Here is a 57,671-nt window from a genome sequence, read left to right as displayed (position 1 = left end):
CAAGCTTTTACCACCGTAAAAGCAATAAATGTGGGGGTTTTTGATATCAACGAGGAAATCAATGATAAATATGTCTTTGCGCCTATTGCTATGGCGCGACATTTATTAGATTTCAATGAAAATCAAGTTACCGCTATAGAGTTCAAATCACGCGAAGGCGTGAGTGAGGCCGATTTAAGAGCAACCATATCGACTATTTTAGGGGATAAGGTTATTTTAAAAAATAGTCAGCAGTTAAATGATGCCTTATACAAGATGCTGAACACCGAAAATTTGGCCGTCTACCTCATTTTCACCCTTATTTTAATAATTGCGCTATTTAATGTGGTTGGTACGATTATTATGATGATTTTGGATAAGAAGAAAACCTTGCACACCTTATATCATATGGGTGCTACTGTAAATGAAATACGTAGGATTTTCTTTTTACAAGGATCCTTGATGACCGTTTTTGGTGGCTTAATTGGTCTACTTATTGGTTATTTAATTGTACAAGCACAAATAAGCTTTGGATTGGTAAAAATTACACCTTCTCTGCCCTACCCGATGGCTATCAATTTAGAAAATTTTCTAATTGTATTTATCACTATTTCAGTTTTAGGCATTTTAGCATCTAAAATTGCTTCGGCACGTATTACCAAAAATTTGGTGAGTTATTGATTCTGTTTAAGAAGGATCAAGACCGTCCCGAAAACTCTCGGGACTTATAGAGTCTGCCCTGCCGGCAAGGCAGGGATAATAGACTAGAACCGTAAATAACTGAAGTTGTAGAAATTAATGATTAAAGATCATTCTAAATTCACATATTTCAGGATGTTTCAATCAAAAAAATAAAAAGTAGGATAATTTCATGAAAACATCTAAAAACCCTTATTCTTTATAGATTAATTGAAATACAACAGCTTTTAATCAGATTATTATTATTATTATTGAATAAATTGATAGTCTGAAAAGTTATTAAGGACCTCATCAAAAGCCGCAAAAACATCAACAGAATGATCACTTGTTACCATTTTCATTCGGTATTCTTTAAAATTAGGGATCCCCTTAAAATAGTTAGTATAATGACGTCTGGTTTCAAAAACGCCTAACTTTTCACCTTTCCAATCAATGGCCATTTGTAAATGACGCCTAGCAGCGTCTACACGCTCTTCAATAGTAATCGGACCCAAATGTTCACCGGTACTAAAAAAGTGCTTCACCTGCTTAAAAAACCACGGATTACCAATACTTGCACGACCAATCATGCAACCATCTAAACCGTAAACGTCACGCATTTCCATGGCGCGTTCTGGCGTATCCACATCGCCATTGCCAAAAACAGGAATATGCATACGTGGATTGTTTTTTACTTCAGCAATTGGTCGCCAATCGGCTTGACCTTTATACATTTGTGCACGTGTACGACCATGAATGGATATGGCTTGACAGCCCACGTCTTGCAAGCGCTCGGCAACTTCTAAAATACGAATAGAATCATGATCCCACCCCAAACGGGTTTTTACGGTAACAGGCAAATTGGTACGCTTCACCATTTCGGCGGTGAGTTTTTCCATCAAGCAGACATCTTTTAAAATACCAGCACCAGCGCCTTTACTCACCACTTTTTTAACAGGACAACCAAAATTGATATCGATAATATCTGGATTAGATTTTTCAACAATATCAATGGTTTGCAACATGCTTTCCAAATTGGCACCAAATATTTGAATACCAACTGGGCGTTCCTTTTCATAAATGTCTAATTTCATGATGCTTTTAGCAGCATCACGAATTAAACCTTCACTAGAAATGAATTCGGTATACACCACATCGGCGCCTTGCTCTTTACACAACGCACGAAACGGTGGATCGCTTACATCTTCCATCGGTGCTAAAAGCAGTGGAAAGTTGGGAAGTTCTATGTTACCTATTTTTACCAAGTGTCTCTTATTTTTGGCAAAATTACGATTTTTTAAAGTTATGTATCACTATTGTCCAATAAAGGAGTCAAGACCACTGCGCTTTTAGAATCAAACTGCCTGCCGGCAAGGCAGGGAACATAGTCTTGAACCGTAAAATACTGGAAAAACAGTGTTTAAAAATAAAGAATCATTCCAAATTCACATATTTCAAAAGGTCTCTAGTTGCTAACAAAAAGCAGAAGGTCTTCATTAAGAACTTTAAAACACGCTTATTTACAATAGATTACGTGAAGTACAACATAGTTTAATCGCACAACAGATTTGTGTAAGAATCTTAGGCCGGAAAAAAGGCGATTATCATGCGATTAAGCACAAGCCGAATTTTTATACGTTTTTATAGCGCGTTTTTATTTCATTCACTAATTCGTCCAATCTTTCCGAACTTAAAATGTACTTTTTATTTTTCGTTGTTATTCGAATCATATTTCTTCTGTCTTTTACGAAGCTGACAGAATCGTCCATCGTATTCCCGATAAATCCAAAAACCCCTTTACTTCCATAAGTCATGGTCAAATTTGAATATCCTAATTTTTGGACTTCTACAATATGAGAATTTGGAATATTTATTTGACCAATATTTTTCTTCAAAATAATGACGTCCTTTTCAAGAATTATTTTGTCCAATGAATTGGCATAAAAATAAAATACAGTTCCTGAAATTAATATGCCCAAAATAATTCCACCGATTACTCCGTAATTTTTATTTGTAGTAATTAAAGTTAATGCAATTATTGCCAATAAAATTATAGTGCCAATTGTGGCGATTTTCACGAAAACGGAACTTTTGCTTAAATAGATGCTCATTTTATTACGATTGGTTTTTTTTAAGTGTTCTACAACAATGGTTATGAATTATTAATGCGTAATAAAGAATGCACTTTCATGAATTGATAGGCCGAGACTCCATTCTTTGGCATTCAAAAACATCTATTTACTTTTTAAAAGCATGTGTTTTAAAATTTTAAACCCGCTTTTAATTCCTTTCCAGCTCTGATAATAGTAACTTTCGTGCTATCACCTGCTTCAAAAGCAGATAAAGCGCGCATATAACTCATCATATCAATAATGGTGCTATCACCTAATTTAACTACTATATCGCCTTTTTGCAAGCCCGCTTTTTCTGCAGCTTTATCTTTGCTAATACCATCAATACGCATGCCTTGTCCATCATATAAATAATCGGGAATTACACCTAATCCGACTTTAAACCGTGGTAATTCTTGACTATCATTTTTTGTTTTTGTGAATGCTAATTTTCCATTATCATCTAAATCAGTAATCAAATCGTAAATATAAGCTGAAATGGTTTCCATGCCTTTGTAATTCAACTTGTCTGCATCATCACCAGGTTTGTGATAATCTTCATGCTGACCCGTAAAAAAGTGTAACACAGGAATATCGATTAAGTAAAACGAGGTATGATCACTCGGCCCAACACCCGACTCTTCTTCAACCAATTTAAAATTCGTGTTTTTCGCTGCTAAAACATCCTTAAAAACTTGAGATGTTCCGGTGCCGTAAACCGCCAAAGTACTATCTTGGTTTAAGCGGCCCACCATATCCATATTAATCATATAGGAAACCGCCTTACTATTAATAGTTGGGTTTTTAGCGAAGTAATTAGAGCCTAACAAGCCCATTTCTTCGCCTGAAAAAGCCATGAATAAATAGTTATTGCTAGTATTGGTTTCTTTTAGTTTCCCAGCCAAATTTAGCATAACAGCCACACCACTCGCGTTATCATCTGCGCCATTATGAATAGCTTTTTCTCCTTTATACAAAGAGCCTTCACCACCATAACCTAAATGATCATAATGCGCACCGATTATGATGGTGTTTTCAGCTTGATTATCTATATAGGCTAAAACGTTAGTTCCAGTTATAGTGCTATCTTGACTGTTTTCTGTAAACGAGACTTCGCCGTGCGGATCCGTTTTTGGTTTGAAAGTAAACGTCTGATAGAAATTATTGGTTCCTTTTCCTTTCAAGCCTATTTCCTCAAAACGCTTAACAATATAAGCAGCGGCTTCCTTTTCACCTTTGCTGCCCGTTTTACGACCTTCTAACTTATCATCCGCTAAAAAAGCAACATCATCCTTTAATCTATTTTCTGGTTTGTAATCCTTTTTACATCCTAAAAACGATATAAAAATTACGATTAACGCTATTTTCTTCATGATTTTAATGTTATTTTTAACTAAAATAAACAATTAATGGCAATTAAATATAATAAACCCATTATGAAATCACTTGTTTCTAGCCTCTTCTTTATTTTAGTCCTAACCATTTCATGCAAAAGTGATAAGAAAGAAAATACCGATGCGGAAACAAGCGTAATTAAATGGACAGACACTTTAATCTATCCTGAAGAAACACATTTTAAAAGTTTAAAGCAAGTCACTTTTGGTGGCGATAACGCAGAAGCTTATTGGAGTTTTGATGATAAACAATTAGTATTTCAATCTAATAACACAAAATGGGAATTGAATTGCGACCAGATGTTTGTTATGGATGCAGAGGACACTTTTAAGGACAAAATACCGCAAATGGTAAGTACCGGAAAAGGTCGTACCACATGTGCGTATTTTTTGCCAGATAACAAGCATATTATTTATGCCTCTACCCATTTAGTAGATGATAATTGCCCGGAAGTTCCCGAGCGCAGAGATGGTAAATACATTTGGCCGATTTATGAATCGTATGATATTTTTGTGGCCGATTTAGATGGAAATATCACTGCTCAATTAACTAATGAGGTCGGTTATGATGCCGAACCAACCGTTTCGCCACAAGGTGATAAAATAGTATTTACGTCTGATAGAAGTGGCGATCTAGAACTATACACTATGAATTTAGATGGGACTAATGTGAAGCAAATTACTTTTGAATTGGGTTATGATGGTGGCGCGTTTTTCTCACCAGATGGCACAAAACTTGTTTTCCGGTCATCACGACCAAATACGGAAGCGGAAATTAAAGAATACAAAAATTTATTGGCTGAAGGTTTAGTGCAACCGACTAATATGGAGCTTTATATTTGTAATGCAGATGGTAGTGATTTACGCCAATTAACCGATTTAGGAAATGCCAATTGGAGTCCGTTTTTTCATCCAAGTGGTGAGAAAATTTTGTTCTCTTCTAACCACGAATCCGAGCGCGGTTTCCCATTTAACTTGTATATGATTGATATTGATGGCAGCAATTTAGAACGCATAACACACAGTGAAACCTTTGATGCTTTTCCTGTATTTTCTAACGATGGTAAAAAGCTAATTTTTTCTTCCAATAGAAATAATAACGGAGGGCGTGATACGAACTTGTTTATTGCGGAATGGCTGAAATAGTACGCCGTTTTCTATCAGTTTCTTTGTTAAAATCTATATTCTAATTTTAAAAGCACAAACCTTGGCATTAATCTATATTCGGTCGTTGAACTTCCAATGTCGCTGACCGAAAAACTCCTGAATTTTTCAGTATTAAATAGGTTTTTTCCATTAAGTCCTAAAGTCAGTTTGTTTTCAATGAGTTTGTATCTTGCATCAAAGTCCAAGAAGTAATATATGTTATCTGATTCTAGATTTCCAAAATAATAACGTTCCGATTGTAATTGAAAATCTAGTTTTTTATTAAATACAAAGGATAAATCTAGAAAACTTATGTTGTCTGTGAATGAATTATTAATTGTTGTTTTTATTTCCGTTGTATTCCATTTTGTGCCAATATGGTAGTTAAAAACACCACTAAAGCCTGAACGTAATTCTAAACCATAATTGTAACTGAATGACGTTACTTGTCGCAAGTCTGAACTATTTATAATGTTCTTAAATTCACTTTTAGAATAGCCTAAATCTAGTTTTAGATTAGAAGATATGAATTTAAAATAATAGTCAAGGTTAGAATTAACACTTATAAATTCACGGTCTTTAATTAGTATTTTTTCCGACAGCGTATAGTTTTGATTTAATGTTGTATTTGTTGAAAAGAAATCGTGATTTTTGTTGTACAGAATAAATGTATTCGCAAAAAAACGGTCACTCCAATTTCCAAGCTGGTAGTTTAAAACTAAACTCGAAGCGTTTAATTGATTAAAATCATCTGCTCCCTTGGTAAATGAGCGAAAACTAGTCAATACAAAATCACTAAAAAGATCTAAAACTCCTGCATTTTTTGTGTTGTAAGAGTAAGAAGAAGTAATCTTGTTGTTGTCATTAATTTTCCAGTCAAAACCTAAACTTGGATTTACGAAAAATGGACTTTGGCTACTGGATACGCCATTATTTTCTAAACGATTAAACCGTTGATGAACGTTAAGTTTTCCAATAATTCCAAAATCATTAATTTTTAAGCGGTATTTACTTTTTAAATATAAGTCGTTAACTTGATAGGTTGCCTGGTTTTGATAACCATTTGGTTTTTCTAGGATTAAATCATCTTCTAAAAGCGAAAATGTAGCTGATAACCTATCTCTTCTAAATTCATTTCCAAGTTGCAATTCTAATAAATGTCCGTTAGTTTTACGGTCTAGCAAATGTGCATTAATACCTGCAAATTGCATTTTATTTGTGCTTTGCTGTTTTACATTGTTAGCATTACTAATAGAAGGAAATAAATCCTGATAGAAGAATTGATTAACAGAGTAATTTTTAGGTGTTTTTTCATCAATAAAACGCCCTGTGAGTAAAAAAACCTTTTTGTCTTTAAATCTATTTGTGTAATTTATTTTTTGGTCGAAAAGTGTGTTTTGGTGTTCTAGATTCTCAATAGTAGAATTACCATTAAAGATTAAATTAGAGCTGTCATTAAAATCTCCATTATTATATTTTGTAGTAGCCTCTAACATTTTAGTTTTAGAAATATTGTAAGTAACATCTAGTTTTCCAAAAGCAACTCTATTTTTATTACGTAGTTCAAAATCTTCGGTGTTTGTAAAATTTGTTCCATTAACAGCAGTAACATCTACACTATTTCTAAAAAAATCGGTTTCATCCCAATTAAAGAAACCTAGTGTTTTAATTTTTAGTTTTTCGGTTGGATTAAATATCGCATTTAGTGATACTAATTCGGCATTATTAAAATTAGTTCTACGTTTCTTAAAGCTAATATTGTCTGCCGATAAATTAATTAATGAACTTACACTTTGATTATCGCCAATACTTGCAGGCTCATTGATACGAAACGGTCTAATCAAACCCTCTATATCTCCAATTGCATTATAACCAATGTTATTAAGGTTAGTAAAAAAATAATATTTATTCTTTTTACCAAAATTCATTAAATTTCCTTTTAGCTGGTAAAAATTATCGTTTCCAATACTTGTTTCAATATTACCAAACCAAATACGTTTGGATTTTTCATCGAGTTTTAAGTTCAAAGCTACTTTATTACTTTCTTCAACTCCTTTTAATAGTCGGTTATTAGAATAATTTTTAAGTACTTCAACTTCTTCAATAGCATAAGCAGGCATATTCTTGGACAGAATTTTATAACCTTTTTCAAAAAGATCATCGCCATCTATCATTAGTTTTTCAATTTCTTGATTTCCTACTTTAATAGTACCCTCACTATCTATTTGTAATCCTGGAATTTTTTTAAGTAAATCCTCAACTGTTTGTTCCGTTCCGTTTACAAAGTATTTGGTTTTAAAATTAATAGTATCTTCTTTTATGGACATAGGTCTATCTGCTTGAATAATAACTTCATCCAAGTTCATAGGTTTACCTTTTAAAACAACATCAATGTTAAGTTCATTTTGTTCTGAATTTAGAACTAAAGAAGCTGTTTTTGATTCATAGCCAAGTGACGTAAATACTAAATTGAATTTACCGTATTTGTTTGTTTTTAATACATAATTACCTTTATCATCAGAATAGGTGTAAGCAATAATAGTTTTTGATACACTATCTTTTAGAATAACACTTACCGAATATAAGCTATCAGCATTATCTTTTATTGAACCAAATATCTTAGATTGTGAAAACAAAATTGTGGGTGAAAATAAAATGATTATTTGTAAATAAATTATTTTTCCCATTCGTAATCCTTTTCAATACCAGTTCTAGTAATTTTGGTTTCAGAGACAGAAACACCTTGTGGCACTCTAGACTGCATTCTTTTTATTTGTTCTTCCATACCTGATATAACATCTTTAAATTCAGCAACTCGCAAATCGTTATCATCACCATAATCGACTTCCTTGTTATTTGGATATATTATTATTTTTTTGCAACCCAATGATGAATGGATGTATCATTAATATTATATAACTCCAATATTAGTCCTGGTAAACCTTTAAATTTCCAAGGGCCAAATATCTTAATTTGTGATAAAGACATATTTTGAAGTAAAAGTAAAGAGCGTGAAACCAAAGACTAATCTTCTCTTATTTCTTCTTCCCATTCAAATTTTATTTCAACACCTTTTCTAATATGTGCATCTGAAGTTGCTGATATTAACTTTATACCTTTTGGTAATTTAGACTGAAAGATACTCTCTTTCTCTGAACCTAAAGGGTATCTTATTTCACTATAATATTTTTGTGCGCTTATTAATGGTTTGAGCTTTTCATCATTTTTAAAATCAGGTTTTACAGATTTTAGTTTATAGGAAACTATTGTCCAAATAAAAGTATTTGAACTATCACTAATACTAGCGATAAGACCAGGCAAACCGTGAAATTTATATGGTCCATATGCTAAAGGGATTTCTAAAGCGTACCAAGCTGTATATTTTCTACCTCTATAATCTGTAGTTGCCTTTTTGCATAATAAAGAACCTATTTTCTTTTCATCGTTATACCTTAAATCCCAATTTAAAGTAGAAATAGTGTCTTGGACATAATATGTTTTTCCTCTATGTGTTTCTTTTGAGTGTATTTTTAAATTACCGAAATCCATTTCAATAAACCTATCTAAATCCTCATATTTAATAGTGTAATTAAGACCATTATCAGTTGCCGAAACACTTGATTTTGAATCACTCTCATTAGTTTTTCCAATAATGAATATGGATTGTTTATTTACTTTGTCAATTTGTAGTTTAGCTTTTCGAGTCTGTGGTATATCTGTGTTATAATATATATTATATTCAGCTTCAAAATATTTTGTGTTTTGACTGTATGAAAACACGGTCAACAATAGTATAATTATATTTATAATATTTTTTTTCATAGATTTTAATATTTAACCCTAGATGATATATAATAGAACAACACCTAGGGTTAGTTTTTCGTCCTACTACCGCTTGTTTATGTGAGCCTGTAAAATTGCTTGACCTGCATTATTACAATCTTGAGCTGATGAAGATTCAAACTGATAACTATATGTGTTTATAGTTCCGTCACTATTATTCTCGGTAATAGTAACAGTACAAATCCCCATCCTTTCAATTAAATCAACATCGTAATTAGCAGGTTCTGCAAAAGCAAAAGTTCCTACTAGCATAAGAGCTAGTGCAAAAAATACATTTTTCATATTATTTAAATATAATTACCCATTAAGGTCTTGGGCGGTTAGTTTTCGACCGTTATTGGCTTTCATTTTTCACTTTCATAGAGTCAATTTACGTTCTCTTTTTTATATTCATTAAGTCGGATGGTCTTTAAAATTGCTCTATTTCGGTTTCCAAATGTCTACCAATCTGTAATAAAAAATTATGTTACTATTTAAATAAGCCTTTTTAAACTGTTTTCAACACAATTATTATGGCTAAAAATCAAACACTTATCTCTTAAAAAACCGAATATATATTAAAAGAAAACCTAAAACCAAGGTAATTCAAGAAAAAATGTGCCGTTTATCGAAAAGTCATTTTTTCGTTACGGTTTAACCGTAAAACGCATCAGTTTGAGCATTTGTGTAAAATTCAGGAAAGTGATTTTGGGGTTAAAAAGATTAAAATAGCAATGAAAACCAAACTTGAGTTTTATATAAAAAATGTGCTATTCTGTATGTAAATTTTGGAATGGCAAGATTAAGAGGATTGCTGTTCTGATATATATATTCAAACAACCCAAACTTCAGATTCATTTGTTTATAAAAACAGACGTTTTCCTTTTAATGTTTACAAACTCTTAAATTTAATCCTTCTTCTCCAAACGCGAACGTTCTTTAAGGTCTTTTACGCGCTGATTTGTTGTTAATCTAGTATTACCAAACTTATAGCTAAAGCCCAATTTTACATAGCGACTGTCTTGGTTTAATCGGCGTGCGTTATCTTGATTTAAATAACGCGATTTAACATTATAGTGTTGTGTATTGAATAAATCTGCAAAGGACAATGTTAACGCACCACGCTTATTAAAAACGGTTTTTTTGATAGCTAAATCACTTATCAAACGTGCATCAACTTCTTGAAAACCCTGTTGGTATTTACTCAAATAAACTAATGAGAAATTAGCCGTTAAACTATTATCCTTTAAAAACGAAAAAGAATTGCTCAACTCCGAATAATTGGACCAAGTATCCATTTTTAAAATGGAATTATTAATGGTTGCTTTTTCGGACCAGTTTAAAAAAGAGGTGACAGCATACACATTCCATTTTGCAGTAATATCGAAAATAGCTACAAAATCAAAACCGTAATCTATAGTTTGCGCTAGGTTTGTTGGTGTATAAACTAATAAGTTACTGGCATTATCTTGAATAGGTAATTCCATAGAATTGGCTTCCATATCTTTATAATAAGCTTCAACATAAAAGCTATTGTTTAAAGAAGCACCCAACACAAAATGATCGGTTATGGTAGGTTGTAAATTTGGATTTCCAGTTACTAACGTATTATCGCTTAAATAAAATTTAAACGGGTTTAGGGATTGAAAATCTGGGCGTTCAATACTACGTTTATAATTGGAATAGACACTAATAGCTTCAGAAGCCTGAAAGCTAATATTTGCGGTTGGAAACCAATCAAAATAATCTTGTTTTGTGATACTATTGTCAACAACAGATTTTCCTTCAGTATTTGTTTGCTCCGCACGTAATCCAAAGCTCAAATCCCATTTCTCCCAAGATTTGCTATAGCTCGCATAAGCTGCAAATACGCTTTCCTTGTATTCGAAAGCATTGGAATTGGCATTATTAAAAATAGCCGTACCACTATTTAAATCATACTGCTTTAAATCGCTATCTGTATTAATAAAGCTTGCTTTTACGCCGGTTATAAAGGATGAGGAATCTGAAATTGGTATACTATAATCGGCTTGAACTGTACTAATAAGGGTCTTTTGGTTAGAAATAGTATTAAATAAATTTGAATAATCAAAGGTATTATTCACATCAAAATAATCACTTTTTACACTTTGATCGCGATCATAATCATAGGTTGTTAAGTGTGTGTTTAATGATAAATTACTTCCATTATCAAAATTCAAATCATAATCTAAATCAAATCCGAAATTATATTTATCATCATTAGAATCGTTTTTATTGTTGAAATTATACAATCGATTATAAGACGCATCTAACACATTGGTTTGCCCTGTTGTTATATACTCATATTCTGGCAAGTATAATAAGTTCGCAGCAAAGCTTAAGGTGCTTTCTTCATTAATAAAATAATCAAAATTAGTATTTAACGTATGTGTTTTAGACCTAGTTGTTCGATCCACATCTGAAATCCAGCGTTCATTAATCCCAACATTATCTCTATAATTAACACGTTCATCACTAGAACGTGCTATTTTGGAATCATTATAACTGTAGCTGGCAAAAACGTTTATTTTATCGGTTTTATAAAAGTTAGAAATACCAGCATTGTATCGCGCATAAGTACCTTGTGTATAGCTGGCAAAAGCAACTCCGTTGTAACCTGTTGCCAAGTTTCTACTCATAACAATATTTAAAACTACGCCAGAATCGGCATCATATTTTGCAGAAGGATTGGTAATAACTTCAATAGATTTAATTGCATTTGCCGGTGTACCTTCTAATAATTGTAGCAACTCGGCATCGGAGAGATGTATTTTCCGATCGTTAATATAAACGGCTGGCTTTGCATTTCTAACCGTTATACTATTATTAAGAATTAAAACGCTGGGTGTACTTCTTAAAACATCTATCATACTCCCTTCACTCAAAGCAGTGTTTGCTACATTAAAAACAAGGCGATCTACTTCTTTCTTAAGCGTCGGTTTATTTACAGTTATCGAAACTTCGTTAAGTGATTCAGGAGATTCTTTTAAGATTGTAGCATCTAAAACTAGATTACTATTTGATACTTGAATAGGAAGAAACACATCTTTAAAGCCAACAAAACTAATTTTTAGGGAATAATTTTCTTTTGTAATATTCCCAATTATAAACGAGCCATCATCCAGAGAAGTTGTGCCTTTTATAGCGGTTGAATCTTGATTAGAAAGCACCAAAATATTTGCATAAGCAATGGGCTGTTGCTTTAAATTAACTATTTTTCCAGAAACTGTGTAATCCTGTGAAAAAGAAGAAAAAGAAAAAACTAAACTAAATAACAGTATTAGGTATAATTGCTTGATATTCATGAGTGATAAATAATTGAATCAGCAATATAAAAATAGTTTTGTTCTAAAAATTACGGTTTCCCCGTAAATTAAAATAAAATAAGATAAATTGCTATAAATAATTAAAGCATAATAAAACAATTATATTTGCATTTTAGTTATAATGCTAGACAACAGTATATGAAGCACATTAGAAATTTTTGCATTATTGCACATATTGACCATGGTAAAAGTACTTTGGCAGACAGATTATTGGATTTTACGGGTACGGTTACAGAACGTGAACAACAAAATCAGCTTTTAGACAGTATGGATTTGGAGCGTGAACGTGGTATTACCATTAAATCGCACGCTATTCAAATGGATTACACCTATAAAGGTCAAGAATATGTTTTAAACCTTATTGATACACCTGGCCACGTGGATTTCTCCTATGAAGTATCCCGATCTATTGCCGCTTGTGAAGGTGCTTTACTAATTGTAGATGCCGCTCAAAGTATTCAGGCACAAACAATATCTAACTTATATTTAGCTTTAGAAAACGATTTAGAGATTATTCCTGTTCTTAATAAAATTGATTTGCCTAGCGCGAATCCTGAAGAAGTAATGGATGATATCGTAGATTTATTAGGTTGCGATCGTGCCGATATTATTCCTGCCAGCGCTAAAACTGGTATTGGTATTGAAGAAATTTTAACGGCGATTATTGAGCGTATTCCAGCGCCAAAAGGAAATGTAGATGAACCGCTTCAAGCCTTGATTTTCGACTCTGTTTACAACCCGTTTCGCGGTGTTGAAACCTATTTTAGAGTTATTAACGGATCGATTAGAAAAGGACAACTCATTAAGTTTATTGCCACAGGAAACACCTATAACGCTGATGAGGTTGGAACCTTGCGCTTAAAGCAATTTCCTAGAAAAGAAATAAAAGCTGGCGATGTTGGCTACCTAATTACAGGAATAAAAGAAGCCAAAGAAGTTAAAGTTGGTGACACAATTACCGATGCTAAAAACCCAACAACCAATGCCATTAGTGGTTTTGAGGATGTTAAACCAATGGTTTTTGCGGGTATTTATCCTGTTGATACAGAAGATTATGAGGATTTGCGAGCGTCCATGGAAAAACTCCAGCTTAATGATGCATCTTTAGTATTTTTACCAGAAAGTTCAGCCGCTTTAGGTTTTGGATTTCGTTGTGGATTTTTAGGCATGTTGCACTTGGAAATTATCCAAGAACGTCTTGAAAGAGAATTTGATATGACCGTTATTACTACAGTTCCTAACGTATCTTATCATGCATTTACAAACAAGCATCCAGATACGCCAGTTATTGTTAATAATCCAAGTGACTTACCGGATCCTTCATATTTAAACCGTGTGGAAGAGCCGTATATTAAGGCTACTATTATTACAAAAGCAGAATATGTTGGTAACGTCATGTCGCTGTGTATTGATAAGCGTGGTGTTATTACAAATCAGACGTATTTAACTACTGAGCGTGTTGAGTTGAATTTTGATATGCCTTTAGCCGAAATTGTTTTCGATTTTTATGATCGACTTAAAACCGTTTCAAAAGGGTATGCTTCTTTTGATTATACACCAATTGGCTTACGTACTTCCAAATTAGTACGTGTGGATATTCTATTAAATGCACAGCCAGTTGATGCACTATCAGCTTTAATTCATGCAGATAATGCATATGATATTGGTAAGAAAATAACAGAAAAATTACGTCAACTAATTCCAAGGCAACAGTTTGATATTCCAATTCAAGCAGCAATTGGAGCAAAAATTATTGCGCGTGAAACTATTAAAGCACTCCGAAAGGATGTAACTGCCAAATGTTATGGTGGTGATATTTCAAGAAAGCGTAAATTATTAGAAAAGCAGAAAAAAGGTAAAAAGAAAATGCGTCAGGTTGGTAACGTAGAAATTCCACAGGAAGCGTTTATGGCTGTTTTAAAGTTAAACGACTAAAATACTGCATGCCTTTCGGCAGACAGGCGCAGTTAGGATTCTCATGGCTTGAAGCATAAGCCTATTAATCTTTTCGCACGAATTTAGCAACGAAAGTTAGAGATGTCATTATATACAAATAAAATAAGAAATTGCTTCAGACCTCACAGGTTTTTAAAACCTGTGAGGTCTTTTTAGTTAGACTTAAAACTATTTAAAAAGAATTGCGTAAATCAACATAAAATACAAATCTAACACAATAAAAAAGCACGCTAAATAGCGTGCTTTTTTTGTGTTTTCGAATGGAACTAATCCACATTCTGATCCACTTTTTGATCTGCTTTTCCTGTCCCCTTAAGCTTCTCCACATCAATTGGCTTTCCAAGATATACTAGTTCCCAGTCAACTTTAATATCATCCAAATTGAGCTTTTCCGATCCTATAATAAACAATTCATCATTAGTATCTTTTAAAAACAGAGGAATAATCTCTTTATCGTCAATAGCTACTTTTAATAATTCCTCATAATGTTCCTTACCTTCTAAAGTAATTTCTTGAATGGATGGGTATTTATTTGTAACGGCAACTAACGAGCTATAATCGGTTGTATGAGAAAATAATCCCTCACCTGGAACAACATCAGACTCTGACATTTCTGTAGACGTTAGGAGCCTAAAAGAGCCATTTTCACCATATTGCTTGCTAAACTTATTAATCGCATATTTATTAATATCCGAACTTCCCGTTAATGCCATTAAATATCCCATGGCGTTCAGTTCAATATTATCCATAAGCTTATCGGAATAGATATTGGTGTTTATAGCTTCTAGACCTAGTTCTTTCGCTTTGGCAATGTTATTTTGGTTACTATCTATAAGTACTACATGTCTGCCGTGATTTGCTAAATAGTGCCCTAATAATCTAGAAACTTTAGAAGCCCCAACAATTAAAACACCTTCTGATTTATTTAAAAATACACCAACTAATTTTGCAAACCAGCGTGCTGTGGTTGCATTTAAAAGCACGGTTCCTAATACAATCATAAACACTAAAGGTGTAATGTATTCAGCACCTGGAACACCATCACTTGCTAATTTTAATCCAAATAATGAGGCAATACCAGCAGCTACAATACCACGTGGTCCAACCCAACTAATAAATAGTTTTTCATTAAGTTTTAAATTAGAACCATGTGAGCTTATAAACACGCCAATTGGTCGTAAAACAAATACTACAATAGCAAAAAGAAGTACGGTATTCCAATTAAATATTAATAATAATTCCTGATAATTAATATTAGCAGCTAATAGAATAAACAGAATAGATATTAACAAAATACTTAAAGATTCTTTAAAGTAAAGCAGCTCTTTTAAATATGGTGAATTGGAGTTTCCTAAAACCATACCCATAATAACAACGGCTAATAGACCAGATTCATGCGCAAAAATATCTGAAAGAATAAAAACAGCTAAAACGGCTGCTAAAGCGAATACATTCATTAAATAATGCGGTATCCATTTTTTATTCATGATAAAATTTAAGGCGTGTGCAAAGGTAAACCCGAAAGTAAATCCGAATAAAACAATTTTACCAAACTCTATAAAAGCTGTTTTGGTATATTCACCACCTGCATCCACACTAATAAACTCGAAAACCAAAACGGCCACTAATGCGCCAATAGGATCAATTAAAATACCTTCCCATTTTAGTACTGCCGAGACATCCTTTTTCAGCGGAATGTTTCTTAAAATTGGTGTGATTACGGTTGGTCCTGTAACGATTATTAATGCTGAAAATAGAAAAGAAATTTCCCAACTTAAATAAAAAATATAGTGAGAGGCTACAGCAGCTCCAAAAAATGTAACAATGGAGCCAATGGTAATTAATTTGGTTATGGCTGGTCCTACGTTTTTAATTTCCCCCATTCGTAAGGTCAATCCACCTTCAAAAAGAATAATACTAATGGCTAACGACACAAAATAAAATAAGCTTTCACCGGGAAATAAACCTTCATTCCCATTCCATCGTGGTTCAATCCATTTGGTTCCGTCGGCGCTTAAAAATTCTTGAGCAATAGGCCCCACTAATAAACCTATTAATATTAAAGGCAAAATAGCTGGTATTTTTAGTTTCCATGCTACCCATTGTGCTAAAATTCCTAAAATAATGATACCACCGAGTTCTAACATATAATGATTGGTTTTTGTAATTCATATATAGATGGACGCTTAGGCTTTTAAACCTGGCTAATAACAGTTCTAATTCTTAAAAATTGCTAATGGAGTTCGACTGTTTTAATATCTGTATATCTAATTATTAATTTGAATTTTTAAATTTTGTGGTAAAATAAGGTTTTTTATTTAACGTCAATACATTTTTTTATTAGACTTTAGTTAAATCTAAAATATGACTCTTAAAATGGAAAGAAATATGGAATAACAAAGGACGCAGCTGCCCAAATTATAATATTTAAAGGTGTACCGAATTTTAAAAAATCATTAAACTTATAGTTCCCTGGCGCATAAACCATTGTATTGGTAGGGTAACTCATAGGCGTCATAAACGTTAATGAACAGGCAAACATAACAGCCACTAAAAACGGACGTTCGCTCACTTCCATAATAGCTGCCAAACTGATTACAACGGGTGTCATTAAAGCAGCCGTAGCTTTACTGGAAATTAAATTGGTGGAAATAAAAGTCACCAAATACAATAAACTCAAAGTAATATGAGCATTATACTGACCGAAAGTTCTTTCAATTACGTCGGCAATTAAAGTAGCACCACCGGTTTTCTCCAAAGCCGTTCCCATAGACAGTACACCTGCCATCATGAAAATAACTTTCCACTCAACGGCTTGGTAAGCTTCTTTAGGTTTTAAAATGCCCGTTAAAATCATTAATAATGCACCAACCATAGCACTTACTAAAATGGTTGTTATATTTAAAGTTGCGGCAAGCACCACACCAATCCCAATTAATATGGCAGGAATGGCCTTTTTATAATTAGTTTTTTTCTTTTCGTATTCAGAAAGTGTAACCACCAGTTTCTGGTTTTCTAAACTTCGTAATTCAGTTTTACTTCCTAAAATTAAGAGCATATCGCCTTCTCTTAAGTTAACGGAAGTTAGTTTATCTAATAAAACGTCACCACGTTGGCGAATGGCTAAAACCGACATATTATGAGTTCGGTTAAAACGCAATGATTTTAAAGATCCTTCAGCTAAACCGGATCCAAAAGGAATAATCACTTCAAAAATATTATAGGCTTCAGCATCATCTTCAGCCGTTTTAATACGCTGGGTTCCTTCAACCTGGTAACCTTTAATATCCATTAACCGGTTTATAGTCTGTGGCGGCAGCATAACTTTTAAAATATCACCTTCTTTAAGAGTTGTTTCTGGGAGTAAATCATGCATTAAAAAAGACCCTCTTAAAATAGATAAAACTGTAATTTTATAGTCATTGGTGAGTTTAGAATCTTTTATAGCTTTATCAATATCACTACAATCTTCGGCCACCATCAACTCTGTAATATATTCCTTAGCCTCTAAAGTTAAGGCATTGGGTTGTTTGTTTTTAGGAAGTAAAAAAGGGCCAATAAGAAATATGTAAATAAATCCAATTACCAACAAGCATAAAGCCGCTTGGCTAAACTCAAACATACCAAAAGGCTCCAAACCGTATTGCTTGGCATAACTACTAACTAAAATATTAGTAGATGTTCCAATTAAAGTACAAGTTCCACCAAAAAGTGCGGCAAATGAAATAGGCATGAGTAGTTTTCCTGGACTAATTCCAGTTTCTCTGCATACCGTTAAAGCAATAGGAAGCATTAACGCAACAACGGCAGTATCATTGATAAAAGCAGAAAATAAGGCCGTTATAAAGCAAAATACAACTAGCGCAACGACATAATGGATTTTGGCGAGTTTAATAATCTTATAACTCAAACCGTCCAGTATTCCAGAATGAAATACACCACCACTGACCACAAAAATACAGCCCAATGTTATGGTTGCCGGATGATTAAAGCCTGAAAAACCTTCTTCTGGATTTAGAACTCCCGATACAATAAATAACGCCATGATTAAAATGGACGTTGTATCAATAGAAAAATAATCCTTAACAAATAGAAAGACACCAATTAAAATAATGACAAACGTAATAATGAGATTTATACTCATAGTGGCACGTATTAGATGTTTCTACTTAAAAACTACTCGTCGCTTTTAGCTTCAGAATTATAATACAAATTCTTCAAACTCTTTTTCAATAATACAAATCGGTATACACCAATAATAAAAAATAGGGCACTAAATAGCAATGATACTAGGGCTAAATATTTAAAATCTGGAAAGTCTTTTAATTGTAAAAAGGCAATACCGCCCAGTAACAAATATAAAGATGATCGTACATACGATAATAAAGTACGTTCGTTAGCTAATCGCGTACGTTCAATTGCTAAATAATCTCTTAAAATTACCTCATCATCGGGTTTAAAATCACGTCCAAAGCGGAGTAAATTCATTTTCCTAATCTTTAATGCTGATGGCGTTTTCATATTTAGATTTTGCTAAAATTAATTTAATTTTTCACAGTAACAAATTTATCCTATTTCTTCGATGTATTTATTAAATGTTAAAAAACTTCTAATATAGTACGCTTTTTTTCAGTAATAGGGCATGAATTCGTAATTTGCACAGATATGACGTTATATCCTATTAACTCCGGAAATTTTAAACTTGATGGTGGCGCTATGTTTGGCGTTGTTCCAAAATCACTTTGGCAACGCACCAATCCTGCAGACGCGAACAATATGATTGATATTGCAGCCCGTTGTTTACTAATAGAAGATGGTGATAAGCTAACACTTATTGATACCGGAATGGGTAATAAGCAAAGTGATAAATTCTTTGGCTATTACTATTTATGGGGCGATGACTCTATTGACAAATCTCTTAAACAACACGGTTTTAATCGAAATGATATTACAGATGTGTTTATGACGCATTTACATTTTGATCACTGTGGTGGCGCTATTCAATGGAACAAGGACCATACGGATTATGAACCGGCCTTTAAAAACGCAAATTTTTGGAGCAACAAAGATCATTGGCATTGGGCAACACAACCCAATAACCGTGAGAAAGCGTCGTTTTTAGAAGAAAATATTTTGCCTATTAAAAACAGTGGACAATTGAAATTTACAGATGTCCCAAATGGCGATATCCAACGGAATTCGGAACTTGACTTTGATATTTTTTATGCCGATGGCCACACAGACAAGCAAATGATCCCTATGATTCAATACAAAGGAAAAACAATTTGTTTTGTAGCCGATTTATTACCAACCGCAGGACACATTCCATTACCTTTTGTAATGGGCTATGACACAAGGCCACTACTGACATTAGACGAAAAAGAAAGATTTCTGAAAATGGCAGCAGATAATAATTATTACTTATTTTTGGAGCACGACGCCCATAATGAAATAATTACAGTAAAAAACACAGAAAAAGGCGTGCGATTACAAGACGTTTATTCCTGTAATGAAATTTTTAACTAAACTAATATTTTAAAATGAAATTAATTAAAACGTTTGTATTTACAGCGGGAATAGCTGTAGTTTTGACTAGCTGCGGTAGTGGTGCTGAAATTTTATCGACACCCATAGAAAACATAGACGCTATGCCTTTAAAGGTTAGCGAACTTACAGAAGCTGAAAAACAAAATTGGGGACATTTGGATCTTATAAAAGATACGATTCCTGGAATGAGCGTTGATAAAGCTTATGCCGAAATTATTAAAAATAGAAAAGGAGAAACTGTAATTGTTGCTGTAATAGATGCTGGAATTGATATTGAGCACGAAGATTTAAAAAATGTTCTTTGGACCAATACGAAAGAGATTCCTGGAAACGGAATCGACGACGATAACAATGGTTATATAGACGATATTCACGGTTGGAACTTTTTAGGCGATGCCTATGACGAGCAATTAGAAATGGTAAGAATTATTGCAAAAGGTGATAAATCTAACCCACAATATGATGCTGCTGTAGCCGAATATGATGAAAAATATCAAGAAGCTTTAGCAAACAAGCAACGTTACGACCAAATCTACGAAATGATGAAAAATGCGGATGAAGCTGTTTCAAAACATTTAGGTAAAGAGGTATATACTAAAGAAGAAGTTGCAGCTATTGAATCAGACAACGCAGACGTAAAACAAGCTGTTACCATGCTACAAAATATGTACGCTAATGGACTTGAGTCTACCACTGAAGCTTTAGAAGCTATTAAAGGTGGTGTTGATTACTTTTCAGGTCAAGTAAACGTTAATTTAAATAAAGACTTAAAAGGTAGAACTACAGGTGATGATCCAGACGATTTAACAGATGTTGGTTACGGAAACGGAAACGTTATGCCATCGATAAAAAGCGAAAGTCATGGTACGCACGTTGCAGGTATTATTGCTGCGGAACGTAACAATGGTTTAGGTGCTAATGGTGTTGCTAATAATGTTCAACTAATGAGCTTACGCGCCGTTCCTAATGGTGATGAGTATGATAAGGATATTGCATTAGCTATTCGTTATGCAGTAGATAATGGTGCTAAAGTAATTAACGGAAGTTTCGGTAAATACTACTCACCACACAGTGATTGGGTACGTGATGCCATTGCTTATGCTAGCGAAAATGATGTGCTTTTTATTAATGCTGCAGGAAACGAAGGTGTTGATATAGATACAGTAGCTGTATTTCCAAACGATGCTATTGGAACAGGACCAGAAGTATCAAAAACATTTATTACTGTTGGTGCATTAGAGCCAAAGTATGGCCCTAACATGATTGCTGGTTTTTCTAATTACGGAAAAATAAATGTAGATGTATTTGCACCAGGTGCTAAAGTATATTCATCGACTCCAGAAAACGAATATAAGCCTATGGGTGGAACATCTATGGCTGCTCCTGCTGTTGCAGGTGTTGCTGCTTTAATACGCTCTTACTATCCTAAATTAACTGCTGCACAGGTTAAGCAAGTTATTTTAGATTCAGGTATTCCAATTTCAACGAAAGTTATAGTTGGTGGTGATGCAGAAGATGTAAGACCTTTTGGAGGTTTAACAAAATCAGGAAAAATGGTAAATGCTTATAACGCACTTATCATGGCAAGCCAAATGAAATAATTGATTAATAACAGAAAAAATCTCATCCTTAATCCGATGAGATTTTTTTTACTTAAATTTTACTTATTATGAAAAAACTAATACTGGCAGTCAGCTGTTTTAGTCTCGTTTTTGCATGTGGAACTTCAAATGAAGTAACTACACAAAATTCAGCTACAAAGTCAAATAATCCAACCTACTGGCAACAACATGTGGATTATAAAATGGATATTGATATGGATGTTGAATCCTTTCAATACAAAGGAAAACAAAAATTAGTGTACACGAATAATTCACCAGATGTTTTAAACCGTGTATATTATCACTTGTATTTCAATGCCTTTCAACCTGGAAGTGAAATGGATGTACGTTCACAAACCATTGCCGATCCAGATAGACGTGTAGGCGATAGAATAGGTAAACTTAAACCGAATGAAATTGGTTTCATTAAAGTTAATTCGCTTAAACAAAACGGAAAAACGTTAAAACATGAAACTGTTGGTACTATTTTAGAAGTGCAATTAGCAAAATCTATTCAACCAGGAGAATCGGTGACTTTCGATATGGATTTTGATGGTCAAGTACCAGTTCAAGTTCGACGTTCTGGACGAAATAGTTCAGAAGGTGTGGCATTATCTATGACACAGTGGTATCCAAAACTGGCAGAATACGATTTTGAAGGCTGGCATGCGGATCCTTATATTGGTCGTGAGTTTCACGGTGTTTGGGGAGATTTTGATGTTAAATTAACTATAGATAAAGATTACGTAGTTGGTGGAACAGGTTATCAACAAAATGATATTAAAATAGAAGGTAATAAGAAAACCATACATATTTTAGCGCCTAAAGTTCACGATTTTATGTGGGCAGCAGATCCAGATTATATTCATGATACTATGCAGGTCCCTGATGGTCCATTATTAAATTTTTACTACAAAAATTCATTAGATGCTGGACAAAAGGCAGATTGGAAAACACTACAATCTAAAACTGTTGAATTAATGCAATATTTCAGCGAGCATATTGGAGAGTATCCTTACAAGCAATATTCCGTTATGCAAGGTGGTGATGGCGGTATGGAATACGCCATGGGTACTTTAATTACAGGTAATCGCTCTTTAGGAAGTTTAGTTGGTGTAACAGCCCATGAACTTGCACATACATGGTTTCAGTTTTTATTAGCATTTAATGAGTTGAAGCATGAATGGATGGATGAAGGTTTTACAAGTTATATTAGCGATTACGCTATGAATGAGGTGATGGAACAAGGCAAAGCTAACCCAACAGAAAGCGCTTACAAAAATTATATATTTTTAGCAAAATCTGATAAGGAACAACCATTAACAACCCATGCAGATCGTTATGCTTATAACCAAGTTTATGGTATTCAAGCGTACAGTAAAGGTTCAGTGTTTTTAGAACAATTAGGCTATGTTATTGGCCAGGAGAATTTAAAAACTACTATTAAAGAGTTTTATAAAGATTTTGCTTTTAAACACCCAACACCAGTAGATTTTATTCGTACGGCAGAAAAAGTAACGAATTTTGAATTAAATTGGTACTTAACCGATTTTGCCCAAACAATTAATACTATAGATTATGCCGTGAAAAGCATCGACAATAAAACTATTTCTTTGGAGCGTATCGGTTTAATGCCAATGCCTTTAGATGTTACTGTAAATTATACAGATGGAACGACAGAAAATTTCCACATTCCTTTACGTATGATGCGTGGTTCTAAACCAACAACGGCAACGCTTGTTTCCAATTGGGCTTGGGCATATCCTACTTATACGTTTGATGTTTCCAAAGCAGTAAAATCCGTGGAGATTGATCCTGAACAAGGAATGGCCGATATTGATAGAGAAAATAATAAAATGGAGAAATAAAATTCACTTAAAGTTTTCAAAAAGCTGCTTTCATTACAAAAGCAGCTTTTTTTATGCTTAATTTGTACCTTTGAAAACCCATGGACAGAACTTATAATAAACACGAAAAACTAAAAAGCCAAAAGCTAATAGAAAAACTCTTTACCGAAGGGAAGTCGGTTTCAGCTTATCCGCTGCGTCTCGTGTTTATGGAAACAACTTTTGATGATAATGTTCCCATTAAAACGGGTGTTTCCGCATCTAAAAGACATTTCAAAAAAGCGGTAGATCGCAATCGTATTAAACGATTAATGCGCGAAGCTTATCGACTAAACAAAACAATCTACTTTAACAACATTACAACATCCTATGCGTTAATGATTTTGTACATTGGTAACAGTAAACCAACGTACCAGCAAACAGAACAATCCATGAATAAACTGTTTAAAAAGTTTACAAACGCTACTTCTAAAGAAACTAATAATGAAAAAACTACTTAAAAAGCGCATCCTTATTCCCTTTTTCGCGCTTACTATTTTCATAACTGGTTCGGCTTTTCAAAATGATTTTTTTGAAATAGCCAAGCAAATTGAAATCTTCACCACCTTATATAAAGAAATTAATATGAACTATGTGGATGAAACAAATCCGGCCGATTTAATGGATACAGCCATTAAAAGTATGCTAAAAGATTTGGATCCTTACACCCAGTTTTATAATGAACAAGACGTTGAAGCTGAAAAAATTAGAAGAACAGGCGATTATACAGGAATTGGTGCCAATGTGCGTACTATGAAAGACAAACTGGTAATTATTGAACCCTATAAAGATTATCCTGCCGATAAAGCTGGATTAAAAGCTGGTGATGAAATTATAAAAATTGGAAATACCATTATTGCAGATTATAAAGATGACGCGGGCGATTTATTACAAGGTACAAGCGGCTCTAAAATAAATGTAATTTATCTGCGTCAAGGAAAAGAGTATTCGGCAATTATTACACATTCTGAAATTGAAATTGATGCGGTTCCTCATTTTTCTATGGTAGATGATAAAACCGGTTATATTGTATTGAGTAAATTCAATAATAAGGCCTCACAACAAACTAGTTATGCCCTGCGGGATCTAAAAGCACAAGGTGCTGAACGTATTATTTTAGACTTACGCGGCAATCCAGGTGGTTTATTATTAGAATCTGTAAACGTGGTAAATTTATTTGTACCGAAAGGTCAGTTAGTAGTAACGACCAAATCTAAAGTTAAAAAATACAACCGTGAATATTATACGCAAAAAGACCCAATAGATACCAATATTCCATTGGTTGTTTTAATTAATGGCAGTAGCGCATCGGCTAGTGAAATTGTTTCTGGCTCCTTACAAGATTTAGATCGCGCCGTTATTGTAGGTTCTAGAAGTTTTGGTAAAGGCCTTGTGCAACGTCCAAAACCATTATCCTATGGTACACAGCTAAAAATTACTATTTCGCGCTATTACACGCCCTCTGGTCGTTGTATTCAGGCTTTAGATTACTTACATCGCGATGATAGCGGGAATGCTGTAAGAATTGAAAAAGATAAGTACAATGAATTTAAAACCAAAAATGGTCGTCAGGTTTTTGATGGTGGTGGTGTGCTTCCTGATGAAACATTAAATGTTACAGAAAACTCATCCATTACAAATGCTATTGTAAGCGATTTCCTTATTTTCGATTATGCTACCGCATATTACTACAAACATCCAAATTTAGATGTTAGTAATTTTGAATTGACAAATGCTGATTTTAAAGACTTTAAAAATTATTTAAAATCCAATAACTTCAATTACACTACGGAAACTGAAAAAGCTTTGGCAGACGTTCTTATCAGTGCCGAAAAGGAAAATTTAGATGAAAATATTCAGAAGGATTATAACACGTTGGTTAATAATTTAAATAACTCCAAAGCGCTTGCCATTGATGAAAATAAAGATGATTTGTTAACCATCTTAACTGATGAAATTGTCAAACGTTATGTGTACCGAGAAGGTTTATATGATTACTACAAAATTTACAACTTAGAAATTAAAAAAGCAGCGGCAATCTTATCAAATTCAAGTAGTTATAATGGTTATTTAAGATAATTTGAATATATTGATCTTCGTAGTCGATTTTTGTAATGAAAACACGAATAGCAATACTTTTTCTTATTAGCTTTAACTGGCTTTTTTCGCAAGAAGAACGCCGGCATGTTGTGTTTTTTGAAACCGATCAATATGTGGTTCTACCCACAGAGGAAAGTCGCTTGCTGCTATTTCTTTCCGAAATTGAATCTTTAGATATTGAAAAAATATCCATTTACGGTTTTTGTGATGATACTGGAGGTAAAAACTATAATCTACGACTCTCTCAATACCGCGCCAATTCAATAAAAACTATTTTCTCCAACAATGAATTCGATGAAACTAAAATCAGCAACGTAGATGGTAAGGGTGAAGTATTATTAAAAGTGATTGATGTTGAAGATATCGTTAAAATTCGTGGCTTAAATAGAAAAGTTGAAATTCGCGTTAAACCGCATTCACCACCACGAAAAGAAGCCAATTTAGATAAACCCAAGAAAAAAGGATTTGCGGAAGCCATTATGGGTGATATTAAAGCTGGCGATAAATTTTTACTCGAAAATATTCTATTTAAAACGGGGTACAGTGTTCTGCTTCCAGAATCTAAAAAAACCTTGGAACAAATTGCCAAAGCACTATTAAAACGCAATGATATCTATTTTACCATTCAAGGACACGTTTGTTGCACCCAAAATAGGCGTGATGCCGTTGATAGAGGTACCAACAAACAAAATTTATCCCTTATCAGAGCAAAATATATTTACGATTATTTGGTACAAAAAGGTGTGGATAGAGAACGCATGAAATTCGTTGGTATGCGCGGAAGATTTCGATTAGGCGGTGAAGCTAAATATGACCGTCGTGTGGAGATTTTACTGACTTATGTAGAGGAAAATGATTAATTTTTTATCATCACAATATGTGGAATACCATCTTCCAAATACCCTTCACCCACTTTTTTAAAACCTAAATTAGTATAAAACGTGTTTAAATACGTTTGCGCCGATATTTTAATAGTGGTTTCCTTATAAACATGTTTAACAGCATCCATAGATGCTTTCATAATATCGTAACCATATTGATGTTTACGCTCGTTTTCTTTAACTAAAACACGGCCAATGCTAGCTTCGTCAAAATAAAAACCTGGTTTAAAAATACGTGTATAAGCAACTAATTTCTCGTTTTTAAAACCTAAAATATGAAGTGCTTTATCATCTTTTCCATCAATATCTTGATATACGCAGTTTTGTTCCACCACAAAAACTTCACTTCGCAGTTGTAAAACTTGATACAATTCAGTGGTTGTCAATTCTTGAAAGGTTTTGGTATGAATTTCTAACATATTTAAAAGGATTTTCTGGTGACAACTAAATTATTACCAGGGATTTCTATGGAGACTTCAAAATAATAATTGCCTTGGGTAACTTTGGTATCTTCGCCATAACTACTTGGTAAAAAAGAGTAATAACCATTTGCAGTTTGAACGGTAATTTCAACTTCAGAATAAATAGCACTGATTTCGTAAAAGTTAGAATAACTATTCGGCTCAATCTGCTGAAATACCAAGTTACCATTGGACGTTACAATTTCAGTACGTAAGAACTTGGTATTCGTATTATTTTTTATCCCTATATCTAGGGTTTTAAATCCAGGAAGTGCCTGATCTATAATTATTTCTGTTGCACGCGAACAGGAAAGAAGCGTAACTAAACTAATCAGTAAAACAATAAATTTCATTATCAATAAGTTTTTAATCCTGCACAATAACTTCTTTAGGATCTACTTTGTTGTATTCCGGTTGAATGGTTACGTGGTTTATATTAAACTCGTTATGTAACACCCTTTCAATAGTTATTAACAAGTTATTAAATTCGGTGGTTGATATATCTTCATGTAAATCTAAATGTGCTTCTAAATGCAGTTCATCATCACTTAAATTCCAGATATGAACATGGTGTAATTTTTTAACCTTCGATATGCCATTCACTTTTTTAACAACATCTTCTATATTAATATGATCGGGCGTAAATAACATAATCATTTTAGTAGATGCTTTTAGTAAATCCCAACCAACCCAAATTAAATATACAGCAATTAGGAACGTTAAAACACTATCCACCCAAAACATCTGGTAGTATTTCATGAGTAAGCCGCCTATTAAAACAGCTACACTAGCAAGCATATCCGTAATTAAATGCAAATATGCCGAACGCATATTTAAGTTAGATTGCGCATCCTTTTTAAGCAATAATACGCTAAAACCGTTTCCTAAAATAGCAATAATAGATAACCATATAACCAGGGTAGAGTCAATTTCCTGCGGATTAAAAAAGCGTTTTACAGCTTCAATAATCAAAATAACGGCTACAATAACCAAAGTAGAAGCATTAATAAAAGCAGCCAAAATTTCAGCGCGTTTAAATCCAAAAGTTCTATTTAAAGATGCTTTTTGTTTACTTAATCTGGTTGCAACATAGCTAATAATTAATGTAATAACATCACTAAAATTATGCAGAGCATCACTTAACAAAGCCAAACTCCCAGAAACTAATCCACCGATAATTTGCGAGATGGTAATTAGAATATTAAGGAAAATAGAAATTAGTAAATTTCTACCTCTCAAATCTGGATTTTTGTGGTTATGAGAATGCCCGTGACCCATTTATTTAGAAACCGGAATTTTATCAACGCGATTTTGGTGTCTACCACCTTCAAAAGCCGTTTCTAAAAATGTATCTACCATTTGAATAGCTTGTTGTATGGAAGTATAACGGGCTGGAATACTCAACACATTTGCATCATTATGTAGTCTGGCCAAAGCCGTAATTTCTTTGGACCAACATAATGCAGAACGTACACCCTGATGTTTATTTGCGGTCATGTTTGCACCATTACCGCTTCCGCAGATAATAATACCAAAATCGACATTTTTATTTTCAACATCATCAGCTACTGGATGTACAAATTCTGGATAATCCACACTTTCCATAGAATCTGTTCCATAATTAGTAATCTGATAACCTTTAGCTTCTAAATGCTTAATTACTGCCTTTTTATACTCGGTTCCGGCGTGATCATTTCCTATGGCTATTTTCATTTTTTTATACCTTTTAATATACTGGATAAAGGTAAAAAAATAAAAGGATATCCGTTAATTTTGATGGTTCTAGTAAATAGTTTAATTCTTGATGAATTTAAGGGTTATATACGAGTCAATTCTTAAAAAAAACAAACCTGAATTAAGTCTATTTATATACATTTTTTCTGAATTTATAATTTTCAGTAAATAGTATAAGTGGAATAATGTATCTGTTTCTGAAATCTATTAATCAACCATTGCATTAGAAATTTTTAATATCCTTATAGTTCCAAATTAAATATTAAAACTTGACCGTCTAAAATACCATTGCTATCAATGAGTTGAGTTATTAACAATTGTTCAAATTGGATATCGGGAATACTGGTGTACTGGGCAGTAGCAGTTGGACTAAATAATAAAAATAGGGATGTCATTAAAACAAGCGTGTGAAGTTTTTCATTTTTAAAATAGATTAATACGTTAGTAAAAAAATATCGTGCTTTTTTAACTAGAAAAAGAAATTAGTTACAAGAAAAGAATCTTATATAAAATTATAACTAATTGATTACAAGTATTTTAAATTAATTATTGATAGCTATTTAAAATGCTTAGTAAGTATTCATTTTACAGCTCATAACTTGTTCATAACTGTTCATTAAAATCTAACAGGTAAATTTTTAATATTCAATTAATTTTTCCAAGCAAAACCAAAGCGATACAAACCTAAAAAGTTAGCACTTTGTTTTGGACAAGTTGTAAGACCTCGAGTTGATGTTTATAAACATAGAAATGTAAAATACTTGTCAGCTATTAACTATTAACATCAGTTATTAACAGTTGTTAATAGCTTTCAAATTATAGCTTAAAATGAAGCAATTAACTATCTTTCGTATGTTAACTAACTATCAACAAATTGTAAACAACGATGTTTCAAAATATAAATCAAAAAAGTTATACCTCTATTAACATGCTATCATAACCATTATTTATTTTTTAAATTTTAAAAGAAAAAGATGATTATATATATATATGTGGATAACTACTTTTTTAAGAATTTAATTCAATTTGAAGTTTCAATAAAAAATATAGTTAATACTATATGTTATAAAATCATTAATTTATAATAACTAAAAGAAGATTTAATATTTAAAACGTAACTTTGTATAAACGTAATACTTCTAATAACCTGTTCACTGCCATTAATTACAATGTGAAAGTGTTATACTCTTCTCTAAAAGTATTATGTTTATAAAACTTTTAGATTCCTTTTTTCAAAGGAATAAAATGATTACAAATAATACATGACAAGAAAAAAAACACGGAAACCTTCACATAATAAGATTTCTAACCTTACAGATACAATTTTAAGTATTTTAAAAAAAGACCGTACACAAGCATTTAACTACAAACAAATAGCTTCGAAAATTGGTGTAAACGATGCCAGCAGTCGCAATCAAATCATTAAAAAACTTCAACAACTTAAAGCAAAACAGGAAGTTGAAGAAGTAGAACGCGGTAAATATAAAGTGGTCGCTTCTAGCGAATATCATACCGGTAGAGTAGATATGGCCTCCAGAGGCGCAGGTTATATTATTAGCGAAGATTTTGAAGACGATATATACATTTCATCCAATAACATGAATAAAGCCCTTCACGGTGATGAAGTAGAGTTTTACGCCTACAAACGTGTAAAAAATGGAAAGCGAGAAGGGGAAATTACTCAAATAATTAAACGTGCTAAAAGCGAGTATGTTGGCGTTATTCAGTTGCATAATAATTATGCATTTGTTGTAGTAGATAGTAATAAAATGTATACGGATATATTTGTTCCTATTAATAAAACAAATAAAGCTAAAGATGGCGATAAAGTATTGGTTTCATTAGAAGAATGGCCAGAAAAATCTGATTCTCCAAACGGAAAAGTTATCGAAGTTTTAGGAAGACCTGGAGAACATAATACTGAAATACATGCTATTTTAGCCGAATATGGTTTACCACTTGAATTTCCTAAAGAAGTAGAAGATTTTGCTAATAAAATTGATACCTCTATAACCAAGGAAGAAATTGCTAAACGTCGTGATATGCGAAAGGATTTAACCTTTACCATTGATCCAAAAGATGCTAAGGATTTTGATGATGCGCTTTCTTTTGAAATTTTAGATAATGGATTATACGAAATAGGAATTCATATTGCCGATGTTTCGCATTATTTGCAGCCAGGAACTATTTTGGATGATGAAGCTTATGAACGTGCAACTTCGGTTTATTTAGTAGATCGTGTGGTGCCTATGTTACCAGAAGTTTTATCTAATAATGCTTGTTCGTTGCGACCAAATGAAGAGAAATATACGTTTTCAGCTGTTTTTAAAATGAACGATAAAGGTGAAGTTGTAGACGAATGGTTCGGTAAAACCGTAACGTTTAGTAATGCCCGTTTTGCTTATGAAGAAGCGCAAGCTATTATTGAAAATAATGCCGAGCTAAATGTTATATCGAAAGCAGTCGAGATGGCTGATATAGATACAAGTATTCCTGCTGATGTTGCTATCAGTGGAAAAGATTATAATACTACCAAAGAAATTGCTTTTGCCGTTTTAAAAATGGATGCTTTTGCTAAAAAAATGCGTTCTAAACGTATGCGTTCTGGTGCTATTTCTTTTGATAAGGTAGAAGTGAAATTCGAACTTGATAAAGATGCAAATCCAATTGGTGTTTTCTTTAAATCATCTAAGGATGCTAATAAAATGATTGAAGAATTCATGTTGTTAGCAAACCGAAAAGTTTCGGAATTTGTAGGAAAACAAAAACCAGAAAAAACGTTTATTTACCGTGTTCACGATGAGCCGGATGAAAGTAAACTAGCATCTCTTCAAAATGTAGTTGGTCGTTTTGGTTATAAATTGGATTTTAAGGATAAAAAATCGATATCATCATCTTTAAATAATTTATTAAGCGAAGTTGTTGGTACAAAAGAACAGAATTTGGTAGATACGCTAACCATACGAACTATGAGTAAAGCGGAATATACCACGGATAATATAGGTCACTACGGACTAGCCTTTGACTATTACAGTCATTTTACATCGCCAATTCGACGTTATCCAGATATTATGGCACATCGTTTATTACAAATGTATTTGGATGGTGAAAAATCTGCAAATGCCGCTATTTACGAAGATAAATGTAACCATTCCAGTAATATGGAATATCTAGCAACGAAAGCTGAACGTGATTCTATTAAATACATGCAAATTCGCTTTATGGAAGATCATAAAGATGAAGAGTTTGTAGGTGTTATTTCAGGTGTTACAGATTGGGGAATTTATATAGAAATTATCGCTAATAAATGTGAAGGAATGGTGAGTATACGCGACATGAAAGACGATCACTACCAATTTGATCAGGATCATTATGCGCTAATAGGTAAGAAATCTAAAACCATGTATCAACTTGGTGATGAAGTCATTGTTAAAGTGAAAAACACAGATTTAGTAAAAAGACATTTAGATTTTTACTTAATAGGAAAACATGAGGAATAGTTTTTGATATAATTATTCGAATTTGTTCTGGTGTCTTAAAATTTAGTAGAGATACCAGATGGATAAATCCGAATTATTAATTTTTAAATCAGACAATTTATAATGAAAAAATTTCTTTTTGCAATCGTTTTACTGGTTGCAGCAACCCAAATAAGTCAGGCTCAAACCGAAAAAATTCTTGGTGATTTTAATGAATTAAAAGTCTACGATAGGATAGAAGTAACTTTAATTAAATCTGACGAAAATAAGATTATCATCACAGGTCAAAATACTGGAGATGTTGTAATTGTTAATAGAAATGGTACATTAAAAGTTAAAATGTCTATTAGGAAAGCCTTTGATGGCGATCGTACAACGGTGGAATTATACTATAAAAAACTAGATAAAATTGATGTTAATGAAGGAGCATTCGTAGGATCGAATGATGTTTTTAGTCAGTTTGAACTAGAATTGGATGCACAAGAAGGTGGTAGTATTAAACTAATGGTACAGGACATTACCTATTTAGAAGCTAAAGCTGTAACGGGTGGCGTTATTAGAGTTTCTGGAAATACAAAAAACCAAAAGATAGATTTAACTACAGGCGGTTCTTTTCTTGGAAAAGAATTAGAAAGTGAAACTGCTCATGTAATAATTAGAGCTGCAGGTGAAGCACATGTAAAAGCGTCAGAGAAAGTAGATGTTAAAGTTAGAGCAGGCGGAAATGTTTATATTTACGGAAATCCGAAGCTGGTAGAAGAAAATACTGTGTTTGGCGGAAAAATAATTCGTAAGGATTAATACAAAGGATTTTCCTAAATTTGTAGAAACTGCTTTAAAAGAGTTATGATAGACGATGTTTTAACGGCTATTCCTTTTGGAATAATATTATCCTTTACCATTGGACCTGTGTTTTTTGTTCTACTAGAAACAAGTGCCACTAAAGGATTTAAAAGTGCTTTAATTTTCGACTTTGGCGTTATTTTAGCCGATATTCTATTTATAATTGTTGCTTACTATAGTACTACTAAACTACTTGATAAAATAAAAGACGATCCGAACTTTCTTGTTTTTGGTGGTGTGTTATTAGCGGTTTATGGGTTTATTTCGTTTCTAAAAACATCAAAATCTTTTCGGGATATTGTTCGTGAATTTCATACTGTTGAAATAAAAAAGAACTTTGGAAAACTCTTTATCAAAGGGTTTTTGCTCAACTTTATTAATATTGGTGTGTTATTGGGTTGGTTAGGCTTTATTGTTATTGGTAATTCTTTAACTGATAATAATGAAAGTTTATTCGTGTTTTTAGGAACCATTTTAGCGGTTTATTTTCTAGTCGATTTACTTAAAATATTAGCTGCGAAAACGCTTAAAAATAAACTGACGCCACGACGTATTTTTAAAACTAAAAAAATTGTCTCATTAGTCATTATGGGATTTGGTATTTTACTGCTTTTACAGGGCTTTTTTCCAAAGGAAAAGGAACTTTTAAAGGAAAAATTGGAGAATTTTGAGATATTTAAATCGGAATAATTTTAAATTAGAAGTTTTATGAAAAATTTACTACTTTTTTATAGCGCGATTATAGTTCCTTTAGTATTAATCATTGTTTTTACTAATGCTGATTTACTGACTTCTTGGCAATTTGTTACGGCATTAGTTATCTATGTATTTGTTTACAGAACGCTTGTTGATGGTAAACGATTAGTTTCTAAAAATAAGATAGAAAATAGAGATATTTGGAAACTTTTGATTCCAGGATTTCGTTTTAAATATTTTAAAACACTATATTTCAAATAGATACGTATAGAAAAGTATATTTATATAACTTTATTACCCTAAAAATTTTTATCATTATTAATCTTATTTAACAAGACCTCACAGGTTTTTAAAACCTGTGAGGTCTAATAATTTTCTTAAAAATTCACAATAAAAAAACCTCCAAGTTAAACTTGAAGGTTTCTGGAGGTGTCGAGCGGATTCGAACCGCTGTAGCAGCTTTTGCAGAGCTGAGCCTAGCCACTCGGCCACGACACCATATTCCTGTGAAAGTAGGAATCTCTATTTTAAGAGAGCACAAAGGTAAAAAAAATAAAGGTGTTTCGCTACTACTTTTGCTTTTTTCGTTTTTCCTGCATTTTTATGGTCACCATTTCCACATCGCCGCCAATAGGTGGGTTAATTTTACTAACCCAAACTGTCGCTTTTTTTACTAATGTATCTTCTTTAAAAATTCGTTTTAAAATTCGTTTAGCAACCGTTTCCAGTAAATAGGAAGGTTGAGCCATTTCTTCTCTAACTATTTTATTTAAAATGACATAATCTACCGTATTCTGCAATAAATCAGTGTTAGCCGATATTTGCAAATTTGCTTTAACTTCTAGATCCACACGATAATCACTGCCAATTTTGGTTTCTTCTTTTAAGCAACCATGATTAGCAAATACACGAATATTTTCAACTTTAATTGTTCCCATTAGCTTGTTATAAAATCAAATACATTACTTAATCCGCTCGTTTTAGTCTTGTAAAACTCCGTATATGTGCAGCGTTCACAAGTAACAGAAGTGAATTTTTTATTTTGAATATCAAATATTTTTGAAAACGTTCCACCTGTAGCGCGCATTTCACTCACTTGATAAGTTTTATTATCGCATTTGGGACAGGTATAATTGAGTTGTTTCATGGTCTTTTATTTTTGATAAAATTAAGCATTATTGAACAAAATGTTAAGACATCAATCGTATATTTCCGTAATTTCGCATCAGTTTTTAAAAACACACATCACTTATGTCTGAAGAAACAAAATCGCTTAATTTTATTGAGCATATTATAGAAGAGGATTTACGAAACGGTTTAGAAAAAGAAGCGCTTCGTTTTCGTTTTCCACCAGAACCGAATGGTTATTTACATATTGGTCACACCAAAGCCATAGGTATTAGTTTTGGTCTAGGCGAAAAGTATAATGCGCCGGTCAATTTGCGTTTTGATGACACCAATCCAGCCAAAGAGGAACAGGAATATGTGGATGCCATCAAACGAGATATATCTTGGTTAGGCTATAAATGGGCTGAAGAGTTATATTCATCAGATTATTTTCAGCAGTTATACAATTGGGCGGTTGCTTTAATTAAAGAAGGCAAAGCTTATGTGGATTCTCAAACTAGCGCAGCAATGGCCCAACAAAAAGGAACTCCTACGCAACCTGGTGTAGATGGACCTAACCGCAACCGTAGTATTGAAGAAAATCTGCAATTATTTGAAGGCATGAAAGCTGGAGATTATCCAGAAGGTTCGCATGTATTACGTGCTAAAATAGATATGCAACATCCAAATATGTTAATGCGGGATCCGTTGATGTATCGTATTTTAAATAAGGCGCACCATCGAACGGGTAACGACTGGTGTATTTATCCAATGTACGACTGGACACATGGTGAAAGCGATTATATTGAACAGATATCACATTCCTTATGTTCGCTTGAGTTTAAGCCCCACAGAGAGCTTTACGATTGGTTCAAGGAGCAAGTATATAAATACCAACCGGAAGCTTTACCAATGCTTCCAAAACAGCGTGAATTTGCACGTCTTAACTTAAGCTATACCATTATGAGTAAACGAAAGTTACTTACTTTGGTGGAGGAAGGAATTGTTACGGGATGGGATGACCCACGTATGCCAACTATTTCAGGTTTACGACGTCGTGGTTATACCCCGGAATCAATTAAACAGTTTATTGATAAAGTTGGTGTTGCTAAACGAGATAATGTAATTGATGTTTCGCTTTTAGAATTTTGTGTTCGTGAAGATTTAAACAAAACGGCACCACGTGTTATGGCTGTTTTAGATCCGATAAAACTGGTTATTACAAATTATCCTGAAGATAAAGAGGAATGGTTGGAAGCAGAAAACAATCAAGAAGATGAAAATGCTGGTTTTAGAAAAGTACCTTTTTCACGGGAGTTATACATTGAAAAAGACGATTTTAAAGAAGAAGCATCTGATAATTTTTTCAGATTAAAATTAGGAGGTGAAGTACGCTTAAAAAATGCTTATATCATCAAAGCAGATTCTGTTGTAAAAAATGATAAAGGTGAAATTATTGAAGTTCACTGTACATACACAGAAGATACAGAGAAAAAAGTTAAAGGAACCTTGCATTGGGTTTCTAAAAAACATGCTATTAAAGCGGAAGTTCGCGAATACGATCGTTTATTTAATGATGAAGCACCAGACAGCCATGCCGATATAGATTATATGGAATTTATTAATCCACAGTCTTTAAAAATCGTCGACGCATTTGTGGAACCGAGTTTAGCGGATGCTGAAATAGGGGACCAGTTTCAATTTCAACGATTGGGTTATTTTAATGTGGATAAAGACTCTAAATCAGATCATTTAGTATTTAATAAAACAGTGGGTTTAAAGGATTCTTGGGCCAAGCAAAAGCCTAAAACAAACGAAAATCAGCCAAAACCACAACAAAAGCGCCCACCAATAGAACTGATAAAACAGTATGGTAAAAAGTTTGATAAATTAGCAGATGATACACGTGAAGCGGCAAAAGCAGATATTCAACAACTAGCGGAGCATATTAGTTATGACGATTTAGAACCATTGTTTAATACATCTGTAAAGAAATCGGGAACACGTATTATAACCATGATCAGTTTAGGTGTTTTACTTAAAAACGGATTAGAAAAAAATGAAGCTATAAACGATTTTATAGCCAAAGCTTTAGAAGATAAAAATAAGTTATTAGTAGAAGAAGCTAGCGCTTTATAAACACAATCCACAAGCTTTTAAACTTGTGGATTTTTTATATTAAACGAATATTATTTTGAAAATTAAATTGCTCTTATTTAGTGTCTTTTTATGTTTTATTCAATTTACTAAGGCACAAATAGACTATCCTGTTTTATCGGAATTTTGTACAGATAATGCTCACTTATTTAGTGGAGATGAAGTGTTGTCTTTAAACAATAAACTTAAAAATTTTGAAACAGAAACTTCGCATCAAATTGTAGTACTTACTGTTAATAGTTTGGATAATATTTCTGTCGAAGAGTATGCACTTCGCGTTTTCGAGGCTAATGATATTGGACAAAAAAAATTAGACAACGGTGTATTAATTCTTATAGCTAAAAACGATAAAAAGTTTAGAGTTGAAGTTGGGTATGGATTAGAACCTATTATTACGGATGCTTTATCGTCAAGAATCACTAGAAATATAATGACACCTAAATTTAAAAATAATGATTTTTATGAGGGTATAGATTTAGCAACAGATGAAATAATTCTGCTTATTAACGATCCTATTTACGCCGAAGAATTTGCGTCGGTAAAGGAGGATGAGCATAATACCTTGCCACTTATATTTAGTATTCTACTATTCTGTGTTATTTTTGTAGTCCTTGGCTTGTTTATTTATCTTGGTGGTAGGTTGTTTTTATTTGGTTTTAAAAAGTTAATACATGTTTATAGGGGATTTATAACAGGAAAAATTAGTTTTATATTTTTTCCATTTTTATTATTTGGTGTTCTTTTTATCACGATTGTTTCAACTCTCTTTGTTATTATGCCTTTAATATTTGCTATTCTGATTGGAGGTGAAATCTTTTTTAACACTAATGTCAGTGAATACTTTAATGCTTTTTCTAGTTCTGGCTTACTTACAATACCTATGTTGTTAGCATTTGTAGGATTTGTAATCCTATTATTACCGTTTACTTTGGCACTAATAAAACAAAAGAAAGGCCTAGATCCTATGTCCTTTTCATGGTTTAAAACAGATCATCGTTATATGGATAAGTATTTTCCTTCATCGGGTTCTATTGGCGGCGGCGGAGGTAGCAGTCGTTCTTACAGCAGCTCTTCAAGTAGTTCATCAAGTAGTTTTTCTGGTGGTGGTGGCCGTTCAGGAGGTGGTGGATCCAGTGGTGGTTGGTAAATTTTAATATATTGAATTTTAATTTGCCTTAAACGATTGGTACTTCAAAATCAGTAATTTTTTTGTTTATTCATCACGAACTATTTATATCATTTTTTTATACACTTCAGCATTTAATTTTGTTTCGTTAATCAGAGGTTTTATGCGGTATAATTCGAGAATATTAAGTGTTGCTTGGATTCAGAAAGTGGTGTTCAAACTATAAAAGATGGAAATCTTCTAATTATTTTTTTGAAGATTATATTGTTTTCTTTTTTTATTGCAATACATAGGCATGTATTAAGTTATTACTTCTGGAATGATATGTGATAAACCAGGCGCAGCATTACCTTCGAATAAAGCCTTTATGGTAGAAATTATAGTTATTCGAGCCAAGAAGTTGGAAATATACCTTTATAAATAGTAGGTATTGGGTTGTTCTTACTACTATTATGAGAGCTATAATATGCGGATGGAATTAATTTGTAATGAATATATAACTTTCAAGACTTATATACGCAATCAGTCTTTTTTCATAAAAATTTGATAGAAACTAATTTATTTACATCTTCACATAATTTACCTGCAACTTGGGATGCATTGGTTAGTCATGATATATTTTTACAAACACCTTACTTAAAAGCTTTTGAAAAATCAGCTCCTAATAATATTACGTTATACTATTTTGCATTTTATAAACAAGAAGAATTAATAGGAGTTGCCATTATCCAACGTGTAAAATTATACTTAAATGATATGTTCCGAAATCAGGAAGATTCCTGTTTTCAAGAGCGTTTTAAAAATCGCATATCAAAGATTTTAAAAGGAAACATTTTAGTTGTTGGAAACTTAACACATACGGGTCAACACGGGGTTTATTTTAACCAAAATATTGTTTCAAATGACCAATTTATTTCAGGATTGATAGATGCAGTTAATGTTTTAAAGCGCGATATTAAAACCGTTTATAATAAAAGGATTAGAGCTGTTTTATTGAAAGACTATTTTCTAACGGATGCTATACATAGAAGTACAAATTCACTATATAAACTGGGGTTTCATCAATTGGTTGTACAACCTAATATGATTATGAATATTCCTGAAACTTGGTCTACTTTTGATTTTTATATAGGAGATTTTCATAAAAAATATCGTGATCGTTATAAATCAGCACGAAAGAAATGCAAAGATATTGTTACCAAAGAATTGGATGAAGTGGAAATATTTAAGCAATCGAAAAGCTTATATAATTTGTATAAAAACGTTTCTAATCATGCTAAAATCAACACCTTTCTTTTACCTGAAAATCATTTTTATACCTTAAAAAAACAACTTGGCGATAATTTTAAAGTTTTTGGATATTATCTAAATGATGAATTGGTTGGCTTTTACACGCTTATTCTCAATTATAAGCAGGTAGAAACATACTTTTTAGGCTATAATAGCCATTATCAATTTAAGCATCAGTTGTACTTAAATATGCTCTATGATATGGCAAAATTTGGCATAAACAATAAATATAAATCTGTTGTTTATGCCAGAACTGCTATGGAAATAAAAAGTTCTGTAGGTGCAAAACCTCAAGCTATGGTTCTGTATTTAAAGCACACCAATTTGTTTATGAACACCGCTTTAAAGTATATTTTTAAACTGATGAATCCTTCTAAAACTTGGACGGAAAGAAACCCCTTCAAATTGAATTAACAAATAGCTAACACATATTCTTTTTTTGTCAGTCCTTTTTTTGATACCTTTTGACTACTAAAATCAATGAAATATGAAAAAAGTGAAAGATCTGTTAACGGAAATATCAACAGTTACACGCGATATTGAAACCAATTATCCAGCCATTTACGATCATTTAGATGAAATTCCTATGACTATTCCTGATCAGGAAAATCCTAATATTAATGCTAAAGAATTGGAAAATTACCTAGACAGTTTAAAAGAAATCATCAAAAAATATAAAGAGGAACAACATTAGAATTTATTGATATTTATATATGTAAACAATGTAATTAAGTCTTGCTCATCATTTAATTTTAATCTATTTTTCTTGATATATGAAAGTATTTTATTTTCCTTATTGGAATCAATATTCAATAAACTAATGAAGCTTTTCTTATTTCTAGGAATTTCAGTTGAAAGAACACCATCCTTCATGAAATAGAATTCATCCTTTTCTCTTTTAAATTTCGCTGGTTTAGCTTTGTCATATCCAGTAGTAGAAAATTCTTCATCATAAAATTTAATGATCTCCTTTTTAAGAAGTTTAATGTCACCATCGTTTAAAACAACAAAAAAACCATTGTCATTGGACTCATTACCCAAATTAAAAACACGATAATTTTGGCCAGATCGGATAAAAGTTACTTCTAGTTCAGGATCTCGCACTAAATTGTAATGTTTTCCGTCTTCGCCTACAACCTCCATAACATCATGTGCTGCGTTATATCGAGCTTTAAAGGTTTTACCTTCTATTTTACTCAAAGTAATGTCAGAAAGTTCTTCAGTGATATATGGAGATCCTGTATGACTTTCGTTTAAAACAGCCGGGTCTATCTCTACCAAACCGGTACTTTTGTTGATACTATTACCGCTATTAAAGACCAAGCCTTGCGACATAGCTAAAGTTGGCGTTAATATTAATAATATTACTGCATAAATTTTCGACATAATATAATTTTTTACTTATTGATTAATAACTACTAAACATGGCAATATTTATACCAAGTATGAAACTTAATCTTCTTTATTTTTTTTCGCATCTTTCATGGCCTCACCAATTTGATTACTAGCAGCAAAACTGGCAACCATATCATTTAACATATTACTACCTGCTTGCGGTGCATTTGGTAATAAAATTAAATTACTATTAGTGGCTTCACCTAATGATTGTAAAGTGTCATAATGCTGTGTTACAACAATTAGTGCTGAAGCTTCTTGTGAGTTTATACCCACACGATTCAATACTTCAACTGATTCTTCTAAACCACGTGCAATTTCACGTCGTTGATCAGCAATACCTTGACCTTGTAATCGTTTGCTTTCAGCCTCAGCTTTAGCTTTTTCAACGATTAGAATACGTTGTGCATCACCTTCATATTGAGCGGCAGTTTTTTCTCTGTCGGCAGCATTAATACGGTTCATAGCTATTTTTACTTGAGGATCTGGGTCAATATCGGTAACTAAAGTTCTAATAATATCAAAACCATAATCCATCATAGCATCATTTAATTCAGCTTTAACAGCCAAAGCAATATCATCTTTTTTCACAAAAACATCATCTAATTTCATTTTTGGAACTTCTGCACGAACGACATCAAATACGTAGCTGGTAATTTGATCATGCGGGTAATCCAATTTGTAAAAAGCATCATATACTTTTTCTGTTACAACTTTATATTGAACGGAAACTTTTAGTTTTACGAATACATCATCAAGTGTTTTGGTTTCAATTATAACATCTAATTGTTGTATTTTTAAACTTAATCGACCGGCAACACGATCAACAACAGGTATTTTCATGTGTAAACCCGATTGGCGAATACTGTGGAATTTACCAAAACGTTCTATAATGGCGGCTGTTTGTTGCTTGACAACGAAAAAGGAAGAAAATAAAACAAAAAGTCCAATTAAAATAAAAGGAATAAATATTAGCATAACTTGATTTTATTAGGTTAAAAATGGTTGGTCCAATTTAAGATATATTTCTATGGAATATAGTGATTTGTAAAATTATCTATTCATAACCAGTGAATAACACTATAATATCTATAAATTTGTTTTGAATTTACTCTTAAATCATTATGCACTCAAAATCCAATATTCTGCTAAATATTTTTTTCATTTGTTTTATTACTATGGGATTTTCCCAACATGGAACAGTAAAAATTGTGAACGGGATTGGTATTTATGCTGGTATTACGCAGTATGATTTGGTTTCTAATAATTTCACCACAAAAAAGGGTGCGGGTTGGATGCTTGGTGCTTCGGCAACAGTAGATTTACCCCATAAATGGTATAATATGAGTTATAACATTCAGTTGGCCGAAAACAATTTAGGAATCGCTGCTTCTAACATAGGTTATTCTAACGAGGAATTTATTGATTATAAGGTGCTCACCGCGCAAATTGCCTTGTTAGTGCATATAAAATTAATTGAAAGCTTCCTGACAATTGATGTTGGACCCATGCTACAATATAATGGCCAGTTGGATTTAGATGATAAAAATCAAGGTGGTTTTATGATTGCCAATTATAACAACTTATTAGCAAAAGATATTAAGGAAATCAGTCGGTTTAATGTAGACGGTGCTATTGGTTTATCGGCGGGGTTCAACCACTTCCGACTAAAAGCACAATATATTTATGGGATATTAAATACGTTAGATAATCTAAACAAACAGAATTTAGACCAAACTGGAAATACCGGAAAATTTAAAGGAAACCAATCTATGCTTGCTTTTACAGCTATGGTTTCTTTTTAAACGAAAGATAAAAAAAATGTCATTTCAGGATTAGAAGCGCTTTTTAAGCTAGATTTTCTAATTTAGAAATGACATTTTGGTGTTTTTATGATAGCGTTTTAATCAAATTCTCAATACGTCGTTTGGTTTCTTCTTTACCAATCAAGTACATTATATCGAATACTTCTGGACCTTGTAACGCCCCAACTAATGCCAAACGCAAAGGCATCATAACTTTACCAAAACTAATTTCGTTTTTAGTAATCCATCCTTTTAGTTCCGTTTGTAGGTTTTCAACCTTGTAATCTTCTACAGAATCTAAAACAGCAATCACTTGATTCATAATTTCAGGAGAATCGTCTTTCCAAGCCTTTTTAACTGCTTTTTCGTCTAAATCGGTTGGTGTTTCGAAGAAAAAGTGACTTAAATCCCAAAAGTCGGTTACAAGATTGGCGCGTTCTTTAACAAGTGCAACAACCAACTCCACGTAATTCACATCAATTTCTGCTAATTCTGGCTGAATTTCCTTAAACATTCTAGCTAAATCATCATTGTATTGCTCTTGCATATAATGGTGGTTAAACCATTTGGTTTTATCAGGGTCAAAACGTGCACCGGCTTTATTTACACGACTTAAATCGAAGGCTTCAATAAGTTCTTCCATGCTAAAAATTTCCTGTTCCGTTCCTGGATTCCATCCTAAAAAGGCCAAGAAATTAACAACAGCTTCAGGAAAATAGCCCTCTTCACGATAGCCAAGAGACACATCTCCAGTTTTATGATCCTTATAGGCTAATGGAAATACCGGAAAACCGAGTTTGTCACCATCTCGTTTACTTAATTTTCCTTTTCCTGTTGGTTTTAAAATTAACGGTAAATGTGCAAATTCAGGCTTTTCCCAACCAAAAGCATCATATAATTGATAATGTAGTGCTAATGATGGTAACCATTCTTCGCCACGAATAACATGTGTGATTTCCATTAAATGATCGTCTACAATATTCGCTAAATGATACGTTGGTAAACCATCACTTTTAAATAATACTTTGTCATCTAAAATATTCGTCTCAATCGTCATGTAACCACGAATAATATCTTTTAGATTTAGCGTTTCATCTTCGGGCGATTTAAAACGAATGACATAATCTTCGCCTGCATCTAATTTTGTTTGAACCTCTTCAGGCGTCAAGGATAGTGAATTTGATAAAAAGTGTCTGTTATGCCAGTTGTAAATAAAGGTTTTGCCTTTAGCTTCGTGATCTTTTCTGTAATAATCTAAATTTTCAGAAGTGTCAAAAGCAAAATAGGCATTCCCAGAAGCTACTAATTGCTCCGCATATTGTCTATATATGTCTTTACGTTCGCTTTGTCTGTAGGGACCAAACTTTTCATTGGTATTTACGCCTTCGTCTACCGTTATACCGCACCATTTTAAAGCTTCTTCAATATAATTTTCAGCACCTTCCACAAATCGATTTTGATCGGTGTCCTCTATACGTAGTATAAATGTCCCATTGTGTTTTTTAGCAAATAAATAGTTGAAAAGGGCTGTACGAATACCGCCTATATGTAATGGTCCTGTTGGACTTGGTGCAAAGCGCACTCTTACTGGTTTTGACATGTTTTTAGTTTTAATAGTACAAAGATAGACTAGCGGTTAATAAACAACAAAGAAATTAGCATAAAGCACTTCATATTTGGTTTCGATTTATATGAATCTACTTCTATGGCATCTATTTAAAATTTAAAACAGGTTTTAAGTCTTCTAAAATGGTGCTAATTAAGTGAATGTTATTAAATATAGATAATTAGCGAACTAAAAAAATTGTAGTTTAGTAGGTTTAATAGAAAACATGAATAAAACGTGACGCAATTTGATACTATTTTACAAAAACTGGAAGCTTTTGTTAGACGTTATTATACTAACGAACTTATAAAAGGTAGCATATTATTTTTTGCTATTGGTTTTCTGTATTTCCTATTTACACTTTTCTTGGAATATATTTTTTGGCTGAATGTAACTTCCAGAACGGTATTATTTTGGATTTTTATTATAGTTGAAGTTGGCCTGTTTATTAAATTTATGGCTATTCCGTTAGCGCATTTATTCAAACTAAAAAAGGGTATAGATTACGTTAAGGCGTCAAAAATTATTGGAACGCATTTCCCAGAAGTGAATGACAAATTGTTGAACGTTTTGCAACTGAAAGAAAAGGGTCTTGAATCGGAATTGTTACTAGCAAGTATTAATCAGAAATCTGAAGAATTACAACCTGTTCCTTTCAAATTAGCAATTAACTTTAAACAAAATTTACGCTATGTAAGATATGCCGCTATTCCGATTGTTATAATTTTATTATCGATTTTATCAGGAAAAATTAATTGGTTTAGTGATAGCTATAAACGGGTTATTAATCATTCCACAGCTTATGAACCACCTGCGCCTTTTCAATTTTTTGTGGTTAATGATAATTTGATGGCAACTGAAAACAAGGATTTTATCTTGCAGGTTAAAACCGTGGGCGATGTTATTCCGGAAAATGCCAAAATTACTTATAATAACGAATCTTACTTTTTACAGCAGAAGGGTGCTGGGGATTTTGAATTTGTATTTAGCCGCTTAAAAAACAATATCGCATTTAGATTATCTGCAAATTCTGTAAAGTCCAAACCCTATATTTTAAAGGTTGCTGAAGTTCCATCTATAGTTGGTTTCCAAATGGTGTTGGATTATCCGGCATATATCAATAAAACGGATGAAGTTTTAACAGGTACAGGAAATGCAGTAGTTCCTCAAGGAACAAAAATTTCTTGGAAATTACAAACTAAGGCAACCGAAGATGTAAGGCTTTACACTGGTGATACGGTTCAATTTCTATCTGAAAGCTCTAATCAATTCATCCTAGATAGAACGGTTCAAAATACATTTGATTATACGATTGCTACTAGTAACAAATCTTTAAAGGATTACGAACGTCTAGCATTTTCTATAGATGTAATTAAAGATGATTATCCGGAATTACGTGTAAAAATGGAAGTGGACAGTATTAATCAACAAAACATGTATTTTTTCGGCCAAGCTACCGATGATTACGGTTTGCGGAAGCTTCAATTGGTCTATTATCCATCTTCTGATGAAAGTAAAAGAGAAATTGAGGGAATTCCAATATCTAATGGCAATGTCGGGGAATTTATTACTGCTTTTCCTAATAATTTGGAATTAGAAGATGGTGTAAGTTATGAATTTTATTTTCAAGTATTTGATAATGACTTTATTAGCGGTTATAAAAGCACTAAAAGTAGAGTTTTCTCTTTTAGAAAGTTAACCACAGCGGAAACAGAAGACAAACAGCTGCGGCAACAGAATGAAACGATCAAAGATTTGAATAATTCTTTGGAAAAAATGGATGCGCGAGAAAAGGAGCTTGAAGAGTTTTCGAAAACTCAAAAAGAGAAGTCGGAATTGAATTTCAATGATAAAAAGAAATTTGATAATTTTTTAAAGCGACAGAAGCAGCAGGAGGAAATGATGAAGAATTTCAATAAAAAGCTAACCGATAATTTAGAGGAATTTCAAAAGGATAGTAAACAAGAAGATGCTTATAAAGAGGATTTGAAGGAGCGTTTAAAAGAGAATGAAGCCCAGCTTAAAAAGGATGAAAAGATTCTTGATGAACTGGAGAAATTGCAAGAGAAGATAAATAAGGAAACACTATCTGAAAAACTCGAAGAGTTAGCCAAGCAAAATAAAAATCAAAAGCGCAGTTTAGAACAGTTATTGGAGTTGACCAAACGATATTATGTGGCAAAAAAATTAGAGAAACTTCAACAAAATTTAGAAAAGTTAGCCGATGATCAAGAGAAATTATCTGAAGAAAAAGAAAACAATAATACCAAAGAAGAGCAGGATGATTTAAATGAAAATTTTGATGAATTTCAAAAAGCTTTGGAAGAATTACAAAATGATAATAAGGCTTTAAGAAAACCTATGGACGTGCCAAAAGATGAAAAAAAAGAAGAGTCTATAAAAGAAGATCAACAAAAAGCGTCCGAGGAATTGGGAGAAAAGCAAAAGAATGAAGATCAAGATCAGGATGAAGATGCTCAAGAGAATCAGAAGAACGCCCAAAAGAAACAAAAACAAGCTGCTGAAAAAATGAAGCAACTTGGCGAAAAAATGAAAATGGCAATGCAGTCTAGTGGAGGCGAACAGATGCAAGAAGATTTAGATATGCTTCGTCAAATTCTTGATAATCTTATTTTGTTTTCTTTTGAACAAGAGGATTTGATGGATCGTTTTAAAAGTATCGAAATTAATCATAATAAATATGCTTCCTATTTGCGTAATCAAAACGATTTAAAAGAACATTTTTCTCATGTGGATGACAGTTTATTTGCATTGTCTTTGCGTCAACCAAAATTATCAGAAACTGTAAATAAGGAGATTTCTGAAGTGTTTTTTAATATAGATAAATCATTGGAACAGTTCTCTGAAAATCGTTTATATCAGGGTGTAGGTAATCAGCAGTACACTATAACTGCAGCTAATAATCTAGCGGACTTTTTAAGTGATATTATGGATCAGATGCAAATGAGTATGCAGGCTTCTGGTTCGGGAAGTAGCGGTAAGCCTGAACAAGGTTTACCAGATATTATTATGAGTCAAGAGGATTTAAATAAAGAAATGCAGAAAGGTATGAATAAGGGGGAGCAAGGCGAACCTAAGGATAAAGGCGAAGACGAGAAAGGCAAAGAGGAAGGTGAAAAACCAGGTGAAAAGGGAAAGACTGGTAAAGATGGGAAGTCTGGCGAAGAAGGTCAAAGTGGTAATGAAGGAGGTAGCCAAATGGGAGAAGGTGCAGGTAGCGAAATAAGTAAAGGAGAGTTGTTTAGGATCTATCAACAACAACAACAAATTAGACAAGCACTGCAGGAAAAGTTATCTAAAGAAGGGGAAACAGAAGCGGGTAATGCTATTTTGAAACAAATGGAAGATGTGGAAATGGATTTATTAAATAAAGGAATGACGAATCAAACCCTTCAAAAAATGATGAATTTGCAGCATCAACTTATGAAGTTGGATAACGCAACATTGGAACAAGGTGAAGATACAAAGCGTAAAGCTGAGACTAATAAACGAGCGTTTCAGAACAATACTAATAATCAGATTCCTAAAGCGAAAGAATATTTCAATACAATTGAGATTTTAAATCGTCAAAGTTTACCTTTGCAACCAGTTTATAAAAAGAAAGTTAAAGACTATTTTAAAAAAGCCAATGATTAGTTTTAATTACGAGAACGATTTTGAAATTGATAATGAAGAAAAATTACATACGTGGATAGAGCGCGTTCTTGTTTCTGAAGGGTTTAAGTTAGGGGAAATCAATTACATTTTTTGTAATGATGACTATTTGCATAGTTTAAATGTAGAGTTTCTAGATCATGATACGCTAACGGATGTTATTAGTTTCGATTATACAATAGGAAAAATCATACAAGGTGATATCTATATATCTACGGAGAGAGTTGCGGATAATGCCATTGATTTCAAGACTACGCTTAAAGACGAACTACATCGGGTTATGGTTCATGGCGTACTTCATTACTGCGGTTATAAAGACAAGTCGGAAAGTGAAGAGAAGGATATGCGTAATCTTGAAAACCACTACTTGGAACTTCTCAAAGATATCTGATAAGATATCGTATATTTGCGGACTTTTATTTCCGGAAATTAAAAGAATGTGAAGTAAATACAAATCTAAATTTTAATGTTCCACGTGGAACAATAGAAAATATAAAATTCATTAAACATGTTTAACGAAGTTTACGATGTTATTGTTGTTGGGGGAGGTCATGCAGGAAGTGAGGCCGCTGCATCTGCTGCCAATATGGGAAGTAAAACACTTCTTATTACCATGAATTTGCAGAATATTGCACAAATGTCATGTAACCCAGCTATGGGTGGGATCGCTAAAGGTCAAATTGTTCGAGAAATTGATGCGCTTGGTGGTTATAGTGGAATTGTAAGTGATACCTCTGCTATTCAATTTAAAATGTTGAATAAATCAAAAGGGCCTGCAATGTGGAGTCCTAGAGTTCAAAGTGACCGTATGCGTTTTGCTGAAGATTGGCGAAATATGTTGGAAGGAACTAAAAATTTGGATTTTTACCAGGAAATGGTTTCCGGTCTAATAGTAGAGAATCATAAGGTGGTTGGCGTAAAAACCTCTTTAGGAATATCTATTAAAGCTAAAAGTGTTGTGCTTACAAACGGTACGTTTCTAAATGGATTAATACATATAGGCGACAAAAATTTTGGTGGAGGAAGAGCCGGTGAGCGAGCGGCAACAGGTATTACTGAGCAGCTTGTTCAGTTAGGTTTTGAATCGGGGAGAATGAAAACGGGAACACCGCCGCGAGTAGATGGTCGTTCGCTAGATTTTTCTAAAATGGTGGAGCAGCCTGGAGATGCAGTTCCGGAAAAATTCTCTTATTTGGATGTTACAAAGCCATTAACCAAGCAACGTTCTTGTCATTTAACCTATACGAGCAATGAGGTACATGATCTGCTTCGTGAAGGCTTTGATAGATCACCAATGTTCAATGGTCGCATTCAAAGTTTAGGCCCGCGTTATTGTCCGTCTATTGAAGATAAAATTAATCGCTTTGCGGATAAGGATCGGCATCAATTATTTGTAGAGCCTGAAGGCTGGAATACGGTGGAATATTACGTGAACGGTTTCTCAACTTCGCTTCCTGAAGATGTTCAATTTAGAGCGTTGCGTTCGGTGGTTGGTTTTGAAAATGTAAAATTCTTTAGACCAGGTTATGCTATCGAATATGATTATTTCCCGCCAACACAGTTACAGCATACATTGGAAACGAAGTTGGTGGAGGGCTTGTATTTTGCTGGACAAATTAATGGAACTACAGGTTATGAAGAAGCGGGTTCGCAAGGTTTAATGGCAGGTATGAATGCCAGTTTAAAAGTGCAAGGTCGTGATCCGTTTATCTTATCTAGGAGTGAAGCTTATATTGGTGTTTTAGTAGATGATTTAATAACTAAAGGGACAGAAGAGCCATATAGAATGTTTACGTCTCGAGCGGAATATAGAACCTTGTTGCGTCAAGATAATGCAGATATTCGTTTGACGCCAAAATCTTTTGAGGTTGGTTTGGCATCTGAAAAACGTTTAAAACGCATGGAAGAGAAGCACGAAAAGGCGGAAGCTTTTGTGGAGTTTTTTAAAGAAACCAGTGTTAAACCGGAAGAAATTAATCCTGTGTTAGTGGATAATGATTCTGCTCCAATGACGCAATCCGATAAGATGTTTAAAATATTTTCGAGGCCAAATATAACCATTCACGATATGCGTAGAGTGTCCAGTGTAGATGACTATATTAATCAACATGATTTAGATAGGGAGGAGATTGAGCAGGCTGAAATTCAAGTTAAATATTCAGGTTATATTAATAAGGAAAAGAATAATGCTGAAAAGTTAACCAGACTTGAAAACATTAAAATCCCCAAGAACTTTGACTATTCTAAACTGCAATCTATGAGCACGGAGGCGCGCCAGAAATTAAATAAAATTCAACCTGTTACCATTTCTCAAGCATCACGTATTAGCGGTGTTTCGCCAAGTGATGTTTCAGTGTTGTTAGTGTATTTAGGAAGGTAGTATTTTAAATGTTCCACGTGGAACGTTGGGTTGTAATTCATGAAAAAACCCATATTTAAACTATAAATTAACAATTAAAGCTCCACTGTATATTGTGGTTTTAGCTTTAGTTTTCTCGTCTTCCTGAAAAGAATGTTCCTGATGTTCGCGATTATTATGTTGTATAAGGTGTGAAAAATGCAGAAGATGATTTGGCGATTGATAATAGATTTCAGATTTACAAAAGACCTGCTTTTTTTTAAGATATTTAAAGTCGCATTTTGAAGATGAAGCTTTGTTTAATCCTGGTTATTTTAGAATAGAAGTAGAAGATGTTTGGATTAATTTCGCGGTTTTTAAGTGGAGATGATGCTTCAGAATATATTGGCTTTACGGATATTGTTTTTAGAAATAAAGATCCGAAAATCGCTAAAACAGATAAAGATAAATATTTTATTAGTATTACAGCGGAAACAGATATCGGTGAAGATTGTTTAAAAACAGATTCTTTTTACCGGTATATTGTTTTAAATTATTTAAATGATATCCGCATGGGTTTTAATGCATATTAGTTTGATGGAAATAGATATTAAAAAAGTAGATTTTAAGGTGGAGGATTATTCAGTTTCTAACGAGTCATTTCAATTGAAACAACATTCTAAATTTGAAATTTTGGAAACAAACCCACAACCCAACTTGGAAGATTTACCAGCTTATTATAAAAGTGAGGATTATATTTCTCACACCGATTCTAGACGTAATCTTTTTGAAAAAGCTTATCATGTTATTCGTTCTATTGCTTTAAAACGCAAATTGAAACTAATTAATTCTTATGTCGATTCTGATTCGAAAAAAAATATATTAGATATCGGTTGTGGTACTGGCGATTTTTTACAGACAGCTTTAGGTCACAATTGGTGCGTTTCAGGAATTGAGCCCAATCCAGAAGCAAGAAAAATTGCAAATGCTAAAACAGAAAATGCAGTTTTAGATGCGCGTGAACTTATCAATCTTAAAAATAAAAGTTTTGATGTTATTACGCTATGGCATGTGCTGGAGCATCTGCCGGATCTTAACGAACAGATTTCGAATTATAAGGAATTGCTAAAAAATTCTGGTACACTTATTATTGCTGTTCCTAATTATAAAAGTTATGATGCGGAATTTTACCAAAACTTTTGGGCCGCTTATGATGTTCCGAGGCACCTTTGGCATTTTTCGCAAACTGGGATGAAACAGTTATTGGCTATACATGGTTTAGAAGTTGTAGAAATAAAACCAATGATTTTTGATTCTTATTATGTTAGTTTGCTTTCGGAAAAATATAAAACAGGTAAAATGAATTTCTTTAAGGCTTTTCAGCAAGGTTTTAAATCTAATAGGCTTGCAAAGCGTTCAGGTGAGTATTCTTCGCTTATTTATGTCATAAAAAAGCAATAAAACCCCTTCTAAGGCCAAATTAAGCAACATCAGAGTTTGTTCTATGTAAGATGCTGGCTTTTTATTAAAACCTTTTAAAACCAATCTTAAAACACGTGTTTTTTGATCGATTAGTGCTATTGAAAATCATTTATCTATAGATTTTAGTTATATTTAAATTTTTAACGTTTTTTAAAAACAATCTATTTACTTTATTACATTTGTGCTTATTAAAATTAAAACAAACTAAACATGAAAAATATTTTATTAGTATCTATTTTATCTCTTGCATTATTATCGTGTAATACGGAATCCCAAAAAATTGGATTTGTTAACAACAGCGACTTAATAAATGGCTACCAGGAAAAAATAGATATTGAAGCTAAATTTAAATCAAAAATAGAGGTATTCGAAAAGCGTACCGATAGTATTGGCAAGGCATTTCAACAAGAAGCTCAAGCTTTTCAGACTAAAGCACAAAGTATGGCGCAGGATAAAGCCCAAGCAGAATACCAAGTGTTGGGTCAGAAACAACAAATGTTGCAACAACGTATCCAACAGGAAGAAGCTGCTATCCAACAGGAAAGTCAAGTAACTATAGACAGTTTAATTACTAAAGTTCGCGGTTACGTAAAAGATTACGGTAAGAAAAACGGTTATACTTATATTTTAGGAAGTAATGAAGGTGGAAGCGTTATGTACGGTGAGGAAAGTAATGACTTAACAAAGGAATTATTGGAGTCTATAAATGCAGAATACAAAAAATCAGAATAAGGTTTAAACTTATTTAAAATACCAAAAGCCAGTTATTAATTTAACTGGCTTTTTTATGTAATAACCTGGTGAGTTTTATTGATAAATCTGTCAGGATAATTTTTGCATTTCCATTACGCTCAATATGGTAAATGGCATCTTGGATTTCATTTGATATATCGCCAATATTATTACCGTGAACGAAAGGCGCAAAATTCTTTAATTTAAAGCCGTCTGTTTTGGGTTCTAAAAAAACCAAATCTTCCGCACCATAATTTAATAACATAGCCTGGCGGAAAAAATTAAGACAAAACAAAAGAAATTGCTTTTGAGTTTCTCTGCCCGTCTTGGCAATTTCCTCACTCCAAGAAATTAAATCATGAATAGCCGCTTTATTTCCTTTGGCTTTAAAGGCGCTTCTAATCCAGGAGATAAACCATGTTTCAAATTGGATATCTTCGCTGTCATGATAAACTAAATCGCAAGCTTTATTATAGTTACCGTGTGCTTGATGTGCTATTTTAGCAGCAACACCCCCTTCAATTTGATAAGCTTTTATTAAGGCTTCTGAAATAAGATCTTCTGGTAATGGCGGAAAGTGTAGTGCTTGACAACGGGATTGAATGGTACTTATTAACTGCTCTTCATCTTCAACTACTAAAATAAAAACAGTTTTATTCGGTGGTTCTTCAATCAGTTTTAACAATTTGTTTGCGGCTTCAGTATTTAGCTTTTCCGGCATCCAAATTATCATAATTTTATAACCGCCCTCATAAGATTTTAGGCTTAACTTTTTTACAATTTCTTGAGCTTCGTCAACACCAATTCGACCTTGTTTCTTTTCTATGCCTAGTTTTTTATACCAATCAAACAAATTACCATAAGGCTGTTGGATTAATAATTCCCGCCATTCTTCCATAAAATGACTCGAAACTGGGTGCTTTTTAATTTTATCATTAGTTGCCACGGGAAATGTAAAATGCAAATCGGGGTGGCCGAAATTCTTAAATTTAATATTGCAGGAATCATTACCGCCGGTATTTTCACCTTGTGTATTACTGCAAAGTAGATATTGCGCATAGGCAATAGCCATTGGCAACGTACCCGATCCTTCTGGTCCAATAAACAATTGGGCATGGGGAATTCGGCCGTTATCGGCACTTTGAGTTAAATGATTTTTTATATGTTCTTGTCCTAGAATATCACTAAATAGCATATAGCAAACCTACATATTTTTTTTCATTTTTTGGGAGGCAGTCTTTAAAAGAAAACAGCTTTTAATTAACGTTAAAACTATTAAAGTAAGCCTAATTAATAAGTCAATATTGACTTAAAAATTTATATTTGTCATTCTATGATATCACTTGAAGTTATCATTTGAAATAATATTAATATTCAAATAGTATGAAAACATTAGACGATTTTAATTTTGAAGATAAAAAAGCACTAATTCGCGTAGATTTTAATGTGCCATTAGATGATGAATTTAAGGTTGGAGATGCCACCCGTATTCGCGCAGCAAAACCTACTATAATTAAGGTTTTAGAAGATGGCGGAAGCTGTGTTTTAATGTCCCATTTAGGGCGACCAAAAGGTGTAGAAGATAAATTTTCATTAAAACATATTATTGATAAGGTAGAAGATATTTTAGGTGTCGAAGTGATTTTTGTTAATACCTGTGTAGGAGAAGAAGCGGAAGAAGCTGTCAAGAATTTAGAGGTAGGACAGATTTTACTTCTTGAAAATTTGCGTTTCCATGAAGAAGAAACTGCGGGAAATGTGGACTTTGCGAAACAATTATCAAAATTAGGTGATATATACGTTAATGATGCCTTTGGAACAGCTCATCGCGCACATGCGTCCACTGCTGTTATTGCTCAATTTTTTCCAGAGAAAAAGTGTTTCGGTTATTTATTGGCAAAAGAAATAAAGAGTATTGATAAAGTTATGAAAACTGGCGAAAAACCTATTTGTGCGATATTAGGTGGTGCCAAAGTATCTAGTAAAATTACTATTATTGATAATATACTCGATAAGATTGACCATTTAATAATTGGTGGCGGGATGACCTTTACATTCATTAAGGCGCAAGGTGGTAAAATTGGAGATTCATTGGTGGAAGATGATAAGTTAGAACTCGCTAGAAGTATTTTAGAAAAAGCTAAAGCTAAAAATGTTCAAGTTCATCTACCAGTTGATGCCGTTATAGCCGATGCTTTTGATAATAATGCAAACACTAAAATATGTGCGGTTAATGAAATTCCTGATGGTTGGATGGGATTAGATATTGGTCCGGAAACCGAAGAAATATTTGTTAATGTAGTTAAAGATTCTAACACCATTTTATGGAACGGTCCGCTTGGTGTTTTTGAAATGTCAAATTTTGAAAATGGAACAAAAGCTTTGGGGCAAGCTATTGCTGATGCAACAAAAGCGGGTGCATTTTCGTTAGTCGGTGGAGGCGATTCAGTTGCTGCCGTTAAGCAATTCGGCTTTGAAGACCAGGTAAGCTACGTAAGTACTGGTGGTGGCGCTATGTTAGAGAGTCTGGAAGGCAAAACCCTGCCAGGCATTGCTGCTATTTTAGCGTAAAATTTATAAATAATCCCCAATTTAAAACCTATGTGCGTGAAACAATCAATCAGTAATAAATTAGTCAAAAGAGTTAGTTGTAACGTCATGTTTCACTTAACTACTAAAAATTTCATTAGTCTTTTTACGTTGTTTTTTGCTGTAGGAATACTGTATGCACAAGATTCTATTCCGAAGAAAATTGTTAAAAAACATATTTCAGAAGAACAATTAATTGCAGGGGAATCCTATGACCTTGATACTATTGTGGACGGACAACAATTTTATAAAAGACAAATTAATATAGATCCAGAATCGCTTGACATAAAATCATTAATAGATTTAGAATTCACCTCTGAATTGGAGCAAAAGTGGCGTGAAGAATTATATAGTACTGGTTTGTATGATACACTTTATAGCACAATTTCAAAATTGGATTATAAAGAAATTTATTATCCAGAACTACCTACGGATACTTTAAAAATACGGTTGGAGCGATTAAATGCTAAAACCCCTTTTAACATTGCTTATAACCCATCATTAGAAAGTGTTATTAAAATGTTCTTAAAGAACAGACGTGTACATTTTGAACGTCTAATGGGGTTAAGTAATTTCTATTTCCCAATGTTTGAGCGGGAATTAGATGCACAAGATGTACCGTTGGAAATAAAATATCTAGCTATTGTAGAATCTGCTTTAAAACCTAGAGCTAGATCACACGCCGGTGCCACAGGATTATGGCAATTTATGTTTGCAACTGGTAAAGAATATGGTTTAGATGTTAGTAGTTATGTGGATGAACGTAGCGACCCAATTAAATCCACCAAAGCAGCAGCTAAATATTTATCAGCTTTGTATAGAATGTTTGGCGACTGGGATTTGGCACTTGCAGCTTATAACTCAGGACCTGGAAATGTTTTAAAAGCCATTAGACGTTCTGGTGGTTATGAAAACTATTGGAATATTCGTCATAATTTACCACGAGAAACAGCTGGTTATTTACCGGCATTTTTAGCTACGATGTACATTATGGAATATGCAGAAGAGCATGGACTAGTTTCAGAAAAACCTGTTTTTCATCATTTTGAAACGGATACGATTCACGTGAAACAAATGTTGACTTTAGATCAAGTTTCGGAAGCAACAGGCGTAAATATGGAAGAGTTACAGTTTTTAAACCCCGCATACAAGCTAGATATTATTCCTTTTGTAGCAAATAAAAACTATACACTGCGATTGCCAGTATCTGCTATAGGTACTTTTGTTAACAATGAAAGTACCATTTATACAGCTGCCAAAACAGAATTCGACAAAAAAGAAAAACCATTACCACAGTTTTTTGAAAGTGAAAGTAAAACGCGTTATAAAGTAAAATCTGGCGATTATTTAGGTTTAATAGCTAGAAAATATGGTGTTCGCGTAAGTCAAATTAAGCAATGGAACGGTTTACGAAGTAATAATTTACGTGTTGGTCAGCGCTTAACTATTTACCCTAGAAATCCAGGAGCCAGTTCAAGCAGCAGCAGTACTTCAAGCACTTCAGCATCGGCACCTAAAAGCTATATGGTAAAGAGTGGAGATTCACTTTGGAGCATTGCAAAAAAGTTTTCTGGAGTTTCTGTTCAAAATATTCGAGATTGGAACGGTATTAGTGGTACTAATTTAAAACCAGGAATGATTTTAAAACTTTCCAAAGGCTAACTATTATAAAATCAAGTATCATCATGCAAAAAATTTTAGTTGTTCTTATCTCATTAATTGTTCTAACGAGCTGTAATGAAGGTAAATCTTCCAAAAACCGTGTTCTTTCACAATCTTCAGGGAAAATTAATAACCTATCGGTCGTTATTGATAATGATTTATGGGATGGAAAAATAGGGGAAACCATCAGGAATATTTTAGCTGCGCCAGTACATGGTTTACCTCAAGATGAGCCACTCTTTATATTAAGTCAGCTACCACCAGTTGTTTTTACGGGGTTTGCACAGCAAAGTCGTATTGTCTTGAAAATTGAAAGAAGCGATAAACCAAATGTCAAAATTGCTAATAATGTGTTTGCAAGACCGCAACGCGTAGTTATAGTTTCTGGTAATACAGAAACAGAGATTTCAAAGCAATTAACAGACAATGCGGAGCAAATTGTAAAGGCTTTAAAAAATGAAGAAATAAGAGAGCAACAACGACGTATTAAAATATCTGTTCATAAAAATAATACGATTGAAGATAATTTAGGAATTTCTATCAATTTCCCATCAGCATATAGAATTGCTACGGAAGACGATAAATTCTACTGGATACGTAAAGATATCACCACAGGAACTACGAATATATTACTTTATGAGTTGCCATACGGAAGCATTAAAGACAATGATAGTTTGGTAGGGCAAATAATTAAAGTCCGGGATTCTATTGGTAAAGCATATATTCCGGGACCTTTGGATGGCTCGTTTATGATTACGGAGGACGCCTACACACCATTTTTAGCGAAAACTACTATAAATGATAAGCTCGCTTTTGAAACACGTGGTATTTGGGATGTGAAAAATGCATTTATGTCTGGACCATTTGTAAATTACGTGATAGACGATGTTGCCAATAATAGACTTTTAGTTGTTGAAGGATTTGCTTTTGCACCATCGGTTGGCAAGCGTGACTATATGTTTGAGTTGGAGGCGATTATTAAATCTATAAAATTTCAATAACACCAGAAACACTGATGTACAAAAAACACACTATAGTTAGTTGTT

At 33.0% G+C, this 57,671-nt stretch carries 49 protein-coding genes and 1 tRNA gene (1 of these 50 running past the window's edge); 27 read left to right on the top strand and 23 right to left on the bottom strand.

The annotated features are described in order from the left end of the window. On the top strand, nt 1-660 hold the 3' portion of the coding sequence (locus BZARG_RS09420) for an ABC transporter permease (RefSeq protein WP_040288389.1). It extends 546 nt beyond the left edge of the window; 660 of the gene's 1,206 nt are visible here — the last part of the coding sequence; its start codon lies off the left edge, out of view; its stop codon occupies nt 658-660. Between the two features lie 266 nt (nt 661-926). Here BZARG_RS09420 and dusB read toward each other — a convergent pair whose 3' ends face one another. The 3 genes from dusB to BZARG_RS09405 all read right to left on the bottom strand — a co-directional run bounded on the left by dusB (nt 927) and on the right by BZARG_RS09405 (nt 4,141). Continuing rightward, nucleotides 927-1,922 (bottom strand): tRNA dihydrouridine synthase DusB, encoded by a 996-nt coding sequence (gene dusB, locus BZARG_RS09415; protein ID WP_040288387.1) that lies wholly within the window; start codon nt 1,920-1,922, stop codon nt 927-929. Nucleotides 1,923-2,288: 366 nt separating this feature from the next. Next, nucleotides 2,289-2,768 carry a PH domain-containing protein gene (locus tag BZARG_RS09410; protein ID WP_008637855.1) on the bottom strand — a complete coding sequence of 160 codons (480 nt, stop codon included), beginning with the start codon at nt 2,766-2,768 and terminating at the stop codon, nt 2,289-2,291. Nucleotides 2,769-2,917: 149 nt separating this feature from the next. Next, nucleotides 2,918-4,141 carry a M28 family peptidase gene (locus tag BZARG_RS09405; RefSeq protein ID WP_008637828.1) on the bottom strand — a complete coding sequence of 408 codons (1,224 nt, stop codon included), beginning with the start codon at nt 4,139-4,141 and terminating at the stop codon, nt 2,918-2,920. 36 nt (nt 4,142-4,177) lie between these two features. Here BZARG_RS09405 and BZARG_RS09400 point away from each other — a divergent pair, with 36 nt between their 5' ends. Beyond that, nucleotides 4,178-5,308 (top strand): PD40 domain-containing protein, encoded by a 1,131-nt coding sequence (locus BZARG_RS09400; protein ID WP_008637643.1) that lies wholly within the window; start codon nt 4,178-4,180, stop codon nt 5,306-5,308. Between the two features lie 26 nt (nt 5,309-5,334). On the opposite strand, the gene BZARG_RS09395 is transcribed toward BZARG_RS09400, so the two are convergent. From BZARG_RS09395 to BZARG_RS09375, 5 genes are all read right to left on the bottom strand, one after another. After that, on the bottom strand, nt 5,335-7,995 hold the full coding sequence (locus tag BZARG_RS09395; RefSeq protein ID WP_008637758.1) for a carboxypeptidase-like regulatory domain-containing protein: 2,661 nt from the start codon (nt 7,993-7,995) through the stop codon (nt 5,335-5,337). Further along, nucleotides 7,983-8,195, bottom strand: coding sequence for a hypothetical protein (locus BZARG_RS09390; RefSeq protein WP_008637628.1), 213 nt, complete (start codon nt 8,193-8,195; stop codon nt 7,983-7,985). The genes BZARG_RS09395 and BZARG_RS09390 overlap by 13 nt, the downstream gene beginning before the upstream one ends. 137 nt (nt 8,196-8,332) lie before the next feature. After that, nucleotides 8,333-9,130, bottom strand: coding sequence for a GLPGLI family protein (locus BZARG_RS15270; protein ID WP_008637618.1), 798 nt, complete (start codon nt 9,128-9,130; stop codon nt 8,333-8,335). 66 nt (nt 9,131-9,196) lie between these two features. Further along, entirely contained in the window at nt 9,197-9,403 is a 207-nt protein-coding gene (locus BZARG_RS09380) for a hypothetical protein (protein ID WP_008637693.1), read from the bottom strand. A gap of 635 nt (nt 9,404-10,038) precedes the next feature. Beyond that, nucleotides 10,039-12,456, bottom strand: coding sequence for an outer membrane beta-barrel family protein (locus BZARG_RS09375; protein WP_008637664.1), 2,418 nt, complete (start codon nt 12,454-12,456; stop codon nt 10,039-10,041). Nucleotides 12,457-12,615: 159 nt separating this feature from the next. On the opposite strand from BZARG_RS09375, the gene lepA reads away from it, so the two are divergent. Beyond that, entirely contained in the window at nt 12,616-14,412 is a 1,797-nt protein-coding gene (gene lepA / locus BZARG_RS09370; protein WP_008637697.1) for a translation elongation factor 4, read from the top strand. A 287-nt stretch (nt 14,413-14,699) separates the two neighbouring features. Here the strand turns inward: lepA and BZARG_RS09365 are convergent, their stop codons facing one another. The 3 genes from BZARG_RS09365 to BZARG_RS09355 form a co-directional block, all read right to left on the bottom strand. Next, nucleotides 14,700-16,580, bottom strand: a complete 1,881-nt coding sequence (locus tag BZARG_RS09365; RefSeq protein WP_008637797.1) for a cation:proton antiporter — start codon at nt 16,578-16,580, stop codon at nt 14,700-14,702. Between the two features lie 224 nt (nt 16,581-16,804). Continuing rightward, nucleotides 16,805-18,577: an SLC13 family permease gene (locus BZARG_RS09360; protein ID WP_008637701.1), complete on the bottom strand. Its 1,773-nt coding sequence runs from the start codon at nt 18,575-18,577 to the stop codon at nt 16,805-16,807. A 32-nt stretch (nt 18,578-18,609) separates the two neighbouring features. Next, nucleotides 18,610-18,921, bottom strand: coding sequence for a DUF202 domain-containing protein (locus BZARG_RS09355; protein ID WP_008637793.1), 312 nt, complete (start codon nt 18,919-18,921; stop codon nt 18,610-18,612). Nucleotides 18,922-19,098: 177 nt separating this feature from the next. Between BZARG_RS09355 and BZARG_RS09350 the strand changes: the two genes are divergently transcribed. The 6 genes from BZARG_RS09350 (at nt 19,099) to BZARG_RS09325 (ending at nt 26,427) form a co-directional block, all read left to right on the top strand. Further along, nucleotides 19,099-19,959, top strand: coding sequence for an MBL fold metallo-hydrolase (locus BZARG_RS09350; RefSeq protein ID WP_008637692.1), 861 nt, complete (start codon nt 19,099-19,101; stop codon nt 19,957-19,959). A 14-nt stretch (nt 19,960-19,973) separates the two neighbouring features. Next, nucleotides 19,974-21,581, top strand: a complete 1,608-nt coding sequence (locus BZARG_RS09345) for a S8 family peptidase (RefSeq protein WP_008637648.1) — start codon at nt 19,974-19,976, stop codon at nt 21,579-21,581. 68 nt (nt 21,582-21,649) lie between these two features. Continuing rightward, nucleotides 21,650-23,449 carry a M1 family metallopeptidase gene (locus BZARG_RS09340; protein ID WP_008637652.1) on the top strand — a complete coding sequence of 600 codons (1,800 nt, stop codon included), beginning with the start codon at nt 21,650-21,652 and terminating at the stop codon, nt 23,447-23,449. An 80-nt stretch (nt 23,450-23,529) separates the two neighbouring features. Further along, entirely contained in the window at nt 23,530-23,928 is a 399-nt protein-coding gene (gene rnpA / locus BZARG_RS09335; RefSeq protein WP_008637823.1) for a ribonuclease P protein component, read from the top strand. After that, on the top strand, nt 23,912-25,546 hold the full coding sequence (locus BZARG_RS09330; RefSeq protein WP_008637780.1) for a S41 family peptidase: 1,635 nt from the start codon (nt 23,912-23,914) through the stop codon (nt 25,544-25,546). Before rnpA ends, BZARG_RS09330 begins: the two co-directional genes overlap by 17 nt. Nucleotides 25,547-25,581: 35 nt before the next feature. After that, entirely contained in the window at nt 25,582-26,427 is an 846-nt protein-coding gene (locus tag BZARG_RS09325; protein WP_008637751.1) for an OmpA family protein, read from the top strand. On the opposite strand, the gene BZARG_RS09320 is transcribed toward BZARG_RS09325, so the two are convergent. From BZARG_RS09320 to BZARG_RS15780, 5 genes are all read right to left on the bottom strand, one after another. After that, nucleotides 26,424-26,867, bottom strand: a complete 444-nt coding sequence (locus BZARG_RS09320) for a GNAT family N-acetyltransferase (protein WP_008637645.1) — start codon at nt 26,865-26,867, stop codon at nt 26,424-26,426. The two genes, BZARG_RS09325 and BZARG_RS09320, sit on opposite strands and share 4 nt — an antisense overlap. A gap of 2 nt (nt 26,868-26,869) precedes the next feature. Then, a complete protein-coding gene (locus BZARG_RS09315) occupies nt 26,870-27,262 on the bottom strand; it encodes a hypothetical protein (protein ID WP_008637642.1) in 393 nt (130 codons plus the stop codon). A 13-nt stretch (nt 27,263-27,275) separates the two neighbouring features. After that, nucleotides 27,276-28,187 (bottom strand): cation diffusion facilitator family transporter, encoded by a 912-nt coding sequence (locus BZARG_RS09310; protein WP_008637752.1) that lies wholly within the window; start codon nt 28,185-28,187, stop codon nt 27,276-27,278. Further along, nucleotides 28,188-28,622 (bottom strand): ribose 5-phosphate isomerase B, encoded by a 435-nt coding sequence (rpiB, locus tag BZARG_RS09305; protein ID WP_008637713.1) that lies wholly within the window; start codon nt 28,620-28,622, stop codon nt 28,188-28,190. It abuts the gene before it with no gap. A 263-nt stretch (nt 28,623-28,885) separates the two neighbouring features. Continuing rightward, the gene (locus BZARG_RS15780; RefSeq protein ID WP_008637738.1) at nt 28,886-29,038 is read right to left on the bottom strand and encodes a hypothetical protein; all 153 of its coding nucleotides are present in this window, start codon (nt 29,036-29,038) and stop codon (nt 28,886-28,888) included. Between the two features lie 867 nt (nt 29,039-29,905). On the opposite strand from BZARG_RS15780, the gene BZARG_RS09300 reads away from it, so the two are divergent. The 4 genes from BZARG_RS09300 (at nt 29,906) to BZARG_RS09285 (ending at nt 33,922) form a co-directional block, all read left to right on the top strand. Then, complete coding sequence (locus tag BZARG_RS09300; protein WP_008637630.1) at nt 29,906-32,143, top strand: ribonuclease R family protein; 2,238 nt, start codon at nt 29,906-29,908, stop codon at nt 32,141-32,143. Between the two features lie 102 nt (nt 32,144-32,245). Then, the gene (locus tag BZARG_RS09295) at nt 32,246-32,923 is read left to right on the top strand and encodes a head GIN domain-containing protein (protein WP_008637718.1); all 678 of its coding nucleotides are present in this window, start codon (nt 32,246-32,248) and stop codon (nt 32,921-32,923) included. Nucleotides 32,924-32,968: 45 nt separating this feature from the next. After that, nucleotides 32,969-33,655 (top strand): LysE family translocator, encoded by a 687-nt coding sequence (locus BZARG_RS09290; protein ID WP_008637755.1) that lies wholly within the window; start codon nt 32,969-32,971, stop codon nt 33,653-33,655. 18 nt (nt 33,656-33,673) lie between these two features. Then, entirely contained in the window at nt 33,674-33,922 is a 249-nt protein-coding gene (locus BZARG_RS09285; RefSeq protein WP_008637627.1) for a hypothetical protein, read from the top strand. A gap of 163 nt (nt 33,923-34,085) precedes the next feature. Here the strand turns inward: BZARG_RS09285 and BZARG_RS09280 are convergent. The 3 genes from BZARG_RS09280 to BZARG_RS09270 all read right to left on the bottom strand — a co-directional run bounded on the left by BZARG_RS09280 (nt 34,086) and on the right by BZARG_RS09270 (nt 34,808). Next, a tRNA-Cys gene (locus BZARG_RS09280) sits at nt 34,086-34,159 on the bottom strand. 71 nt (nt 34,160-34,230) lie between these two features. Then, nucleotides 34,231-34,599: a dihydroneopterin aldolase gene (gene folB / locus BZARG_RS09275; protein ID WP_008637699.1), complete on the bottom strand. Its 369-nt coding sequence runs from the start codon at nt 34,597-34,599 to the stop codon at nt 34,231-34,233. Next, entirely contained in the window at nt 34,599-34,808 is a 210-nt protein-coding gene (locus BZARG_RS09270; protein WP_008637714.1) for a zinc ribbon domain-containing protein, read from the bottom strand. The genes folB and BZARG_RS09270 overlap by 1 nt, the downstream gene beginning before the upstream one ends. Before the next feature lie 104 nt (nt 34,809-34,912). On the opposite strand from BZARG_RS09270, the gene BZARG_RS09265 reads away from it, so the two are divergent. From BZARG_RS09265 to BZARG_RS09250, 4 genes are all read left to right on the top strand, one after another. After that, nucleotides 34,913-36,907: a glutamine--tRNA ligase/YqeY domain fusion protein gene (locus tag BZARG_RS09265; protein WP_008637632.1), complete on the top strand. Its 1,995-nt coding sequence runs from the start codon at nt 34,913-34,915 to the stop codon at nt 36,905-36,907. Nucleotides 36,908-36,962: 55 nt separating this feature from the next. After that, entirely contained in the window at nt 36,963-38,072 is a 1,110-nt protein-coding gene (locus BZARG_RS09260; RefSeq protein ID WP_008637625.1) for a TPM domain-containing protein, read from the top strand. Nucleotides 38,073-38,594: 522 nt separating this feature from the next. Then, nucleotides 38,595-39,755: a GNAT family N-acetyltransferase gene (locus tag BZARG_RS09255; protein ID WP_008637696.1), complete on the top strand. Its 1,161-nt coding sequence runs from the start codon at nt 38,595-38,597 to the stop codon at nt 39,753-39,755. Nucleotides 39,756-39,828: 73 nt separating this feature from the next. Beyond that, nucleotides 39,829-40,035, top strand: a complete 207-nt coding sequence (locus BZARG_RS09250; RefSeq protein ID WP_008637650.1) for a hypothetical protein — start codon at nt 39,829-39,831, stop codon at nt 40,033-40,035. On the opposite strand, the gene BZARG_RS09245 is transcribed toward BZARG_RS09250, so the two are convergent. Both BZARG_RS09245 and BZARG_RS09240 read right to left on the bottom strand, forming a co-directional pair. Next, nucleotides 40,032-40,727: a hypothetical protein gene (locus BZARG_RS09245; protein ID WP_008637770.1), complete on the bottom strand. Its 696-nt coding sequence runs from the start codon at nt 40,725-40,727 to the stop codon at nt 40,032-40,034. The two genes, BZARG_RS09250 and BZARG_RS09245, sit on opposite strands and share 4 nt — an antisense overlap. Nucleotides 40,728-40,793: 66 nt before the next feature. After that, nucleotides 40,794-41,714, bottom strand: coding sequence for an SPFH domain-containing protein (locus tag BZARG_RS09240; RefSeq protein ID WP_008637640.1), 921 nt, complete (start codon nt 41,712-41,714; stop codon nt 40,794-40,796). A 200-nt stretch (nt 41,715-41,914) separates the two neighbouring features. Here BZARG_RS09240 and BZARG_RS09235 point away from each other — a divergent pair, with 200 nt between their 5' ends. Next, entirely contained in the window at nt 41,915-42,541 is a 627-nt protein-coding gene (locus BZARG_RS09235; protein WP_083823845.1) for a hypothetical protein, read from the top strand. A gap of 85 nt (nt 42,542-42,626) precedes the next feature. Here the strand turns inward: BZARG_RS09235 and gltX are convergent, their stop codons facing one another. Beyond that, the gene (gene gltX, locus BZARG_RS09230) at nt 42,627-44,141 is read right to left on the bottom strand and encodes a glutamate--tRNA ligase (protein ID WP_040288371.1); all 1,515 of its coding nucleotides are present in this window, start codon (nt 44,139-44,141) and stop codon (nt 42,627-42,629) included. 243 nt (nt 44,142-44,384) lie between these two features. Between gltX and BZARG_RS09225 the strand changes: the two genes are divergently transcribed. From BZARG_RS09225 to BZARG_RS09200, 6 genes are all read left to right on the top strand, one after another. After that, nucleotides 44,385-47,804: a DUF4175 family protein gene (locus BZARG_RS09225; RefSeq protein WP_008637712.1), complete on the top strand. Its 3,420-nt coding sequence runs from the start codon at nt 44,385-44,387 to the stop codon at nt 47,802-47,804. Further along, nucleotides 47,797-48,213: an rRNA maturation RNase YbeY gene (gene ybeY, locus BZARG_RS09220; RefSeq protein ID WP_008637804.1), complete on the top strand. Its 417-nt coding sequence runs from the start codon at nt 47,797-47,799 to the stop codon at nt 48,211-48,213. Before BZARG_RS09225 ends, ybeY begins: the two co-directional genes overlap by 8 nt. 117 nt (nt 48,214-48,330) lie before the next feature. Further along, entirely contained in the window at nt 48,331-50,202 is a 1,872-nt protein-coding gene (mnmG, locus tag BZARG_RS09215; RefSeq protein WP_008637829.1) for a tRNA uridine-5-carboxymethylaminomethyl(34) synthesis enzyme MnmG, read from the top strand. 311 nt (nt 50,203-50,513) lie between these two features. Continuing rightward, nucleotides 50,514-50,753, top strand: coding sequence for a hypothetical protein (locus BZARG_RS09210; protein ID WP_008637615.1), 240 nt, complete (start codon nt 50,514-50,516; stop codon nt 50,751-50,753). A gap of 4 nt (nt 50,754-50,757) precedes the next feature. Continuing rightward, on the top strand, nt 50,758-51,621 hold the full coding sequence (locus BZARG_RS09205; RefSeq protein ID WP_008637622.1) for a class I SAM-dependent methyltransferase: 864 nt from the start codon (nt 50,758-50,760) through the stop codon (nt 51,619-51,621). A 231-nt stretch (nt 51,622-51,852) separates the two neighbouring features. Then, nucleotides 51,853-52,374, top strand: a complete 522-nt coding sequence (locus tag BZARG_RS09200; protein WP_008637756.1) for an OmpH family outer membrane protein — start codon at nt 51,853-51,855, stop codon at nt 52,372-52,374. Between the two features lie 40 nt (nt 52,375-52,414). On the opposite strand, the gene BZARG_RS09195 is transcribed toward BZARG_RS09200, so the two are convergent. Beyond that, nucleotides 52,415-53,569 (bottom strand): DNA polymerase III subunit, encoded by a 1,155-nt coding sequence (locus BZARG_RS09195; RefSeq protein ID WP_008637717.1) that lies wholly within the window; start codon nt 53,567-53,569, stop codon nt 52,415-52,417. 188 nt (nt 53,570-53,757) lie between these two features. On the opposite strand from BZARG_RS09195, the gene BZARG_RS09190 reads away from it, so the two are divergent. From BZARG_RS09190 to BZARG_RS09180, 3 genes are all read left to right on the top strand, one after another. Continuing rightward, complete coding sequence (locus tag BZARG_RS09190) at nt 53,758-54,945, top strand: phosphoglycerate kinase (RefSeq protein ID WP_008637815.1); 1,188 nt, start codon at nt 53,758-53,760, stop codon at nt 54,943-54,945. Between the two features lie 87 nt (nt 54,946-55,032). Next, nucleotides 55,033-56,625: a lytic transglycosylase domain-containing protein gene (locus BZARG_RS09185; RefSeq protein WP_008637695.1), complete on the top strand. Its 1,593-nt coding sequence runs from the start codon at nt 55,033-55,035 to the stop codon at nt 56,623-56,625. A 23-nt stretch (nt 56,626-56,648) separates the two neighbouring features. Next, a complete protein-coding gene (locus BZARG_RS09180) occupies nt 56,649-57,626 on the top strand; it encodes a DUF4837 family protein (RefSeq protein ID WP_008637715.1) in 978 nt (325 codons plus the stop codon). Nucleotides 57,627-57,671: the final 45 nt, after the last annotated feature.

Origin of the sequence: Bizionia argentinensis JUB59, assembly GCF_000224335.1 — a bacterium.
In the GTDB taxonomy this organism is placed as follows: Bacteria; Bacteroidota; Bacteroidia; order Flavobacteriales; family Flavobacteriaceae; genus Algorimicrobium; species Algorimicrobium argentinense.
This window is presented reverse-complemented; position numbering and strand designations above follow the sequence as displayed.

Coding starts and splice junctions, on each gene's coding strand:
- BZARG_RS09410 (WP_008637855.1), bottom strand. CDS start 2,768: ATGAGCATCTATTTAAGCAAAAGTTCCGTTTTCGTGAAAATCGCCACA.
- BZARG_RS09405 (WP_008637828.1), bottom strand. CDS start 4,141: ATGAAGAAAATAGCGTTAATCGTAATTTTTATATCGTTTTTAGGATGT.
- BZARG_RS09400 (WP_008637643.1), top strand. CDS start 4,178: ATGGCAATTAAATATAATAAACCCATTATGAAATCACTTGTTTCTAGC.
- BZARG_RS09395 (WP_008637758.1), bottom strand. CDS start 7,995: ATGGGAAAAATAATTTATTTACAAATAATCATTTTATTTTCACCCACA.
- BZARG_RS15270 (WP_008637618.1), bottom strand. CDS start 9,130: ATGAAAAAAAATATTATAAATATAATTATACTATTGTTGACCGTGTTT.
- BZARG_RS09380 (WP_008637693.1), bottom strand. CDS start 9,403: ATGCTAGTAGGAACTTTTGCTTTTGCAGAACCTGCTAATTACGATGTT.
- BZARG_RS09375 (WP_008637664.1), bottom strand. CDS start 12,456: ATGAATATCAAGCAATTATACCTAATACTGTTATTTAGTTTAGTTTTT.
- lepA (WP_008637697.1), top strand. CDS start 12,616: ATGAAGCACATTAGAAATTTTTGCATTATTGCACATATTGACCATGGT.
- BZARG_RS09365 (WP_008637797.1), bottom strand. CDS start 16,580: ATGTTAGAACTCGGTGGTATCATTATTTTAGGAATTTTAGCACAATGG.
- BZARG_RS09360 (WP_008637701.1), bottom strand. CDS start 18,577: ATGAGTATAAATCTCATTATTACGTTTGTCATTATTTTAATTGGTGTC.
- BZARG_RS09355 (WP_008637793.1), bottom strand. CDS start 18,921: ATGAATTTACTCCGCTTTGGACGTGATTTTAAACCCGATGATGAGGTA.
- BZARG_RS09350 (WP_008637692.1), top strand. CDS start 19,099: ATGACGTTATATCCTATTAACTCCGGAAATTTTAAACTTGATGGTGGC.
- BZARG_RS09345 (WP_008637648.1), top strand. CDS start 19,974: ATGAAATTAATTAAAACGTTTGTATTTACAGCGGGAATAGCTGTAGTT.
- BZARG_RS09340 (WP_008637652.1), top strand. CDS start 21,650: ATGAAAAAACTAATACTGGCAGTCAGCTGTTTTAGTCTCGTTTTTGCA.
- rnpA (WP_008637823.1), top strand. CDS start 23,530: ATGGACAGAACTTATAATAAACACGAAAAACTAAAAAGCCAAAAGCTA.
- BZARG_RS09330 (WP_008637780.1), top strand. CDS start 23,912: ATGAAAAAACTACTTAAAAAGCGCATCCTTATTCCCTTTTTCGCGCTT.
- BZARG_RS09325 (WP_008637751.1), top strand. CDS start 25,582: ATGAAAACACGAATAGCAATACTTTTTCTTATTAGCTTTAACTGGCTT.
- BZARG_RS09320 (WP_008637645.1), bottom strand. CDS start 26,867: ATGTTAGAAATTCATACCAAAACCTTTCAAGAATTGACAACCACTGAA.
- BZARG_RS09315 (WP_008637642.1), bottom strand. CDS start 27,262: ATGAAATTTATTGTTTTACTGATTAGTTTAGTTACGCTTCTTTCCTGT.
- BZARG_RS09310 (WP_008637752.1), bottom strand. CDS start 28,187: ATGGGTCACGGGCATTCTCATAACCACAAAAATCCAGATTTGAGAGGT.
- rpiB (WP_008637713.1), bottom strand. CDS start 28,622: ATGAAAATAGCCATAGGAAATGATCACGCCGGAACCGAGTATAAAAAG.
- BZARG_RS15780 (WP_008637738.1), bottom strand. CDS start 29,038: ATGACATCCCTATTTTTATTATTTAGTCCAACTGCTACTGCCCAGTAC.
- BZARG_RS09300 (WP_008637630.1), top strand. CDS start 29,906: ATGACAAGAAAAAAAACACGGAAACCTTCACATAATAAGATTTCTAAC.
- BZARG_RS09295 (WP_008637718.1), top strand. CDS start 32,246: ATGAAAAAATTTCTTTTTGCAATCGTTTTACTGGTTGCAGCAACCCAA.
- BZARG_RS09290 (WP_008637755.1), top strand. CDS start 32,969: ATGATAGACGATGTTTTAACGGCTATTCCTTTTGGAATAATATTATCC.
- BZARG_RS09285 (WP_008637627.1), top strand. CDS start 33,674: ATGAAAAATTTACTACTTTTTTATAGCGCGATTATAGTTCCTTTAGTA.
- folB (WP_008637699.1), bottom strand. CDS start 34,599: ATGGGAACAATTAAAGTTGAAAATATTCGTGTATTTGCTAATCATGGT.
- BZARG_RS09270 (WP_008637714.1), bottom strand. CDS start 34,808: ATGAAACAACTCAATTATACCTGTCCCAAATGCGATAATAAAACTTAT.
- BZARG_RS09265 (WP_008637632.1), top strand. CDS start 34,913: ATGTCTGAAGAAACAAAATCGCTTAATTTTATTGAGCATATTATAGAA.
- BZARG_RS09250 (WP_008637650.1), top strand. CDS start 39,829: ATGAAAAAAGTGAAAGATCTGTTAACGGAAATATCAACAGTTACACGC.
- BZARG_RS09245 (WP_008637770.1), bottom strand. CDS start 40,727: ATGTCGAAAATTTATGCAGTAATATTATTAATATTAACGCCAACTTTA.
- BZARG_RS09240 (WP_008637640.1), bottom strand. CDS start 41,714: ATGCTAATATTTATTCCTTTTATTTTAATTGGACTTTTTGTTTTATTT.
- BZARG_RS09235 (WP_083823845.1), top strand. CDS start 41,915: ATGGGATTTTCCCAACATGGAACAGTAAAAATTGTGAACGGGATTGGT.
- gltX (WP_040288371.1), bottom strand. CDS start 44,141: ATGTCAAAACCAGTAAGAGTGCGCTTTGCACCAAGTCCAACAGGACCA.
- ybeY (WP_008637804.1), top strand. CDS start 47,797: ATGATTAGTTTTAATTACGAGAACGATTTTGAAATTGATAATGAAGAA.
- mnmG (WP_008637829.1), top strand. CDS start 48,331: ATGTTTAACGAAGTTTACGATGTTATTGTTGTTGGGGGAGGTCATGCA.
- BZARG_RS09210 (WP_008637615.1), top strand. CDS start 50,514: ATGTTTGGATTAATTTCGCGGTTTTTAAGTGGAGATGATGCTTCAGAA.
- BZARG_RS09205 (WP_008637622.1), top strand. CDS start 50,758: ATGGAAATAGATATTAAAAAAGTAGATTTTAAGGTGGAGGATTATTCA.
- BZARG_RS09200 (WP_008637756.1), top strand. CDS start 51,853: ATGAAAAATATTTTATTAGTATCTATTTTATCTCTTGCATTATTATCG.
- BZARG_RS09195 (WP_008637717.1), bottom strand. CDS start 53,569: ATGCTATTTAGTGATATTCTAGGACAAGAACATATAAAAAATCATTTA.
- BZARG_RS09190 (WP_008637815.1), top strand. CDS start 53,758: ATGAAAACATTAGACGATTTTAATTTTGAAGATAAAAAAGCACTAATT.
- BZARG_RS09185 (WP_008637695.1), top strand. CDS start 55,033: ATGTTTCACTTAACTACTAAAAATTTCATTAGTCTTTTTACGTTGTTT.
- BZARG_RS09180 (WP_008637715.1), top strand. CDS start 56,649: ATGCAAAAAATTTTAGTTGTTCTTATCTCATTAATTGTTCTAACGAGC.